This is a genomic window from Variovorax sp. J2L1-78 (assembly GCF_030317205.1).
GTDB classification, from domain to species: Bacteria; Pseudomonadota; Gammaproteobacteria; order Burkholderiales; family Burkholderiaceae_C; genus Variovorax; species Variovorax arabinosiphilus.
Genome location: NZ_JASZYB010000002.1, coordinates 886447 through 942277, shown reverse-complemented (window position 1 = coordinate 942277; position 55831 = coordinate 886447). Strand labels below are relative to the sequence as shown.

Sequence of the window (55831 nt, the reverse complement as noted above, 5' to 3'; positions counted from 1 at the left end):
CATTGAGCTTGCGGGGGAAATCAACCACTACATGCCGCATTGGGTAGTGACCAAGGTTGTTGATGCACTCAATGAGCGCGGCAAGGCGACCAAGGGAAGCCGCATCCTGGTGCTGGGATTGGCCTACAAGAAGAACATCGACGATACCCGGGAGTCACCAGCAGTCGAGATCATGGATCTGCTGCAAGCCAAGGGCGCGCTCATCGACTACAGCGATCCACATGTGCCGGTGTTTCCGCCCAAGCGGGACTATCACTTCGATCTGGAATCGATTCCTCTGAATGCTACGACGATTGGCGACTATGACTGCTTGGTACTGGCGACCGACCATGATGCATTCGACTACGCGCTGCTGCAAAAGCATGGGCAATTGATTGTGGACACACGCGGGCGATTGGCCAACGGTTCCCACATCGTTGCAGCCTGAATCGTCCCTGTGTCATCGGCGCGGAATAGCCCACCAAACTTGGGCGTAGGGCCCCTGGCGCCACAATGCTCGGACGGCATGGCAGCATGTGACATGCATATTTCGCGACGACCGCTGCGGGGCACTTAGTAGCAGACCAATCGTATGGCAGCACCCTTCCAACCGTCCCGCGTCCTGCTTGTCACCCGCAATCTGCCGCCCTTGGTTGGCGGCATGGAGCAGCTGAATTGGCACATGGCCGATGAACTCGCGCGTTACGCCGAGGTGCGTGTGATCGGCCCCTCTGGTAGCGCCGCACAAGGGCCTGAGAATGTGCAGATCAAGGAGGTGCCATTACGCCCTCTATGGAGGTTTTTGCTGGCATCCACGCGTGCAGCTGTTGTACAGGCACGCAGTTTCAAGCCAGACATCCTGCTGGCGGGCAGCGGCCTTACCGCGCCCGCCGCCCTGCTGGCTGCGCGTGCCGTCGGGGCACGTGCGTGCGTGTACCTGCACGGACTGGATGCCGCAGTACAGCACCCTGTCTACCGTGCCCTATGGCATCCGGCTATTCGGCAAATGGATGTGGTGATTGCCAATAGCCAACCTACTGCTGAATTGGCCCGTGCCATCGGTGTGCGGAGCGACAATATCCGCGTCGTCCATCCAGGTGTAGAACTGCCCATAGCGTCGCGGTCACCGGAGGCGCTACACGCTTTCCGCCGTCGCCATGACTTGTGCGACGCACGCCTGCTGCTTTCTATCGGGCGTTTGACCACACGCAAGGGCTTGCGCGAATTCGTGCAACACGCCCTTCCTTCCATTGTGCGAGCTTCACCGAACACGATCCTTGTTGTCGTGGGCGATGCCCCCGCAGATTCATTGCACGCCACCGGCCAATCGCAGACCAGTATTCAGGCCGTTGCCGATGCTGCGGGCATAGGCCAGCATCTGCGTTTTCTGGGTTTTGTGACCGATCCAGCGGAACTTGCCTGCGCCTACGAAGCCGCCTATGTACACGTTTTCCCCGTACGCCAGATAGCGGGCGACCCGGAGGGCTTTGGCATGGTCGCTATCGAAGCCGCTGCCCACGGTCTGCCCACCGTGGCCTTTGCCACCGGAGGAATCGTCGATGCGGTGGGGCCAATGCAATCCGGCCTGCTTGTTGCCCCTGGCGACTATCCCTCGTTGGCGCGAGCCACCCTGCAGGTGCTGGCAGATGACCGCACCGCATGGCGGCGGAATTCGACAGACTTCGCCCGGCCCTTTGCTTGGCCCGCATTCGGTGAAAATTTGCGCTCCGCATTGAAGCAACGCACCCTTTGATGCATTGATAAGAGCCGTCTTTCACTGCTGCTTGACTGTGAGAAACGATCTAGCCATCTATCTACTCATGCTGGACTGACTGCACGGAGTGCAGCATCGAAATGGCGCGCACTGTCTTCCCAGGTGTGTTGTCTGCCATAGAAATGGCGGCCCATGCCAAGCAAACCGAACATTCGCTCAGCTAACGCGGCAGCATCGCCAATCCGAACGAGAAAACGGGCGTCCTCTTGAAGCATCCAGCGCACCGGGGCCGTTGCCGTTGCAACCACCGGGACTCGACAAGCCATCGCTTCGCACATTTTTGCAGGATAGCTGTAGCGGCCAAACGCCGTGTCTGCGGTAATCACGCAGGCCACATCGAGTGCGGATAGCGCGACCGGCAAGAGAGCATCGTCGATGTAGCCAAGTGCGTGCACGCCGGGCAGGGCAGCCACATGTGCAGGCGGGCGGCCCGAGAGCACCAAGCAGGCATTTGGCAATAGCTGACGCAGTTGAAAGAATGCAGCGAGCAGTGAATCCAGCCCGCGCGAGTTTGTCCAACTGCCAAAGTAGCCGACCAGAGGCGCTGCCGGCGGCAAGCCGAGAGATGCACGCGCAACCTCCCTGTTGTGCGCCGTGAACATAGGATCGGCTGCCATCGGCACGATATCGACTACGCGCTGTGCCTCGGTCCGCGAGCGCTGCATGAACGCAGCCAATTGCGGCCCCGCTGCGGCTAGAACATCCGCGGCGCGCAATGCACGGCGCCATGCGGCATGTAGCGGGAAGTTCCAAGACATGTATGACTCATAGTTGTCGTATGCATCAATTGCGAGCGCTGCGTTGACGCGCTTGGCGAGCCGGTGAGCAAGCCATCCGTACCAGGCATCCGAGCATCCGACGACCCAGTCGGGACGCCAGGCAAGTGCCTGCGATTCCAACGAGTCGAGCGTTCGTTTCAGTCCGTCGTTCCTTGGGTTGAAGGCCGTGATGCGAATCCCGTCACGTTCAATGCTTGTCGCAGCCGTACCGCGATGGCTGACCAGCAGCATGTGCACTTCATGGCCAGAGCGGGCCAATTCAGTCGGCAAAAAATGAAAGCGCCCATAGGGGCGCGTGATGAGATCGCGCTGCTGCGGCTCTCGCTTTGCAACGAACAACAATCTCATCGTGCGGGCATATCGACGAGAGTGCCGGTCGCGCGTGCTCGCAGCATTCGCCATGCACGCGATGCCTGCAAACGCCACTGGCCAAGTCCGGCACGGCGCAGATCTTTGGCGCCTACTGCAGCTGGCAGACGGGCAGCAACGAACGCTTCGGCCTCGCGCAATATGCGCAAATAAGGTTCGAAGACACCGTGGCGCAGCGCCGGCGTCATGCGCGCGCCATAACTAGCAAGATTGCTGTCATAGGTGCCTGGCGCGACGCGCCGCAGCCCCTGAAAGTGGAAGAACACGAGCGGTTGCCCGTCGACACACACGCGGGTGGAATCGTAGGTTACCTTGTACCGGGCGACATTCCACGGTGCGAGGTTCGCGCCGAGGTTCCCGATCGAGCGCACACCTGCAAAGCGCTCTTCGAAGTAGTCGAGATATTTCTGATCCGCATAACGAGTTGCCTCGGCGCGGTCGTAACACCAATCGATACACATTGCGCGCCACCACTCGAGGCAGGCACGCCCCTCGGCGTTGTTGCGAAACGTCAGCCAGCCCACGTTGTAGTGACCAAACTTTGCGTGCGAAAGCGCTGCAGAGCCCGCAAAGCGATGTGGAACGATGGCAACGCTTCCTTCGCCAAGCTCATCAAACACCTGCTCCGGACTGGAAAAAAAACACAAGTCCGAATCAAGGTAAGTGACCTCGCCTACCTCCTCGACCTCCATGAGGTAGCGCGGCAGGCACGGTGAACACGTGAAGTAGTACTCCACGCGTGATCGCGTGTTCTCGACGGCCTTGAGTTGCGAGTCGAAAGCTTCAAGCTGAGGGAGGCGCAGGACGCGCAGCGACTCCAGATCCGCCATGTCCAGAAACGCCGCCGCCGCCTCGTCGAGTGCCAGCACCCACAATGTGAATTTTCCGCTCACGCGCTTCAGCGACGTGTGCAGCGCCAGCCCCAAAGGCAGGTAGCGATGGTCGAAGTACGTGCAATAGTGTCGATGCGTCATCGGCGCGGCATTCTCCAGGCGTTTACCGTCTCGACGACGCGACGCGCGTCATCGAGAGGCAGCTGGGGATACATCGGCAGGCTCAACACGCGCGAGGTCCAGCGTTCGGTGTTGGGCAGTGGCACTGGCGCGTAGTCAGCGGACGCATACGCAGGCTGCATATGAATCGCGGCTGGGTAGTGCACGAGTGAACCGATCTCATGCGATGCCAAGTGCGCCTGCAGCGCGTCGCGCGCCTCCGAAAGCACAACGAACTGGTGATAGACATGCCCGGTGTCATCGCCGCGAAAGACCTGTATCTCGGCATGTCGAAGCCCTTCGCGATACACCTGCGCGATCCGGTGCCGAGCTGCATTGTCTTCATGCAGGCGAGCCAGCTTCACCTGAAGAACTGCCGCCTGCAGCTCATCGAGCCGGCTGTTGCCACCTTCGATGTCGCTGATGTAGCGTGTTTTCCAGCCATATTCCCGCAACAGGCGTGCGCGTTCACGCAATTCCGCGTCATCGGTCACCAGCGCGCCGCCGTCGCCGATCGCACCGAGATTCTTGGTCGGATAGAAGCTGAAGCTGCCGAACGCACCGAAGGAACCTGCCGCGCGCCCGCTCCACTGCGCACCATGCGCCTGCGCACAGTCCTCCACAACCGGCACGCCATGCCGACGGGCGGTGGCCATGATCGCATCCATGTCCACGCAACGTCCATAGAGATGCACAGGCACTAGGGCGCGGATACGTTGTCCATGCGAGGCAAACAATGCGTCGATGCCCGCCGGGTCGACAAGCCCATGCTCCGGATCGATGTCGGCGAATAGGGGTGACGCACCGGCTTTGCGGATGGCCACCGCCGTTGCTACTGCACTCATGGAACTTGTCACCACAAAATCGCCAGCACCGACACCGAGTGCGCGCAACGCGAGCTCGAGGGCGTCTGTGCCATTGGCCACGCCCAGACCGTGCGCAACGCCGATCCACCGCGCAAAGCTTGCTTCGAAACCCGCAACGCGGGGGCCGAGCACATAACGTCCGGCCTCCAGCGTGTCGCGGATCGCCGCATCAATGTCGGCCGCCTGGGCTTGATACGCAGCGAGCGGGCTGCATTGGGGAATGGGGCGCCTCATGTCAGATGTAATCGGCGAGATTCGCGCGGTAGTAGTCGAGCGTATCGCGCAGACCTTCGGCCAAGCGAACTCGCGGGCTCCATCCGAGCGCGGCGAAGCTGGAGAAATCGGCGTAATAGTCGCCAATGTCGATGCGCTTGCGTTCTTCCGGGAAGGCGTGGATTTCGTAAGCACCACTGCCATTGGCCTTGATAAGGCGGTCGGCCAGCGAACGCAACGAAATAATGTCGCTGTCGCCGAGATTGAACACTTTGCCGGCCGCACGCTCGTCAACAGCCGCGAGCAGCATTGCGTCGACAACATCATCGACGTGGTTGAAGTCTCGCAACTGTTCGCCCCCCCACACCGAAAACGGATGGCCTTCAAGCACGTGCTTGATCCAGATGCCAAGAAAGGTCTGACGTGCGTCTTTGATGCGCATGCCGCGTCCGTATGTATTGCTCAGGCGCAGTGCACATGCACGAATTCCATACACATTGTTATAGAGGATGTGGTACCACTCACCCGCCATCTTGTTGATGCCGTTCACATCGGTCGGTCGAACCGGATGCTTCTCATCGACGGGAAGGTAGTCTGGACGGCCGTAGATCTGTCGTGTGCTTGCAAACACGATGCGAATGCCAGGGTTGATGGAACGGCATGCTTCAAGAATCGCAAGCTGTGAAGTGGCGTTAATGTCCAAGTCGGTGAACGGGTCGTTCATCGAATCCTGGTGGCTGGTCTGGCCCGCGAGATTGAACAGCACTTGCTGACCCTGAACGAGAGCGCGAAAGCCGTGGCGATCGCGCACGTCTGACAAGTTCACTGACACGCGGTCGCGGATATCGGCGATGTTCCGCACATTGCCGCCGTACTCCGGGATCAGACTGTCGACCAAGGTGACTTGGGCGCCCGAGCCAACAAGCCTGCGCGCAAGGTTTGAGCCGATGAAGCCGAGACCGCCGGTAATCAGCACGCGTGTGTTCAACCAGGCTTCATTCATCTTTGCGCAAGCTCCCCCGGTAGTCGGGTCATGGTTACCACGTTGTCAAGGTAGAGATCGGGGCTGGCCGGGAGCAGTTTTGCAAGCACCAGTCCAGCAACATTCACAGGCACACTTATCGCGGCCAAAAATACCTTGCCTGCCAGCGAATGTCGCCCACTGCGATGGACGACCTTGAACCAATACGCCAGCCAGAGCTGTGCGAACAGGCTCGCATCCCCCAGCGTGCGCCGGGCCTCGGCAACCTCGAACCCGCACCTCGCCGCCAAGTGCCTGAGCCCGAACGACGAATACCGTGCAAAGTCATAAGGTTGCTCATGCTCGTCCCACACGAAGGGAACCGTCACCATGAGCCGCCCCCCGGTCCGGAGCACGCGATGCAGTTCTGATAAAAAATCTATAGGCTCGAACACGTGTTCAAGCACTTGGTTGCAAAGAACGTTGTCGACGCTTCCATCCGCGAGTGGAAGGTTTCGACCATCGTATAGCACGTCGGCGCCGCCCTTGGCGCTGCCGAACTTCGAGCCGCTGGCGACTTCGATACCGACATAGCGGGCGTGTGCGAACAGTTCGCGATACGGTGCTGTTCCGCAGCCCACGTCGATGACAGTGCCTACAGAATCTTTGGCCATTCTGGCGATCTCCGCCCGCAGGGCACGGTGTGCAAGGAAGAATGGACTTGCGAGCGATCTGATGCTCATACGCGGCGAAGCCAGATGGAGCCATGGTAAGAAGCACGGACTCCCGGGACTTCGAACGGTCGGTCGGCTGCATCGAATTCGGTGAGTAGCGTGTAGTTTTTAGACAGGGCGGCGTGCACCCTGCTGCGCGATAGCACCCACAGCGGGTAGCTTGCCTTACCAAGGCGCCGCGGCACGAATTGGGTGACCACTGTCTCTTCTTCTCCGTAGGCCGTGCGATCGAGAACGATCACACGCGGGGCGAGGTCGATCAGCTGCTGCAATATCCGGTACGGCTCGGGAAGATATTGCAGCACGCTTGAGGCAAGCACAGCGTTAGGAGGCGACGCGACACCAGCGATCTCTGCGTGGAAAGACACCGACATATTCGCACTAAAAAGTGCATTACCCTCAGAAACGAATTTTCCTTGCTCTACCACGGCCCAGCGTACTTCGGGCAGGGGCGTCAGCAGCGGACGCCAGCGTAGGTAGTGAGACGCAAGGCCGCCGCCGAAATCGAGCACCGACAGACGCCCACCCTCAAGTGCGGCGGCAATCAACAATCCTCCGAGCGCATGCGTGGGTGGTGGTTCGGCGTGAAATACGATGCCGTCTTGCTCGAAGCGAGCTGAACCTGCGAGCACTTGGCGCGTCGCCCGTGACACCCGCTCCAGGATTGCCCCGTTATCGTAGCCCTTGGTCGAAGCGGATGCCGCCACCCAATTGCTGAAAGGACCGCGGAAGACAATTGCCGCGCCCAAAAAGCGATTCGCCGCTTGGCGAATCGCGGGTGGAAGCCATCGTGCTGCGAAGTTGTTGGGCACAACAGATCCTCTAGCCAATCAGGTCTGCCAGCTGCTCAGATCGTGCGGGAGACGCGTTGCCATTCAGATACGCATCAAACACGATTAAGGCATCCTCTTGCGTCATTTCGCCCGCTCGTACCAATGGCCATTCGTCGACCTTCTGGCGTATGACGGCCGTGCTGAGCGGCAGCTTGATGACGACCTCTGTGCTTCCGAGTGCTGCGAGCGCGCTTATGCGGTGGTTGCCATCTGCCATGAGGTAGGCTGAGCGGTCTCCTCGCAGTTCACGGCCCCAGATATAGCCATAGCGTTGCGGCACGTAGCCTTTCTCGGCGATAGACGCGAAGGCGCCCTCATGCCATGCGAACTCCTTTTGCATGAGGCTCATCGGTATCCCCTCATCAGAGAAGTGCGTCATAACGTCTACGACTGAACGAGCACTGCTCAACCAACCGGACGACCTGCGAACCTGCTCGGATGTGCGCCAAGGCAGAAACCAGAGGGGATAGGGCTTTGACAGTACAACGCCAAGCGCTTCCCCCAAGTTTCGTGGTCGATAGCCTCGAACATACGTGACAAAGCGCTCACGCGCAGCTTGCTGGGGTAGGCCTTCGGCCAGATCCTTGGCGTATTGCTCATAGGGATTCGTTTCGTCGCGTCCATACCGGTATGCACAAAAATGCACGCAATCGGCGATAGCGACGGTGCGCTTCCGCGCGAAGGCCAGTGCAAGCCTGCCAACAAGGACACTCATCAACGCAACATCCAGACTAAGGCCATGACCCGCGTGCCCTCGTAGTCGCCGAGAAAGCTCCGAGTAGCGGGGGCCCCAAGGCCCGCGCTGTGGGCCGCTTGCTCGATGGCTTCCCGGGAGTGCGTGTACGCCCGGATATGGCTCCACGGCGTAAGTTGTCGCTTGTCGGAGAAGACGAGTTTCAGACGTCTCGCCCATCGCTTCGCTTTGGCGATCAACCGCAACAGCGAAGGCGCGCGCTCATAGGTCTGGATGCATAAGGTCCCTTGGCATACGCGCGCGAGTTCCGTCAACGCAGGCACGACCGTGTCAGGTGGCAGGAGGTGAAACAGACGCCAAGAGACCACGAAGTCGAACTGCTTGTCGGCAAACGGCAGCGAGGTAACGCTGCTCTGACGCAGAGCCACATTCGACAACCCTAAGCTCGTAGCGCGCTTGCTTGCCTCATCGAGCATTGAAGTCGACAGATCGATGCCCGTTACAGCTCTGCCTTCATACAGGTCAAGAAAGCGCCCGGTGCCCACGGGCGCGTCGAGAACCGTGTCCGCAACGGATCGGGCCAAGAGCGCGCGGACAAATGCATTCTCCAGATGCCATAGCGGTTCGACTGCGCGATCGGCTTCATAGGTGGCGGCCTCGGACGACGAATAAGCGCCGTGTTCTTTCATTCCTTGGTACTCCGTGCAATACGATGCGGAGAAGGGATCCCCATGATCGCGCGTAACTGCATTTTGAAAAGCGGACGGGTTGTAGGTGACAGAGCGCCGAAAAAAATCGCGGAGCTCGAGTACGCCACGAGCGTCGCCCAAGCCGCGCCCACTGGGCCCAGCCGCGGTATGAGCACGAGGTTGACACCGATGTTAACGATCGCGGCGACGGCGGTTTTAAGCAGATAGAGCCGGCGCAGGTCGTGGTTAATGTAGTACGCATCGCTGACCGCGCTGACGAATACCGCCCACGTCGACCAGATATGAATTTGCAGGACTGGACTTGCCATTGCATAGGTTGACCCGAAGAGGCGAGGCAGCACGAGCGGCGCGAGAAAGGTAACGGCCAATGCGATGCCGAGCCCAATTGCGGACAAGATCCGAAGGACGCGGTGCAACTCATGGGCAAACGCGGCTTGGTCGTGCATGAAGAGTTGTGCAAGGCGTGGGCCTGCCGCTGCCATCACCGCCATCGGGAAGAGATAAAAGCCTTCGGACAGCAGCGTGCCAGCTGTATACAGGCCGGCGGCCTCGTAGCCAAGCATGCGGCCGAGCATGAAGACATCGATCCGGCTGTACATCGCAACGGTGAATGCGGAAAGAAGCATAGGCATGGCCAATCTGGCAAGTGCCGCGATTTGTTTGAAATCGGGCTTGTCCACGGAACTCCAGCCGATCGCGAATTGGCGATGGGATGCACGCCAAAGAAGCACGAGGCACAACAGTGATTCAAGGACGGTTGCGACGGCGAGATATACCAACGGCGAGGGAAGCAGCAGCGCTACAACGCGAAGCCCTGCTGCGAACCCATAGGCCAATATCTTGGTTTTGGCAACCTCAGCGAACTCGCGGTTCGCAAGCAACAGACTTTCTATAACCCAGCCGGCCTGCAGCAATCCAGACAGCGACAAAATGCAAACAATTAAGACGGCGCTCTGTGTTTCGGTCGGCGCGAACAGCATCGCCGCGCCAATCGAGCCGAGGGCTGCGCACACTGCGCCGCCCGAGCGCAGGTACAAACTTCCATTCAAAATGGGTACAACTCGCTTCGGATCCCGTACGAGTTCGCGAATTACCAGCGACTCAAGGCCCGCTTGCCCAAGGAATGCGAACAGGGCAATGGTCGCAAGTGCGTAGCTGTAAAGGCCGAAGTCCACTGGGCCGAGCGTTCGCGCGATCAAAATGCTTAGCGCAAAACCAAGACCTGCACGCAAGCCGCGCTCGGCGAGCTGCCAAAGCGTGTCCGTCCGCATTCCATTCCAAAAATTTGGCATTGCGCCTACCTTTTTTGGCATCCCCGGACCAATCGGGGAAGATCTACTGGAATATTCACGTGGAGAGAATCTGCGTCGTTTTCCGCGCGTCCAATCAGCTATCCCCCTTGTACATGAGTGCCGTGATCTGCTCCGAGATCAGTCCCATCAGAAACACCATGACGCTGCCGCTGTACAGTAAGGCGCTCATATTGGTGAATCGGCCCTCATGCCACCATGTCCAGCCGTACCATGTGGAAGCGAGGCCAAACATGGTGAAGGCAATCGGCGCGAAGATCTTCAAGGGCGAATACAACGTGCCGATCTTGAAGATGATGAGCAAGAAGCGGGCGCCGTCGCGCAGCAGCCGTATATGGCTTTTGCCGAGCCGCTTTGCCGCGTGAATGGGAATGTAGCCAACTGAATAGCCCGCACGAAAGAAGGCCATGGTGGAGGTGGTGGGGTACGAGAATCCGTTAGGCAGAAGATAGAGAAACTCGCGGAATTTTTCTGCCCGCACAGCACGGTAGCCAGAGGTCAAATCCTGGACGGCGTGTCCCGTCATCCAACTGGCGAGACGGTTGTAAAGCCCGTTGGCCAATCCGCGCCCCATGCTTGCTTGCGAGCCCTTTTGCCGAGCACCGACGACCATATCGTGACCGTTTTTCAGCTCCCGCAGGAGGCGAGGAATGTCCGCTGGGTCGTGCTGCCCATCGGCATCCATAAACACGATGCAGTCCCCTGTCGCCAAACGCGCGCCTGTCTTGATTGCAGCTCCGTTGCCTTTGCTGTACGGGTGCTTGATGACATTAGCACCAGCCATCTGGGCCTGCATGGCAGTACCGTCGGTTGATCCATCATCAATGACCAGAATTTCCGCATCTGGCAGTACCGCTCGCACGCGAGCTACCGTCGAGCCGACCGCAGACGACTCATTTTTAGCAGGAAGGACGACAGAGAATTTCATACGAAATTCCATTTTTTAAGCAAGATCTAGTGTTATTGTTTTTTTCATTTGATCATTCGATCCTTGGCATTTCTCAAGAAGGTGCTAGAGCGTTATCGGAGGATGGCGAAGCCTTTATCTGTGAGTCAATGCTTGCAAGCAATTGCTCCCATTCAGCCTGTGATGTGCCCCGTGGCAATGGGGCTTTCTCGACCGCCGTGCGTAGTCTCTTCAGGTCTGCGTAGACTGGATGTTGCTGCGCAAGAAAAACATAAAGATTGGCCATGGCGTACGTGGCCGAATGTTCGATAGCTTGCAGATAGAAATCCATGGCAATTCTTGTATTGCCTTGGTCCATGGCGACCAGCCCTATGATGGAGAGCATATTGCTGGCGATGGATCTGTGTTCCTGATAGGCCGGTCGGGCCAAGAAGGCCGCCGCGATGTCGGCGACCTGTTGTTGAGTTAGGCCGGGGCATCCGCCTTTTCTGACCAGCGCCATCAACTTCTCGACCGTGTCCGAGGCCCATCCTTCGTAAGGCTGCGTGAGAATCGCGTCTTTGGCTTGGCTCACGCGCTTGGAATGGTCTGCTTTGGGTTCCAACTCGCATGCATTGGACAGCCCAACCAAGCGTAAACCCGCGCTGTCACGGCTGTCCGTCACGAAGCGGTCAAGGTAGATCTGTGCCGCGCCCAGACCTTGCGTCCTATTGAGTTCATACGCCAGATTCATGGCAGCGCGGCCGCTGAGCGGTTGTTCCTTTGCCCAGATCTCCGCCGCCAGTTCCCTGTCGCCCCACAGTGATGTATTCATCCATGTGATGCCGCCGAGCACGACGAGGTAGATGACGAAAACGCTTCGCCAAAGGCCCGTGTTCTGCCGAAGACTCAAAAGACCAAATACCAGTCCAAACACCAGTCCAACAGCAGGCAAGTAGTTGCGGTGCGCGAAATAGAGTTCCAGCGGGACCCATCCCGACTCCATGATGTGACCGTAAAAAAACCAGGCCAACGACAAGGCAGGCAGGCGCCAGCCACGCCACCACGCAAACAACGGGCTCAGCATCAACCCGGCCCAGAGCCCCATGCCCCACAGCGTGGCAAGCGCGCCATGATTAGCGCTATAGCCGCGAAACGGGTTCAGGTCGCTTGGGCTTGGTACAAGAAGTCCCTTCACGTAGGCTAGAAGCAGGATCCCTTGGCTCGCCAAGCGCTCTGGCAGAGTGAACCCGCGCTGAAGCTCGGTGCTGCTGGCCCAGGACAAGAACGGCGCCAGCTTGGCGAGCAGGAGCACGCAACCCAGGATCAGCGCAATGGCGACAAGGCTGAGCTTCCGCTTGCCGCGAGTTGTGAGTACGCAAAGTTCAAGAATCAGGCCATAGACGACGGTGAGAGCACCGTTTTCCTTGGTTAATAACGCCAGTACACCAAAGGCGGCAAGCAATCCCAGTGCCAGCAACTGCCGCCTCCAGCTGACATCGACCGGACCCCGCACTTTGAGATAGGCAATCAGGCCCGCCAGCATGAAGGTGCTGGACAGCAAAGTCATGCGCTGAATGATGAACAGCGTGGAGGTGTTCAAGAGGGGCAATATCGCCCAGCAGAGGGCGACCAGGAACCCAATCGCAAGCTGCTTTTCATTCGCAGCGCCCAACCGTTGCGCCACCAACACGGCAAGCCAAAGGACCAACAGAGCATTGACGATGTGTAGCGCAATATTCCACAGCAGTAGCGCGTACGGTTGTGGCCACTCGTAGTGCTGCAGTGCGAATGTGACCAAAGCAAGGGGACGGCCCAGCGGCCCCGCCCTCCCTTGGCGTACCCAGTTCCAGGCCGAATCCAGCCCGGTGATCGTGTTCAGGTTAGAGAGGTTGCCCAGATCATCAAACTGGACAATGCCCGGCAAGGCTGGCGCAAACAGGAGCCAGACAACGAGCATCAACGCCACGACCGCCCCGACGGGGGCGGCCGCTGAAAAAAGAAACCCGCCCACAAGGGCGGGTTTGGCAGGCGTTAGGATCACCCGCGGGTGCCGCTTAGCTCTGGCAGGATGACGGACGGAACTTGGCCGGGATGCTGCCGTTGCAAACCCAGGTAACTTGACCCGTAGTGCCGTTATAGTGGCCTGTCAAAGTGATGGTTTTGCTCCGCGCGGTCGCGGGCAACTTGCTGCTATCGGACGACGTTGCGGTAATCACCCCGCCAGCATACCCCACGCTTGCCACGTAGTCCGACGTCTGAGTTTGAACGGAAACGCTTGCATCTGGTGGCAACTTGTTCAGATTTGCCGCTGCCTCGGACACGGCGGTGCGGGCAGACGATGCGGCAAGCATGATTTCTGACACGCGCGCGCGGCCCATGTAGTCCTGGTAAGCCGGCAGCGCCACGGCAGCCAAGATACCGATGATCGCCACAACGATCATCAACTCGATCAGGGTGAAACCCTTTTGCACGTTGCGTGCGATGGAACGACGGTTCATTACTTACTCCAGGTTGGTTGACGGGGTCCGGGTCGCTGCCCCCGGCGCGGTCTTCTCTCCGCAGCTACCGTGCCAGGGTTCTGAAGGCCAGCAACCGCCCCCTCACGTGCAGTTCTTCACGTTCTGCTTACACGAAGTGACATATTTCGTTGTTTCAAGGCTTCATGCCCTGACAAAACCTGTCACGCCTGCCGAAAGTGTCGATGACGGTCCCTTCGGCTGGGCCGTCCGACTCAGACGGTCAATACGCTGGCGGTCTGCAACCAGCGGATGTCGTGCTGCGCCACGCCGCGCGCTTGCCAGTCGGCCGTGATGGCGTCGATCTGGCTCATGATTTCGCCGGTTTCGGCCGGCTTGGTGTGGGTGATGTAGATCGGGTAGTGCCGGCCGGGGGCGATATGGGCCAGTTCGTCGACCAGGCTGGCAGGCGACAGGTGCAGGCTGCGCTCGGCCAGGGCCTTCTCGCGGTCGCTGAAGGCGGTTTCGATGACGAGGATGGCCACGTCGAGGGCGTTCACGCGGTCCCAGAAGGGTGGGTTGCGCTCGGTGTCGCCGGTGAAAACCCAGTGCGGGCCCTGGCTGGCGGCGCAGCGCACGGCGTAGCCGCAGGCGGGCACAGTATGCACGGCCGGCAGCACCTCGATGGCCTTGGGGCGGCGGCTGCCGAGCTGCAAGGTCTGGCCGATGGCGATGTCGTGGAAGCTGACGAAGGGCGCCTCGCGGCTGGGGATGCTGGCGAAATCGGGCCAGATGACGTTGTTGAAGACGTGGGCGCGCAGCGCCTCGATGGTGGCGCGCAGCGCATGCACCCGCAGGGGCTGTGCCCGGCGGGAGGCGATGGCGTCGATCATGAGCGGCAGCGCCGCGATGTGGTCGAGGTGCGAGTGCGTCAGCAGCACGTCGTCGATGCCGGCCATCTGCTCGAGCGTGAGGTCGCCGACGCCGGTGCCGGCGTCGATGAGGAGGTCGTCGTCGACCAGAAAGGATGTCGTGCGGCAGTCTTTGGCGATGGCGCCAGAACAGCCGAGCACACGCACCTGCATTGTGTAAGACCCTTGGTTACTTGGTATCGAAGCGGATTGCGCCGTCCCAGTTCGGGTCTTTGGGCTGCAATGCCATGGAGGCTAAACGCTTGGCGTAAAGCTGGTAAAGGACTTTTTTCGTATCGGCGGCCAGCAAAGGGGCCAGCAGGGTCCGCCCCTCCGCCCATTGCTGCGCGCGGTAAGCCGAAAGCACCAATGACCAGCGTTCGAGCTGTGCCCGCTGGGCCACGCCCACGTCGCCGCCACGCCCGACTGGCGTGAAGATGGCCACGGCGCGGGCCTTGCCGCGGACGTAGACCCGGTCGAGTTCCTGCCACACATAGGTAGGCACGGCCTGCCGCGTGGTCTCGGCCACCAGGATCTGCGTGCCGTAATGGCCGCTGAGGCTTTCGAGGCGCGCCGCCAGGTTGACGGCGTCGCCGACGACCGTGTAGCTGCGGCGCACGGCGGAGCCCATGTCGCCGACACTCATGACGCCGGTGTTCAGGCCGATGCCCACGCTGATCTGGGGGCGGCCGGTGCCGCGGTGGGTGAGGTTGATTTCCTGCACGGCCGCGACCATCTCGATCGCCGCCTGGACGGCCAGGGTGGCATGGTGCGGCGTGTCGACCGGCGCGCCCCAGAAGGCCATGACGCAATCGCCCATGTACTTGTCGACCGTGCCGCGGTGGACGTTGATGATCTCGGTGAGCCGGCTGAAGACGGCGTTGAGAAAGGCCTGCAGCTCGGTCGGCGCCATCGACTCGGACAGCTGCGTGAAGCCGCGCATGTCGCAGAACATCACCGTGAGTTCCTTGCTCTCGGCCCGCATGCTGTAGCGCTCGGGGCGGGCGAGCATTTCGTCGACCAGCTGCGGCGGCACATAGGTGCCGAAGAGCCGCGCCAGGCCGCGCCGCGCGCGCGCTTCCACGAAGTAGCCCCAGCTCATGTTGAGCACGAAGGCCATGGCCATCATCATCAGCGCGACCGCCAGGGGCAGCACCAGCCCGAAGCTGGCGAACAGCACGGCGTTCAGGCCGACCACCACGGTGGCCACGGCCGCACCCAGCAGCACGGCGCGCGAGGCGGGCAGCATCGACATGCCGAAAGCCAGCGTGAGCCCGGCGACAAGCAGCACCAGCACGTCGTAGCCAGGCGCGTAGTCCGGCACGAAGGGCAACCGGCCATCGAGCAGTCCGGAAATGATGTTGGCGTGCACTTCCACGCCAGGGAAGGCGGCGCCTACCGGTGTTGCGCGAAGATCCTGCAGGCCTGGCGCCGTGGCCCCGACCAGGACGATCTTGTCCTTGAACTCGGCGGGCGCGAGCTTGCCGGCCAGCACGTCCGCCGCGGCCACGTAGCGGAACGAGCCGCCGCGGGCACCACCGGGTCCGCGGTAGGGCACGAGCAGACTCGCGCTCTGGTCGACGGGCACCCGCAACTGCGGCGCTGCGGGCGCGCCCAGAACCACCGCCTCGAGCAGGACCGGCGAGTGCTGCAGGGCGTTCGGCGTGAACGCCGGCCGGACCGGCGGCGTGCCCTTCGCCAGGCGATAGACGGCCAGGGCCAGGGACTCGTAGAAGCCCGGCGTCGCCGCGTCGCCGTCATAGCGCGCGAGCAACGGCGCGGCGCGCACCACGCCGTCTTCGCTGGATTCGATCAGCACGTTGATGAAGCCGCTGGCCGGCGCCGCGGTGGCCAGCGGCGCGATGCTGCCGGCGAAACCGTTCCAGCGCGTGGCGTAGGCCTGACCGCGCGGGAAGGCCTCGGTCGATAGCACCGGTGGCGGGAGCATGCCCTTGGCATGCGGCGTGGCCGTCTGCGTGAAGTAATAGCCGAGCGACACGCGCTCCCCGGCCAGCGACTGCGCGAAGGTGACGTCGTAGTCGAGGCTCGGCGCAATGCGCTCCAGCGCCACGGTGAAGGCCGGGTTGTCCTTCAGCGCGCCCTCGGCCAAGTCGCGAAGGGTCGCGAGACCGGAGCTGCCATCGGCTTCGACGAAGAGCACGTCATAGCCGAGCACCGCCGCCTGCTGCCGGCTCATGAGTTCCTCGGTCAGGCGCGCCAGCTTGTCGCGGCTCCACGGCCACTGGCCCAGTTGCTGGAGACTCGGGTCGTCGATGTCGACGATGACGATGCGGGGGTCGAGCGTGCGCGGCATGGTGAGCCGCAGCCGCGCGTCGTAGATGAAGTTGTCGAAGGGTTCGACGAAGGGGGAACGCCACGCGCCCGTCGCATGGGCCAGGGCCATGACCACGGGAACCAGCGTGATGAGGATCCGCAGCCAGTGCTGGCGCAGCGCTTTCATGGCGCGCAGCGCCGATCTCGGTGGAGCCGCGCCGCCTCAGGCGTGGACGAACTGCATGCGCGTGCCGCCCAGCTCGAGCACGTCGCCATCCTGCAGGGCGACGGCCTCGTTGCCCAGCAGTTCGCCGTTGAGCATGGTGCCGCCGTCGATCGGGGCGACCACATAGCCGTGCAGGCGCCGCGTGACGGCAGCGACCGCCACACCCGGCTTGCCGATGGTGGTGACGACTTTTTCCAGGGACATTTCACGTCCGGCGCCGACGCCGGAGAGCACGCGGATGGCCGCTGCAGCGACCGGTCCGCCCAGCGGCGACGACACGGTGGGCGCGCTCGACAGGGGAATGGGCCCGGAGACGATGGGCGGGCCGACGCGCACCGGGCCGCTCGCGACTGCGCCCGGCTCGCCGCCGGCCAGGTAGCGGATCTTGTACTTGCCGACCTCGATGACGTCGTTGTTCTCCAGCGCCTGCTTCTTGATGGCGCGGGCATTGACATACGTGCCGTTGGTGCTGTTGAGGTCTTCAAGGTAGACGTCGCCGCCGATCATGTGCAGCACGGCATGCTCGCCGCTGATCGCCAGATTGTCGATCACGATGTCGTTGTAAGGCCGCCGGCCCAGCGTGGTCCGGTCCTTCGCGAGCGTCACTTCTTTGATGACAACCCCATCGATCGAAACGATCATTTTCGGCATGGCCGACTCCTGAACTGCGTGTTTGTATCAGCGGGCCCTGCGGAACGTCGGATTCCTGGACCTCTCAACCCGGGCTGCTTGGCGCCGATTGTTCACCGGCTGCGCGAGCAAGGACGACCGAAATATTGTCCCTGCCGCCATTGTCGTTCGCGGCTGCAACCAAAAGTAGTGCTTTCTGCGATAAGTCGCAGTTTTGTAACAGAAGCGTGCAAATCTCCCCGTCGCTCACCATCTCGCTCAGGCCATCGGAGCACAGCAGGTACAGGTCACCAACCTGGGCCTCGTGGTCGTGCGTCTCCAGGTCGACCGAGGGCTCGATGCCCAGCGCGCGGGTCACCAGATTGCGGTGTGGCGACTGCGCCGCCTGCGCCAGCGTGATGAGCCCGGCATCCAGTTGCTCCTGCAGCAGCGAGTGATCGCGGGTCAGCAGGTCGAGCCGACCGTCCCGCAGCCGGTAGCAGCGCGAGTCGCCGATGTGGCCGACCACCACCCGCTGCGGCCCGAAGGCGCCCAGCACCAGCGTCGTGCCCATGCCCTGAAGTTGCATGTTTGCAACGCCGGCTTCCAGGATCGCGGCGTTGGCCTCGTCCGTGCCGGCCTGCAGGGCGCGCTTGATGGCGCGCACGTGCGCGTCGACGCCGGCATGCGCCAGCCAGCGCCCGAAGCTGGCCTGCAGCAGGGCGATCGCCATGCCGCTGGCCACTTCGCCGCCGTTGTAGCCGCCCATGCCGTCGGCCAGGATGGCCAGGCCGAGCGAGGCATCGAAGGCGATCGCGTCCTCGTTGTTGGTGCGCACCCGGCCCGCGTCGGTGAGCGCCGCGAAATCCCATGACCGGATGCTGTCCTGGAGGGACGAAGGAGTGGGATCGGGGCGGTTCATGAAGGGCTACGACAAGGGGCGCGGGCGGTGCGTCAGTGTGCAGGCCCGTGGGCAGCGCGGCGCCCGAGCCAGCGCCCGACGAACACCACGAAAGCGGCGCCGGCAGCCGCCGCCGCATAGTGGAGCCACGGGTTGGCGGCCAGCACATCGCGCAGGAAGACATCGCTGACGATGGTCTCGCCACCGACCCAGCCGATGAGTGCCGCACCGAGCATCACGATGATGGGGAAACGTTCCATCAGCTTAATCATGAGCGTGCTGCCGAAAATCACCAAGGGAATGCTGATGGCCAGGCCCAGGATCAGCAGCGTGGTGTCGCCTTGTGCCGCGGCCGCCACAGCGATCACGTTGTCCAGGCTCATCACCAGGTCGGCGATCAGGATGGTGCGAACGGCGGCCATGAGGCTGCCGTATTCCTTGCTCTCGCCTTCGCCCTCTTCCTCGTCGCCCAGCAGTTGCAGGCCGATCCACAGCAGCAGCAGGCCGCCGACGACCTGCAGGAAGGGCAGCGCGAGCAGCTTGGCCGCCACCACGGTCAGCACGATGCGCAGCACCACGGCCGCACCCGAGCCGAAGAGCACGGCTTTTTTCTGCTGCGCGGGCGGCAGCGAGCGGGCGGCCAGCGCGATCACCACCGCGTTGTCGCCCGAAAGAATGATGTTGATCCAGACAATCTTGATCAGGCCGATCCAGAAGTCGGCGCTTTGAAGGAGTTCCATGTCTCTATTCCACTGTTATGTATAGAAAAAGCGCCCGCAATATGGATTGCGAGCGCTCTTCGTTTGTGTGTGGCGATGGGACGCGAGTCTTACAGCTTGGCCTTGAGCAGCTTGGCCAGTTCCGAGAAGTTGCGCGTCACGGTGAAGCCCGACTCTTCCATGATGGCGAGCTTGGCATCGGCCGTGTCGGCACCGCCCGAGATCAGCGCGCCGGCGTGGCCCATGCGCTTGCCCGGAGGCGCCGTGACACCGGCGATGAAGCCGACGACCGGCTTCTTCATGTTCAGCTTGCACCAGCGGGCCGCGTCGGCTTCGTCCGGGCCGCCGATTTCGCCGATCATGATGACCGCGTCGGTGTCCGGATCGTCGTTGAAGGCCTTCATCACGTCGATGTGCTTCAGGCCATTGATCGGGTCACCGCCGATGCCCACGGCCGACGATTGGCCCAGGCCGATTTCGGTCAGTTGCGCCACGGCTTCATAGGTCAGCGTGCCCGAGCGCGAGACCACGCCGATGCGACCCTTGCGGTGGATGTGGCCGGGCATGATGCCGATCTTGATTTCGTCGGGCGTGATCAGGCCGGGGCAGTTCGGGCCGAGCAGCAGCGTTTTCTTGCCGCCGGCGGCTTCCTTGGCCTTCATCTTGTTGCGCACTTCGAGCATGTCCTTGACCGGAATGCCTTCGGTGATGCAGATCGCCATGTCCAGGTCGGCTTCGACGGCTTCCCAGATGGCGGCCGCGGCGCCCGGAGGCGGCACGTAGATCACCGACACGGTCGCGCCGGTCTGCGAGGCGGCTTCCTTGACCGAGCCGAAAATTGGAATGCCGAAGATCGACTCGCCGGCCTTCTTCGGGTTCACGCCGGCGACGAAGGCGTTCTTGCCGTTCGCGTATTCCTGGCACTTTTCCGTGTGGAACTGCCCGGTCTTGCCGGTGATGCCTTGGGTGATGACCTTGGTGTCTTTGTTGATGTAGATCGACATGACTTGTTCCTTACTTGGCGACTGCCGCAACCACTTTTTGGGCCGCGTCGGCCATCGTGTCGGCGCTGATGATGGGCAGGCCCGAATCGGCCAGCATCTTCTTGCCTTCGACTTCGTTCGTGCCCTTCATGCGCACGACCAGCGGCACGGAGAGGTTCACGGCCTTGCAGGCTGCGATCACGCCGGTGGCGATGGTGTCGCACTTCATGATGCCGCCGAAGATGTTGACCAGGATGCCCTTGACGTTCTTGTTCTTGAGCATGATCTTGAAGGCTTCGGTCACCTTCTCGGGGGTGGCACCGCCGCCCACGTCCAGGAAGTTGGCCGGCTCGCCGCCGAACAGCTTGATGGTGTCCATGGTGGCCATGGCCAGGCCGGCGCCGTTCACCAGGCAGCCGATGTTGCCGTCGAGCGAGATGTAGGCGAGGTCGAACTTCGAGGCTTCGACTTCGGCCGGGTCTTCTTCGTCGAGGTCGCGCAGGGCGACGATCTCGGGGTGGCGGAACAGCGCGTTCGGGTCGAAGTTGAACTTCGCGTCCAGGGCCATCACGTTGCCCTTGCTGTCACGGTTGAGCGGGTTGATCTCGACCAGCGAGGCATCCGTCTCCATGTAGCAGGTGTAGAGCTTCTTGAGGATGTCGACCGTCTGCGCGGTCGAATCGGCCGGCATGCCGATGCCGTCGGAAATTTCCTTGGCTTGCGCGTCGGTCAGGCCCAGCAGCGGGTCGGCGAAGACCGTGATGATCTTCTCGGGCGACGAATGCGCCACTTCCTCGATGTCCATGCCGCCTTCGCTCGACGCGATGAACGCGACCTTCTGGGTCGCGCGGTCGGTCACGGCGGAAATGTAGTATTCCTTGTTGATGTCGGCGCCGTCTTCGATGTACAGGCGACGGACCTTCTGGCCGTCGGGGCCGGTCTGGTGCGTGACGAGCTGCATGCCGAGGATCTCGCCGGCGAGCTTCTTCACGTCTTCGATGCTCTTGGCGACCTTGACGCCGCCGCCCTTGCCGCGGCCGCCCGCGTGGATCTGGGCCTTGACCACCCACACGGGGCCGCCAAGTTTCTGGGCGGCCTCGACCGCCTCCTGGACCGTGTATGCCGGAATGCCGCGCGGCACGGGCACGCCGAACTTGGCAAGAATTTCCTTGCCTTGGTACTCGTGAATCTTCATGAGGTGTCTCTCGGAACGGAGGTTGAAAACAGGAGAGGGATTTGGCTGTTGTTCACGGGCCACGGCGCACCGGAGGGCGGGGGCGGGAACAACAGGCGACTGTATCATGGTGCGCCGCACCAACGGCGCGCGTGCGCCTGCGGTCATCACGTAGCCCTCAATCGGTAAAAACACCATGGCCAAGGTCTTCATCGACGGCGAAGCCGGCACCACCGGCCTGCAGATTCGCGAGCGTCTCGCGAAGATGCCCCAGATCGAACTCGTCAGCATCGCGCCCGCGCTGCGAAAAGACGCGAACGCCAAGCGTGACCTGATGGCCGGTGTCGACCTCGTCATCCTCTGCCTGCACGACGACGCGGCCATCGAATCCGTCGCGCTCATCGACCAGCTGCCGGGCAAGAAGCCCAAGATCATCGACGCCTCGACGGCGCACCGCACCCACCCCGACTGGGTCTTCGGCTTCCCCGAGCTGGTCGAAGGCCACTGGCAGGCGGTCGCGAAGGCCCAGCGCGTGGGCAACCCCGGCTGCTACGCCACCGGCGCCATCGCCATCGTTCGCCCCCTGGTCGATGCCGGCTTGCTGCCCAAGGATTTCCCGATCGCCCTGCCCTCGGTCAGTGGCTATTCGGGCGGCGGCCGCACCATGATCGAGGCTTACGAGAAGGGTGAAGCGCCACCCTACGAAACGTACGCGCTCGGGCTCAAGCACAAGCACATCCCGGAGATCATGAAGTTCACCGGTCTCACGCGCCGGCCGATCTTCATCCCGTCGGTGGGCAACTTCAAGCAAGGCATGCTGGTGCAGTTGCCGCTGCATCTCGACGACCTGCCGGGCAAGCCCAAGGCCGGCGACCTGCACGACGTGCTGGCTGCGCACTATGCGCAGAGCAACACGCCGGACAAGTTCGTCACGGTGCTGCCGCCCACGCCGGACGGCAAGCTCGAGCCCACGGCGCTGAACGACACCAACCAGCTCGAGCTGCGGGTGTTCCCGAACGAGGACCATCGCCATGCCGTGGTGATCGCTCGGCTCGACAACCTGGGCAAGGGCGCCAGCGGCGCGGCGGTGCAGAACCTGAAGCTGATGCTCGGGCTCTGAGCCCCTCGTTCAGTTCAGTCGACTCACCACACCAGCCAGAGACCGATGCCGAGCAGCGCGGCATGCGCTGCGAAGGCGATATAGAGCGGCGTGCGCGAGGGCGCGCCCAGGTCGTTCAGCGTCTCGGCAATGCGGCGTGTGAGCAGTTCGCGCAGCGCCGGATCCGTCGGCTTGTCGACGCCGGGCGGCGTGGGCTGGTCGGGCATGTCGGCGCGCGCCTGCTGCCACTCGGCCAACATCTCGGACAGAGGCAAACGCTTCAGCACGAACGCGATCACGGCGCGGACCGCACGGCCTTTGCCAAGCATCGGCGCCACCTGACTGCAGAGCTGGTCGACCGACAGCCAATCGGCGGTGCGTTGGAGCGCACCGTGCGTGCGCGGCATCGCTTCGATGCGGCTGGCGATCGCGATGGCCAGCCGCTGCGACATCGCATCGCCGTGGTCGGCCGCCACCTTGTGCAAGGCTTTGCGACGACCGTGCGCGACGCCGACCATCACGTAAAGCGGCATGAAGAAGAGCAGCAGCGTGGCCACCAGCAAGGTGGGCGACACGAGCAGCGCCAGCGTGGCACCGGCGCCACCCGCGCGCGCAGCAGGCGCGCCCGGTCCGCTCAGTTGCGTGACGTAGAACGCGAACACACCGCCGCCCAGCACGAAGGCGAGCACGAGGCCCTGGATGACCGAGACGGCAAAAGCGGCACCGGCTTTCAGCCCGGTGCGCGCGATGGACGGCGCGGTGGTGGAATTCGATGGCATGACAGTCCTCCCTGTTGGCCAGGGCCCGCATGCGTGGCGGCCCCGATATGGGTCCGGATCATGCCATTCGCGTGGGGCTACCGCAGCATGGCCGACATCGCAGAGCAGCAATTGAGCATTCGTACCGCCGCCTCGACCGAAGGCGCGCCGAAGCGCAGTTCGACCGGCGTGACGCGCTCGAAGGTGGGCCACTGGCAGAACAGGTCGGCCAGCGCCGGTGTCTGCGTGCGCAGCGTCACGCGCAGCGGCGTCGGCCACACGAGCGGCTTGACGGCCCCGCGCGCTGCGATCGCGGCGACCACGCCCGCACGGATCGCTGCACACGACTGCGCCGGTGACAACGAGATGCCGCTGGTCTGCCCCGTCGCACGCTTGGTCTGCACGAAGGTCACCCACGGAAACAGCGGACGCGTTTCTTCGATGAACAGGTCGTCGCCGCTCGCCATCAGCACCGGCGCACCGTACGCGCCCGCCAGCGCCCCGTAGAGGCCGGCCTCGCTCATCGGCTGGCCGTCGAACTCGATGGCCGCGAAGGCAAAGCTGTTGATGGTGTGGGCCAGGATGCCGGCACCTTGCGCGCGCGCGTGGTAGCCCACCATGCAGACGCCGTCCATGCCCAGCTCGACGCCCGCCACCATGCTGAGGTAGCGCGGCTTGCCCTGGATCGCCTGGGCGCGCGGGTCGAGCAGGTCGGGCAGCAGGTTGCGGAAGTCGCCGTGCGAGTCGTTCACGTAGACCTCGGTCGCACCACCGTCGAAGGCGCCGGCGATGGCGGCGTTGGCCTCCTCGGTCATCCAGCGGCGGGCACGTTCGTACTCGCCGTTGCCTGCGCGCGTCTGCTGCGGGTGGTAGACGCCGGCCACGCCTTCGATGTCGGTAGAGATCAGGATTTTCATAGGGTCAGTTCGTGGGAAGCGGCAGCACATCGCGCAGCGCGCGCCGCACATGGCCGTCGCGGCCGGTGACGGTTTGGGCGCGCCACAGCGCATGCAGGATCGCCTGTTCGGTGCTGTCGGCCGCGGCCTGGAAGAGCGGGTCGAGCAGCGCATCGTGCAGCAGCGCGACCGCGGGCATGGGCGCGTCGGCGCGCTGCGGCAGCGTGTAGGCGGTCGAGAAGGCCAGCGCGATGTCGCCGCTGCCGTGGCCGAAGACCGAGCCGGTGCGTGCGAGCCCCGCCCCGGCGCGCAACGCGAGGCGGCGCAGCTGGCGCGCATCGAGCGGCGCATCGGTGGCGAGCAGCATGATGATCGAGCCCTTCTCGGGGCCGGCGTCCAGCGCGCCGAGGGCGTCCGCAAGGCGCGGGCCCCACGCGTCGCCGGCCACCGCCAGTTGTTCGGGCCGGCCGTAGTTCGCCAGCACCAGCGCGCCCACGGTGAAGGGGGTTGCGCCGATCGTCAAGCACCGCGAGGCACTGCCCACGCCGCCTTTGAGGCCGAAGCTGGACATGCCGCGCCCTGCGCCGATCGCGCCTTGCGCGAAGACCTTGCCCGCGCCAGACCAGGCTCGCAGGTAGTCGGCCTCGGTCACCGCCATGCGCTGGATGTCGTTGAGGTAGCCGTCGTTGCATTCGAAGACGAGCGGGTTCACCGTCGGCAGCGTGCGGCCGCATTCAGGGTTTACTGCGACGCAGTGGCGGATCTGTGCTGCCGCCACGGCGGGCACCGAGAAGGTGTTGGTCAGCGCAATCGGCGTTTCGAGCACGCCGAGTTCCTCGACCTGCACCAGCCCCACGCTCTTGCCGAAACCGTTGAGCACCGCGAAGCCGGCCGGCACGCGCTGCCGGTAGGGGTCACCGCCATGCGGGCGCACCACGGTCACGCCCGTCTGCACCTCACCCTCGTCGAGCGTCGCATGGCCGACGGTCACGCCCTCCACATCGGTGATCGCATCGCGCGCACCCGAAGGCAGGAGGCCGATGCGCGGGACCGGGAGGGCCATGGCTACAGCCGATCGATCTTCGGATCGAGCGCGTCGCGCAGACCGTCGCCCAGCAGGTTGAAGGCCAGCACCGTGAAGAAGATCGCGAACGACGGGAACAGCGCCACATGTGGTGCGTTGACCATGTCGGCACGCGCCTCGTTGAGCATCGCGCCCCACTCGGGCGTCGGCGGCTGCGCGCCGAGGCCGAGGAAGGACAGGCTCGCCGCCGTGATGATCGAGGTGCCCAGCCGCATCGTGAAGTACACGACGATGGCCGAGATGGTGCCCGGCAGGATGTGCCGCAGCAGGATGGTCCGGTCGCTCGCGCCGATGCTCTGCGTGGCCTCGATGTAGGTCAGGTTCTTCAGCACCAGCGTGTTGCCGCGCACCAGGCGCGCGAAGGCCGGCACGCTGAAGACCGACACCGCGATCACCACGTTGACCATGCCGCTGCCGAGAATCGCCACCACGCCCAGCGCGAGCAGCACGCCCGGGAAGGCGAAGAGCACGTCGGAGATGCGCATGACGATGCGGTCCCACCAGCCGCCGTAGTAGCCGGCCAGGAGGCCGAACACGGTACCGATGATGGCACCCAGCACCACCGAGAAGAAGCCGGCCGCCAGCGAGATGCGCGTGCCCATCAGGATGCGGCTGAAGATGTCGCGGCCCAGCGGGTCGACGCCGAACCAGTGCACCAGCGACGGGCCCTGGTTGATGCGGTCGTAGTCGAAGAAGTTCTCGGCGTCGTAGGGCGCGATCCATGGCGCGAGCACCGCGACCCCCACCAGCAGCACCACGAAGATCAGCGCGCCGAAGGCGACGTGCTGCATGCGGAACTTGCGCCAGAACTCGCGCCAGGGCGTGCGCACCGTGTTGTCTGCAGCGACCGTGGAAGAAGTCGTCATGGTCGTGGCTTCACTTGTAGCGGATGGTCGGGTTGATAAAGCCATACAGCACGTCGACCACGAGGTTGATCAGGATGAACTCGAGCGAGAAGAGCAGCACCAGCGTCTGGATGATGGGGTAGTCGCGCATCTCGATCGCGTCGACCAGCAGGCGGCCCAGCCCCGGCCAGTTGAAGACGGCCTCGACCACGATCGAGCCGCCCAGCAGGAAGCCGAACTGCAGGCCCATCATGGTCACCACAGGAATCAGCGCATTGCGCAGGCAGTGCTTGAGCACCACCCACTTTTCGGACACGCCCTTGGCGCGCGCGGTGCGCACGAAGTCTTCCTGGATCACCTCGATGAAGGATGAGCGCGTGAAGCGCGCCATCACGGCCGCGACGGCAGCCCCCAGCGTGAGCGAGGGCAGGATGTAGTGGCGCCACGAATCGGCACCGACGGTGGGCAGCCAGCCCAGCTGCACCGAGAACACCTGCATCAGCAGCATGCCCAGCGCAAAGGCGGGAAAGGAGATGCCCGAGACCGCCAGCGTCATGCCGATGCGGTCGGGCCATTGGTTTCGGTACACGGCCGAGACGATGCCGATGACCATGCCGAAGATCACCGCCCAGACCATGCTGGTGATGGTGAGCATCAGCGTCGGCATGAAGCGCTCGGCGATCTCGGTCGACACCGGGCGCTTGGAGCGCAGCGAATGGCCGAAATCGCCCTGCACGATGTTCACGAAGAAGTTGAGGAACTGCTGGGGCATGGGCTTGTCGAGCCCCAGGTCCTGGCGCACCAGTTCGACCGTCTCGGGGCTGGCGTCGACGCCCGCCGCGAGCCGCGCCGGATCGCCCGGCAGCATGTGGACGAACAGGAACACCAGCACCGCGACGATGAGGAGCGTCGGCAGCAGACCCAGCAGGCGCTTGAGGATGTAGGAAGTCATCGTCGCGGAAACTGCGTGGACGCGTTTACTTCAGTTCGACGTCGTCGAAGTTGAAGCTGCCATCGGGAATGACGTAGAAGCCGGCCAGGTTGCGCGCGCGCACCGACAGCAATTGCTCCGTCACCAGGAAGGCCCAGGGTGCGTCCTTCCAGATGCGTTGCTGCACGTCGGCATAGACCTTGGCCTTGGCGACCGGGTCGGTCGTGACCAGTGCCTTTTTGATGCCGGCGTCGACGTCGTCGTTCTTGTAGTACGCGGTGTTGAAGAGCTTCGGCGGGAACGATTCCGACGCCAGCAGCGGACGCAGCGCCCAGTCGGCTTCACCGGTCGACGACGACCAGCCCACGTAGTACATGCGCACCGGTGCGGTGGCCGGGTCTTGCGCGCTTTCGACGCGTTCGACGCGCTGGCCGGCTTCCAGCGCCTGCACCTGCACCTTGATGCCGACCTGGCCCAGTTGCTGCTGCACGAACTGGATCACCTTCTGCGCGGTCGTGTAGTTGTAGGCCGACCAGAGGATGCTCTCGAAGCCGTTGGGGTAACCGGCTTCCTTCAGCAGTTCCTTTGCCTTGGTCGGGTTGTAGGGCCACGGGCCCAGCTTGACCGCGCCGTCGACGCCCTTGGGCAGCACGCCTTCGGCCGGGATCGCATAGCCCGAGAAGGCCACCTTGACCAGCGCTTCCTTGTTGATCGCGTAGTTGATGGCTTCGCGCACCTTCGGGTTGTCGAAGGGCTTCTGCTGCGTGTTGAACGAGATGTAGCGCTGGATGATCGACGGCGCGGCCGTGACTTCCAGGCTGGGCTTGCCCTGCAGGTTCTGTGCCGCCTCGGGCGGCATCGGGAAGGCGAAGTGCGCCTCGTTGGTCTGCATCATCGCGGCGCGCGTGTTGTTGTCCACCACGGGGCGCCAGGTGATCGAGTCGACCTTCGGGTAGCCCTTGCGCCAGTAGCCGTCGAACTTGGCGACCTTCAGGTAGTCGGTCGACTTCCATTCGACGAACTTGAACGGGCCGGTACCGACCGGGTTCTGCGCGATGCCCTTGCTGCCGAACTTGGCGAGCGCCGCCGGCGAGATGATCACGGCCGACGGATGCGCCAGCGTGTTCATGAACGGCGAGAAGGGCTCGGTGAGCGTGAACTTGACCGTGGTCGCGTCGACCGCCTCGGTCTTGGCGATGTTCTTGTAGAGGTTGTAGCGCTTGAGCTTGTTGTCGGCGTTGGTCACGCGGTCGAAGGTGGCCTTCACCGCTTCGGCGTTGAAGTCGGTGCCGTCATGGAACTTGACGCCGCTGCGCAGCTTGATCGTATAGACCAGGCCGTCCTTGCTGACCGTGTAGCCGGTGGCGAGCACCGGCACCATCTTCATGTCCTTGTCGAAGCCGTAGAGGCCTTGGTAGAAGGACTTGGCGACGGCCTGCGACAGCGTGTCGTTCGCGTCGTACGGGTCGGTCGTCGTGAAGTTCGACTGCACCGCGACCACGATGTCCTTGGCGGCGTGGGCGGACAGTGCGACGCCGGCCAGGGCCAGCGCGCCTGCGATGCGGGAAAGGCGTTTGTTGAACATGGCGAAGACTCCTTTGAAGTCGGTTGGGGTAGGGATCAGAAAAAGGAAAGGGGGACGGTTCAGACGACCGGATGCAGCGCGACGAAGTGGCCGGGGCCGACCTCGACCAGCGGCTGCACGTCGGGCTCGTAGCCCACCGGATGCACCGGGCTCGGGATCTCGCCCTTCTGCAGCGTGCGGCCGATGTGGCGCCGCGTCGGGTCGGCCACCGGCACCGCGGCCATCAGGCGCTTGGTGTAGGCGTGCTGCGGGTTCTCGAAGATCGCGCGGCGCGGGCCGATCTCGACGATCTGACCGAGGTACATCACGGCCACGCGGTGGCTCACGCGCTCGACCACGGCCATGTCGTGCGAGATGAAGAGGAAGGCCACGCCCAGCTCGCGCTGCAGGTCGAGCAGCAGGTTGACGATCTGCGCCTGGATCGAGACGTCCAGCGCCGACACCGATTCGTCGGCCACCACGACCTTGGGGTTGAGCGCGAGCGCGCGGGCAATGGCGATGCGCTGCCGCTGGCCGCCGGAGAACTCGTGCGGATAACGCTGCGCATGGTCGGCCGGCAGCCCGACCTTCTCGAGCAGCCAGCGCACGCGCGCCTGCGCCTCGTCGCCGCTGGCGATGCCGTGCACCAGCAGCGGCTCCATGATCGAGTAGCCCACCGTCACGCGCGGGTCGAGCGAGGCGAACGGGTCCTGGAAGATGAACTGGATGTCGCGGCGCAGGGCCTGCACGTCCTTCTTGGGCAGCTCGAGGATGTTGCGGCCGTTGAACTCGATGGCGCCGCGCTGGCTCTCGACCAGGCGCAGCAGCGAGCGTCCGGTGGTCGATTTGCCGCAGCCCGATTCGCCGACCAGCGCCAGCGTCTCGCCCGCATGCAGGTCGAAGCTGAGCTTCTCCACCGCATGCACGCGGCGCGTGACGCGGCCGAGGAGGCCGCTGCGCAGGTCGAAGCGCGTGACCAGGTCCTTCACGCGCAGGATGGGCGGCTGGTCGGCGCGCACCGTGTCCTGCGGCACGGTGGCTACCGGTGCCGCGTCGCCATCGACCCGCAGCAGCTCGAACTTGGCCGGCAGGTCGGTGCCGCGCATCGCGCCGAGCTGCGGCACGGCCGACAACAGGGCGCGCGTGTAGGCGTGGCGCGGCTGGGCGAAGACGGCTTCCGACGGGCCGGCCTCGACCTTGTCGCCGCGGTACATCACGAGCACGCGGTCGGCCACCTCGGCCACCACGCCCATGTCGTGCGTGATGAAGAGCACGCCCATCTGCATCTCGGTCTGCAGCTCGCGGATGAGCTGGAGGATCTGCGCCTGGATGGTCACGTCGAGCGCGGTGGTGGGCTCGTCGGCGATCAGCAGCGACGGCTTGCACGACAGCGCCATCGCGATCATCACGCGCTGGCGCATGCCGCCCGAGAGCTGGTGCGGGAAGCGGTCGAGCACGTTCTTCGCCTCGGGGATGCGCACGAGTTCGAGCATGCGCAGCGCCTCGGCGCGTGCCGCGGTGCGGTCCTTGGCCTGATGGATCGCGATGGCCTCGGCGATCTGGTCGCCGGCGGTGAACACCGGGTTCAGCGAGGTCATCGGCTCCTGGAAGATCATCGCGATGTCGGCGCCTCGGATGCCGCGCATCGTGGCGTCGGGCGCGCGCGCCAGGTCGAGCACCTGGCCGTTGCGGCGGCGGAAGGCCATGCGGCCGTTGATGATCCGGCCGCCGCCGTATTCCACCAACCGCATCAGTGCGAGCGAGGTCACCGACTTGCCCGATCCCGATTCGCCGACGATGGCCAGCGTCTCGCCACGTTCGACGTGGAAGGACAAGTGGCGCACCGCGTCCACCACGCGCTCCGAGGTCGAGAAGCGGACGGTGAGGTCGTCGACCGCCAGCACCTGGCTGTCGGGCAGGGTCGGCGCGGAAGCGGATACAGCGGGCGGTGGTGCGGTAAGGACGGCAGACATGGCGACCCGTTTCAACGGTGGATGGCAGTGTGGGGCGCTTCGGCGCCACGGGCATGCGCGCGGTACATGCCCTCGGTGTTGAAGGGGAGGCAGACGTTGCCGAAGCGGTCGACCGCGATCAGGCCACCGCGGCCATCGATCTTCGGCAAGACCTGCAGGACGACCGTGTCGGTCGCTTCCTGCAGGGTCTGGCCGGCATAGCGCATGCGCGCGCAGACATCGTAGGCTGCGACGACGCGCATGAACATCTCGCCGCTGCCGGTGCACGACACCGCTGCCGTGGCGTCGTCGGCGTAGGTGCCGGCGCCGATCAGCGGCGAATCGCCGATGCGGCCGACGCGCTTGTTGGTCATGCCGCCGGTCGACGTGGCCGCGGCCAGGTGACCGTGCACATCGAGCGCGACCGCGCCGACGGTGCCGAACTTGCTGCCTTCGGCCAGTGGCGCACCGTCGTGGTCGAGCGAGACGCGGTCGCCGGCGCGGGCATGGTGCAGCTGCTGGCGGCGCGCCTCGGTCGAGAAGTAGCTCGGATCGACCATCTCCAGGCCGCGTGCCCGCGCGAAGGCCTCGGCACCCGCGCCGGCCAGCAGGACGTGGGCGCCGTCTTCCATCACCGCACGCGCGGCGCGCACCGGGCGGCGGATGTGGCTCACGCCCGCGATGGCGCCGGCGCGCAGGTCGGCACCGCTCATCACCGCCGCGTCGAGTTCGTGCGTTTCGTCGTGCGTGAAGACCGCGCCATGGCCGGCGTTGAACAGCGGGCAGTCTTCCAGCATCTCGACGGCCAGACAGACGGCGTCGAGCGCCGGTGCGCCGCGCAGCAGCGCGGCCTGGGCGGCGGCGACGATGGCGTGCAGCGCCTCGCGGTAGGGCTGGGCGCTGGCGGCGTCGGCCGCCACGGCGGCGATGGTGCCGGCGCCGCCATGGATGGCAATGACGGGAGTGGTGTTCATGATGTCTCGTTCTTATGGGCGGCCGCTGCGCGCAGGGCCTGCGCGCCGTGCAGCCAGGGCACGACCGACTCCATCACGCTGCCGGCCAGCTGGAAGGCGCCCGGCGTGCGCAGGGCGACCGCACTGCTCAACGCCTCGATCACGGCCAGCGCACTGGTCTCGCAGTTGGGACGGTAACGGGTTTCGGTCTGCGCATACAGGACCACGTCGGCCAGCGGCGCCAAGGGGGAACTGGGCCGGTCGGTCAGCACCAGCACCCGCACGCCGTGGGCTCGCGCGATGCCGGCCAGTGTGACGGTGTCGGTCAGGTAGCGCGGGAAGCCGATGGCCACCAGCAGGTCGCGCGAGGTGCCGCGCGCGACCGAGCGGGCGCCGTGCGTCACGCCGCTGGGGGTTGGCAGCAGGCGCAAGTCGGCGCAGTAGGCGTCGAGACCGTGGTGCAGCAGCCCCGCAAGCCAGGCGCTGGCGCCGAAGCCGGCGATGTAGACCGTCCGGGCGTCGAGGATGTGCTGCACCGCCCGCTCGCAGGCGCCGTAGTCCAGCGTGCGACGGGTCGCCTCGATGTTGCGGTGGCTTTCTTCCAGCGCGGTCGCGAACACCTCCGCGACGGTCGATGGCTGGGCCAGGTTGCCGCGCAGTTGCTCGACCGGCGCGATCAGCGGCTCGAAGCCTCGCACCAGCTCGGCCCGGAAGCTGGCGTAGCCCTCGTAGCCCAGCGCCCGTGCGAAGCGGTTGGCCGTCGCCACCGACACGCCCGCCGCCACCGCCAGCTCGTCGATCGGCAGCGTGGCGACCTGCAGCGGATGCGTGAGCACGTAGTCGGCGACCTGCCGGTGCGAACGCGTCAGGCGCGGCAGTTCCTGCGCGATGCGTTGCGCCACCGTGGTGCTGCTGGCGGGGGAGGGAGGCGGGGTCATGCCGGGGCGGATGCCCGCTTTGCGGGCATAAAAGTAAATTTCATTACAAATATACCTGCGCAAAGAAAACTTTTGGTCATTTCCGTGCGTGATGCAAATTCCGGGCCCGCGACCGGTCGCGTCCGGGGGTGCCCGAGGCGGAGCGTCAGCCGAGCATGCTGCCCGTGTCGCGGTAGCGCACATGCCACGACAGCGCCTTCTCCAGCACATGCGGCGTCTGCCCGCCGCGCGTGGCGATGGCTTCTTCGTAGTACGTACGCAGCATGTCGCGGTAGGGCTGAGCGGTGCAGTTCTCGATGATCGCGCGCGCCCGTTCGCGCGGCGCCAGGCCGCGCAGGTCGGCCAGACCGACTTCGGTGACCAGGATGTCCACGTCCTGCGGGATATGGTCCACGTGCGACACCATCGGCACGATGCTCGACACCGCGCCGCCCTTGGCCACCGACTTGGTCGCGAAGATCGACAGGTAGGCGTTGCGCGCGAAGTCGCCCGAGCCGCCGATGCCGTTCATCATGTGCGTGCCCAGCACGTGCGTCGAATTGACGTTGCCGTAGATGTCGGCCTCGAGCGCCGTGTTGAGCGCGATGATGCCGAGCCGGCGGATGATCTCGGGGTGGTTGCTGACCTCCTGCGTGCGCAGCACCAGCCGATCCTTGTAGGCATCGAGGTGGCCGAAGACCTGCGCGGCACGCGCCGGCGAAAGCGTGATCGACGAGCCCGACGCGAAGTCGAGCTTGCCGGCATCGAACAGGTCGAAGGTCGAGTCCTGCAGCACCTCCGAGTACATGCTCAGGTGCCGAAACGGGCCGGCGCCCAGCCCCGACATCACGGCATTGGCGACGGTACCGATGCCCGCCTGCAGCGGCAGCAGCCGTTCGGTGAGCCGGCCCTGCGCGACCTCGCGCTGGAAGAACTCGACCAGATGACCGGCGATCGCCGCCGTCTCGGCATCCGCGGGCAGCACGGTCGAGGTGCTGTCGGCCTTGTCGGTGATGACGATGGCGACGATCTTCTCCGGCGGAATCTCGATGGCGGTGGTGCCGATGCGGTCGTACGGCGTCATGAGCGGCATCGGTTCGCGCTGCGGGCGGTGCTTGGGAATGAAGATGTCGTGCAGGCCTTCGAGCGCGGCCGACTGCGTCATGTTGATCTCGACGATCACCTTGTCCGCCAGGATCGCGAAGCTCGCGCTGTTGCCGATGGAGGTGGTCGGCACGATGGCACCGCTCTCGGTGATGGCCACCGCCTCGATCACGGCGATGTCGATGGGCGGGATCTGCCGGGTGCGCAGCAGCTCGACCGTCTCCGACAGGTGATGGTCGATGAACATCACCTCGCCGCGGTTGATGGCGGCACGCAGCGTCGGGTCGGCCTGGAAGGGCATGCGCCGGGCAATGGCGCCGGCCTCGGCCAGGGTGCGGTCGATGTCGCTGCCCAGCGAGGCGCCGGTCATCAGCGTGATCTTCAGCGGCTCGCGCCGGGCACGCTCGGCCAGGGCCAGCGGCACGGCCTTGGCGTCGCCGGCCCGCGTGAAACCGCTCATGCCGACGACCATGCCGTCGCGGATGCATTCAGCGGCGGCGTCCGCGCTGGTGACGCGGCTCAACAGTTCGGGCAGGCGGATGCGGCTTTCGTTGGACATGGCGGGCTCTCGTGGACGGGACAGCGGGGGGACGTGCGCAAGGCTCATTGCAGCCGGTAGTCGACCGGGTGCAGCGGCGGCGGCGCGGCCGCACCGACCGTCTCCAGCAGGTCGATGTCCAGCGTGCGGCAGATGGCCTCGAGCGGCAGGTCGTTCGGCTCGGTGCCGAAGGGCTCCTCGATCTCGTCGCCCAGCGCGTCGAGGCCGAAGAAGGTGTACGCAATGATCAGCGTGACGAAGGGCGTCATGAAGCCGATCGAGTCGACCAGGCCGAAGGGCAGCAGGTAGCAGTACAGGTACGCGGTGCGGTGCAGCAGCAGCGTGTACGAGAACGGAATGGGCGTGCCGCGGATGCGTTCGCACGACGCGGCCGCGGCGCTCAGGGCCGACAGCGTGCCGTCGACCGCCACCGCAAGGGCGGGGTCGATGCGGCGGTCGCGCAGTGCGGCCTGCAGGTCGTCGCCCATGCGCAGCATCAGGAAGTGCGGCCGGTTGGAAAACGCGCGCATCGCCAGCCGCTCCGGTTCGCGCAGAAAGGACCGCACGTCCGCCATCGGATCGCTGCCGCGCAGCTGATGACGCAGGGCATGCGCGAAGGCAGCGGCGCGCAGGGTCATGCGCACGCGCAGGTCATCCAGGCCGCCCGAACCCGGGCCTTCCAGCCGCGCCGGCCCGTCGCCGTCGATCAGGCTCTGGCACTGCCGCGCCAGGTTGCGGGCACGCAGCACCACTTCGCCCCAGAGCTTGCGCGCCTCCCAGAAACGGTCGTAGGCGGCGCTGTTGCGAAAACCCAGGAAGATGGCCAGCGGCAGGCCGATGAGGGTGAACGGCACGGTGCCGATCGGGATCTTGAACTGGCCCAGGTGACCGTGCGCCAGGGTCACAAGGATGGCGACGATCAGGTTGACCAGCAGCGCGGGGCCGATGCGCCACAAGATCGAGCCACGCCAGAGAAGAAACATCTTCAGCCCGGAGGGACGGTTCCGGACGATCATGGGTGGCGGGGTCGAGGAGGCATGGAGCGGGGGCAGCCGCAGCGGTGCTGGGCGGGGACGGGAGTCGCCATTGTCCTACAAGGCGCCGAAGGGCGCAGCGCGCCGAGCTCAGCCGAACGCGTCGGGCGCCGTCGGGTCCATCCGCAGCACCTTCGCCGCGACCGCGCCCGAGAAGCCGCGCGCCATCAGGAAGCGCATCTGCCTGGCGCGCTCCTTCGCGTCCTGCGGCGGCGCCTCGAAGCGGCGGCGCCACACCTCGAAGGCGCGCGAGGTTTCGCTCTCCTGCAGGCCGGCCACCGCCTCGGCGATGGCCGCGGGATCGACGCCTTTCTGCTGCAGTTCCTGCCGCACATGCGCCGCCCCCATGCGCGGCGCGCGCTGGTGCACGACCGACTGCACCACCCGCGCCTCGTTGATGAAGTCCTTGGCGGCCAGCTCGTCGAGCGCTTGCGCCAGGGTGCCGGGCACGTCCTCGTACTTCGCCAGCTTGCGCTCGAGCTCGGCACGCGAATGCTCGCGCTGGCTCAGCAGCCGCAGCGCGCGGCCCTTGATCGACGGTGCGGCAAAGCCCACTTATTCCTTGGCTGCCGCCTTGGCGGCCTTGGCGTCCGCCTTGGCCTTCGCATCGGCTTCGGCCTTGGCTTCTGCCGAGCCGGCCTCGGCCGCCAGCAGCGGGATGCCCAGCGATTCGCGCACCTTGTTCTCGATCTCGCGCGACAGCGCCGGGTTCTCGCGCAGGAATTCACGTGCGTTGTCGCGGCCCTGGCCGATCTTCTCGCCGTTGTAGGCGTACCAGGCGCCCGACTTGTCGAGGATCTTGGCGTTCACGCCCATGTCGATGATCTCGCCCTCGCGGCTGATGCCTTCGCCGAACAAGATGTCGAACTCCGCCGTCTTGAAAGGCGGCGACACCTTGTTCTTCACCACCTTCACCTTGGTCTCGTTGCCGATCGCCTCGTCGCCCTTCTTGATGGTGCCGATGCGGCGGATGTCCAGGCGAACCGAGGCGTAGAACTTCAGCGCATTGCCGCCGGTGGTGGTTTCGGGCGAACCGAACATCACGCCGATCTTCATGCGGATCTGGTTGATGAAGATGACCATGCAGTTGGTCTTCTTGATGGTCGCGGTCAGCTTGCGCAGCGCCTGGCTCATCAGGCGGGCCTGCAGGCCGGGCAGCGAATCGCCCATCTCGCCTTCGATTTCGGCCTTGGGCGTGAGCGCGGCGACCGAGTCGACCACGATCAGGTCGACGGCGCCCGAGCGCACCAGCGAGTCGACGATTTCCAGGGCCTGCTCACCGGTGTCGGGCTGGCTGATCAGCAGGTCGGACAGGTTGACGCCCAGCTTCTGGGCGTACTGCACGTCGAGCGCATGCTCGGCGTCGACGAAGGCGCAGGTGCCGGCCTGCTTCTGCATTTCGGCGATGACCTGCAGCGTGAGCGTGGTCTTGCCCGACGATTCCGGGCCGTAGATCTCGATGACGCGGCCGCGCGGCAGGCCGCCGACGCCCAGCGCGATGTCCAGGCCGAGCGAGCCGGTCGACACCACCTGCACGTCTTCCAGCGCCTCGCCTTCGCCCAGCCGCATGATCGTGCCCTTGCCGAACTGCTTTTCGATCTGTGCGAGCGCGGCCTGCAGGGCCTTGGCCTTTTCGCTGCCGGCGACCGAGATGCTGCTGCCCTTGACGAGTGCGTCCATGAGAAAACTCCTTGAATATCAACGGGTTGTGTTGGAAATCATCCCGCTGCTTTTAACCACAGGCCTGGATGCTTGAACAGTAGTGTAGCGATCAGTACTTTGAAGTAAACCCGATTTATGGTCAGTTTGATTTACCATTTACCGCCATGGCCAAGCCCTTGTTTCCCACCGATCCCGACGCCTGGCGCCAGACCCACCTGGGCCGCCTGCTGGGCCATGCGATGCGCCGTTTCGACGAGCGGGTGCTCGCGCTGATGGCGCACGACGCCGACGTGCCGCTGGCGCTGTCGAACCTGGCGGCGCGGGCGCAGGTCAGCGCGGCGCACATCCACATCACGCGGCACCTGTCGCGCGGCGGCTCGCGCCTGACCGAACTGGCCGAGCGCGCCGGCATGACGAAGCAGGCGATGGGCACGCTGGTCGACCAGTGCGAGGCCTGGGGCCTCGTCACGCGCGAGCCCGACCCGCTGGACGCCCGGGCGCGGCGCGTGCGCTTCACCGCCGACGGGCTCGCGTGGCTGGAGGCCTTCCGCACGGCCGTGGCGCAGGCCGAAGGCGAGTTCCGTGCGAGCGTGGGCGACGAGGTCGCGACGGTGGTCACCCTGGGGCTGGAGGCCTACGCGGGTTGACATGGGTTCGCGTGGGTTCGTGTGAAGACCTGCGCCAAAACAAGCGCGGCCGCCGGTGCGGCCCCTAGAATCCGCCGCGGAGACAAACCAAGGCGCGACACACGCGCCCCACAAGCCGGAGGTGGCGCATGCGGATCCTCATTGCAGAAGATGACCAGGTGCTGGCCGACGCCCTGCTGCGCAGCCTGCGCACCTCGGGGGCGGCGGTGGACCGCGTGGCCACCGGCACGCAGGCCGACGCCGCGCTCATGACCAACAGCGAGTTCGACCTGCTGATCCTCGACCTGGGCCTGCCCAACATGCATGGCCTCGAGATTCTCAAGCGCCTGCGTGCCCGCGGCTCGCAACTGCCGGTGCTGGTGCTGACCGCCGCCGACAGCGTGGAGGAACGCGTCAAGGGCCTGGACCACGGCGCCGACGACTACATGGCCAAGCCCTTCTCGCTGCAGGAACTGGAAGCCCGCGTGCGCGCCCTCACGCGCCGCGGCATGGGCGGCACCAGCAACGCAATCAAGCACGGCCCGCTGGTGTACGACCAGGCCGGCCGCGTGGCCACCATCGACGGCAAGATGATCGAGCTGTCGGCGCGCGAACTCGGCCTGCTCGAGGTGCTGCTGCAGCGCGCCGGCCGGCTGGTGAGCAAGGACCAGCTGGTCGAGCGGCTCTGCGAATGGGGCGAAGAGGTGAGCATCAACGCCATCGAGGTGTACATCCACCGCCTGCGCAAGAAGATCGAGAAGGGCCCGGTGCGCATCGCCACCGTGCGCGGCCTCGGCTACTGCCTCGAGAAGATCCAACCCTGATCCCCCTTCCCGCGCGATGAAGCTCTTTCAGCGCGCGCAGCGCTCCCTGTTCGGCGAGATCCTCGACTGGATGCTCACGCCGCTGCTGCTGCTGGTGCCGGTGAGCATCGGCGTGACCTGGCTGGTGGCGCAGGGCATCGCCAACGCGCCCTTCGACCGCGCGCTGGAGAACAACGTGCAGACGCTGGCGCGGCTCCTGGTGATGCAGGACGGGCGCATCCAGTTCGCGCTGCCGCAGCCCGCGCGCGACATCCTGCGCGCCGACGACATGGACGTCGTCTACTACCAGGTGCTCGACGGGAGCGGCCGCCTGCTCAGCGGCGAGCGCGACGTGCCGCCGCCCCTTGCCGACGAGACGACTGCGCCGGGCACGGTCTACCTGCACGACGCGACGATACGCGGCAAGGCGGTGCGCATCGGCTCTCTGTGGGTGGCCGGTGCCACGCCCGATGCGCCGCCGGCGCTGGTGCAGGTGGCCGAGACGCGCGCCAAGCAGTCGGTGCTGGCCACCGAGATCATCAAGGGCGTGCTGCTGCCACAGTTCGCGATCCTGCCGCTGGCGGTGCTGCTGATCTGGCTGGCCCTGGTGCGCGGCATCAAGCCACTGTCGGTGGTGGAGGCGCGCATCCGCGAGCGCCGGCCCGACGACCTGAGCCCGCTGGACGAGTCGGCCGTGCCGCTGGAGGTGGTGCCGCTGGTGTCCTCGGTCAACGAGCTGCTCAACAAGCTGCACGACTCGATCGCGACGCAGAAGCGCTTCCTGGCCGACGCGGCGCACCAGCTCAAGACGCCGCTGGCCGGACTGCGCATGCAGGCCGACCTGGCCCAGCGCGAAGGCGCGAACGCCGAGGAACTGAAGCAGTCGCTCAAGCAGATCGGCCGCGCCAGCGTGCGCGCCACGCACACCGTGAACCAGCTGCTCTCGCTGGCGCGCGCCGAGAGCAGCGGCGCCGTCATCGGCTGGCAGAACTGCGACCTGGCGCGGCTGACGATCGAGGTGGTGCGCGAGGCGGTGCCGCGTGCCATCGAGAAGCGCATCGACCTGGGCTACGACGGCGCCGAGGCAGGGGCCGCCGGCGTGGTGCTGCGCGCCAATGCCACGCTGCTCAAGGAGATGGTGCGCAACCTGGTCGACAACGCGCTCAACTACACGCCGTCGGTGCCGGAGCGCAGCGGCATCGTCACGGCGCGCGTGCTGGTCGACCCCTTCGGGCGCATCGTGCTGCTGCAGGTGGAAGACAACGGGCCCGGCATCGCCGAGACCGACCGCGAACTGGTCTTCGAGCCCTTCTACCGCGTGCTGGGGAACGAGGCCGACGGCTCGGGCCTGGGCCTGCCGATCGTGCGCGAGATCGCGCGCCAGCACGGCGCCACCGTGCGCCTGGAAGACGCCCACCCTGGCGAGCAGCCGCCCGGGACGCGCGTCACCGTGCGTTTCGAGCTCGCGGCCTGAACGCTGCCGCGCGGCGATTCGTCAAGGGGCTTTTCGGATCTGCAGCAGCTCGGGGCGCACCTGCTGCTCGACGCGATGCGGCTCGCGTTCACTCAAGCGCGCCGGCTGCAGGCCGAAGGCCGAAAAGGCGCCCTGGCTCCAGGCGAAGTAGCCCGCGTTGGCCAGCACCAGCACCACCGCGACGACGCGCCAGCGCGTGTTCATGGCAGGGCCAGGCCGCGCGGCCGCACGCTGATGTCGGAACTGGTGATGCTCTGCAGGCCGTCTGCCGTCCGCACCAGCAGCTCGCCGCCCCAGCCGACGCCTTCGCACAGGCCGGTGGTGCCGTCGCTCAGCTGCACCTCGCGCCCCTGCAAGGCGTCGCGCGCGGCAAAGCGTTCGGCAAAGGGCGCGAAGCCGCGTTCGGCGAAGGCCTGCACCGCGGCGACCAGCGGCGGCACCACCTCGAGCAGCAGCTCGCCAGGCGTCGCGTCCGGCCGCCATTCCTGGACCCAGGCCGGCGGCATGCGCAGGCCCTCGGCCTCGCGCGGGCCGACGTTCACGCCGACGCCGATCACCACGTAGCGCTGCGCCGCATCGCCCTGCGGCACGGCCGTCTCGATCAGGATGCCGACGAGCTTGCGGTCGTCCACCCAGAGGTCGTTGGGCCACTTCAGGCGCACGCGGGCCGATGAAGACGGATCGAGGCTTTCGGCCACGCTCACCCCGACGGCCAGCGACAGGCCGGACCAGTCCTTCGGCGCCAGTGGCAGGCCGAGCGAGAAGGTCAGCGAGGCCGGTTGGGCCGCGTCTTGCGCGCTCTGCCATGGGCGGCCGAGCCGGCCGCGGCCGGCGGTCTGGCGCTCGGCCACCAACAGCACCGGGGTCGGGTCGCCGGCGCGCGCACGGCGCATCAGCTCGGTGTTGGTGGAATCGATTTCCTCGACGCGCTCGACCACGAAGCCCGGGCAGTGCGGCGCCACCGCCGCAGCGACCTGCTCGTCGAACCCCGGACCGGCCATGGCGCGCGTCACACCAGGGCCGCGGCCTCGATGGCCAGACCAGGCGACGCGCTCCGGCGCAGCTTCTTGTCCGCCTTCTTCCCCGCTTTTTTCTTCTCGGCCTTCTTCTCTGCCTTCTTGGCCTTGGCCTTCTTTTTTTGCTTCTTCGACTTCTTGGACTTCTTCTCGTCCTCGTCCTTCGGCGCGAGCAACGTGCCGCGGCAGCTGGCCGAGCCGCACCAGCAGGGGAAGTCGGCCAGCAGCTCCGGCGTGTAGGGCAAGTCGATGACCAGGCCGTAGTCGTAGTTCAGTTCCTGGCCGGCCGGGATGTCGCGCAGCGCCTTGATGAAAATGCGGCCGTCGACTTCGTCGGCCTCGCAGTTCGGGTCGCAGGAATGGTTGATCCACTTGGCGGCGTTGCCGTCGACCTTGCCGTCGATCACACGCTTGTCGTCGATGTGGAAGTAGAAGGTGTGGTTCGGCTGGGCCGGGTCGTGCGGATGGCGGCGCAGCGCTTCCTTCCAGCTGATCACCTCGCCCAGGTATTCGATGAGCGTTTCGCCCTCGGCGATGTCCTGTGCAGCGAACACGCCCTTGCCATGGACGCCCGATCGACGGGTCTGGATGCGGCGGCCACGGAGCGGAGGGTTTTTTGAAGGCATCGCCGAAGTCTGATAGTTTGAATGTGCACACATGTGCGCGTGCGCGTGTACGCACGCGAGAGTTGAGAAGTATAGAGAGAGCCCAGATGACAAAGACGTTGGTAATTGCAGAAAAGCCGTCGGTGGCGCAGGACATCGTCCGCGCCCTCACGCCCACGGCGGGCAAGTTCGAGAAGCACGATGAATACTTCGAGAGCGAGCAGTACGTCGTGACGAGCGCCGTCGGCCACCTGGTCGAGATCCAGGCGCCGGAGGAATTCGACGTGAAGCGCGGCAAGTGGAGCTTCGCCAACCTGCCCGTGATTCCGCCGCACTTCGACTTGAAGCCGGTCGACAAGACCAAGACGCGCCTGAATGCGGTGGTCAAGCAGGCCAAGCGCAAGGATGTCACCCAGCTCATCAACGCCTGCGACGCGGGCCGCGAGGGCGAGCTGATCTTCCGGCTGATCGAGCAGTACGCGGGCGGCAAGGGTTCGCTGAACAAGCCGGTCAAACGCCTCTGGCTGCAGTCGATGACGCCGCAGGCGATCCGCGACGGCTTCGAGTCGCTGCGCACCGAGGCGCAGATGCAGGGCCTGGCCGACGCCGCGCGCTCGCGTTCCGAGGCCGACTGGCTGGTGGGCATCAACGGCACGCGCGCCATGACGGCCTTCAATTCGCGCGACGGCGGTTTCTTCCTCACGACCGTGGGCCGCGTGCAGACGCCGACGCTGTCGGTGGTGGTCGAGCGCGAGGAGAAGATCCGCAAGTTCGTCAGCCGCGACTACTGGGAAATCCACGGTGCCTTCCAGGCCGAGGCCGGCCAGTACCCGGGCAAGTGGTTCGACGCCAACTTCAAGAAGCCGCCGCCCGGCCCCGACGGCGTGGCCGACCCCGAGATGCGCGCCGACCGCGTCTGGAGCGAGCGCGAGGCGAAGGAGATCGCCGACGCCGCCCGCGGCAAGCCCGCCACCGTCACAGAGGAAAGCAAGCCCACCACCTCAGCCTCGCCGATGCTGTTCGACCTGACTTCGCTGCAGCGCGAGGCCAACGGGCGCTTCGGCTTCAGCGCCAAGACCACGCTGGCCCTGGCGCAGAGCCTGTACGAACGCCACAAGGCGCTGACCTACCCGCGGACCGACTCGCGCGCGCTGCCCGAGGACTACCTGCCGGTGGTGAAGGACACCATGAAGATGCTCGCCGACAGCGGCATGAAGCACCTGGCGCCCTTCGCGAAGCAGGCGGTCGACGGCAACTACGTCAAGCCGAACAAGCGCATCTTCGACAACGCCAAGGTGTCGGATCACTTCGCCATCATCCCGACGCTGCAGGCGCCCAGCGGCCTGAGCGAGGCCGAACAGAAGCTGTACGACTTCGTGGTGCGGCGCTTCCTGTCGGTGTTCTTCCCGAGCGCCGAATTCCAGGTGACCACGCGCATCAGCACGGTCGAGACGAACGGCAAGAAGTACCCCTTCCGCAGCGACGGCAAGGTGCTGGTCAAGCCGGGCTGGCTGGCCATCTGGGGCAAGGAAGCCGTCAACGACGACGACGAGAAGGACGGCAAGAACCTGGTGGTGGTGAAGCCGGGCGAAACGGTGAAGACCGAATCAGCCGACCTGAAGGCCCTCAAGACCCGTCCACCGGCCCGCTACTCCGAAGCGACGCTGCTGGGCGCCATGGAAGGCGCCGGCAAGACCATCGACGACGACGAGCTGCGCGAGGCCATGCAGGAGAAGGGCCTGGGCACGCCCGCCACGCGCGCGGCCACCATCGAAGGCCTGATCGCCGAGAAGTACATGCTGCGCGAGGGCCGCGAGCTCATCCCGACCGCCAAGGCCTTCCAGCTGATGACGCTGCTGCGCGGCCTGGGCGTGGAGGAACTCTCCAAGGCCGAGCTCACCGGCGAGTGGGAATACAAGCTGGCGCAGATGGAGAAGGGTGCGCTCAGCCGCGCCGACTTCATGCGCGAGATCGCCGAAATGACGCAGCACATCGTCAAGAAGGCGAAGGAGTACGACCGCGACACCGTGCCCGGCGACTACGCGACGCTCTCGACGCCCTGCCCCAACTGCGGCGGCCTGGTGAAGGAAAACTACCGCCGCTACACCTGCACCGGCAAGCCGGGCCAGGAACCCTGCGGCTTCTCCTTCGGCAAGTCACCGGCCGGCCGCACCTTCGAGGTGGTCGAGGCGGAAGCCTTGCTGCGCGACAAGCACATCGGCCCGCTCGAAGGCTTCCGCTCCAAGGCGGGCTGGCCCTTCACGGCCGAGATCATCCTCAAGTACGACGCCGAGGAGAGCAAGAACTGGAAGCTGGAGTTCGACTTCGGCGACGACGACGCCGACAGCGGCGAGATCGTCGACTTCAGCGCGCAGGACACGCTGGGCCCGTGCCCGATCTGCGGCGCCCCGGTGTTCGAGCACGGCGCCAACTACGTCTGCGAGAAGTCGGTGCCGACGAACGCGCAGCCGACGCCCAGCTGCACCTTCAAGACCGGCAAGGTCATCCTGACGCAGCCGGTGGAACCCGCGCAGATGGAGAAGCTGCTGGCCACCGGCAAGACCGACCTGCTCGACAAGTTCGTCTCGATGCGCACCCGCCGCGCCTTCAAGGCCTTCCTGGTCTGGAACAAGGACGAAGGCAAGGTGACCTTCGAGTTCGCGCCGCGCGAAGGCGGCAGCAAGTTCCCGCCACGCAAGACCTTCGGCAAGGCCGCGCCGGCGAAGAAAGTTGCGGCCAAGAAGACCGCCGCAGCGAAGACACCTGCCGCCAAGAAGGCGGCCGCACCCAAGGCGCCGCGCAAGCCGGGCGCCGGCCTGAAGCCCAGCGACGCGCTGGCTGCGGTGATCGGCGCGGAACCCGTGGCGCGCACCGAGGTCATCAAGAAGCTGTGGGACTACATCAAGGCCAATGGCCTGCAGGACGCGGCCAACAAGCGCGCCATCAACGCCGACGCCAAGCTCAAGCCCGTCTTCGGCAAGGACCAGGTGACGATGTTCGAGCTGGCCGGCATCGTCGGCAAGCACCTGAGCGCCATTGCAGCCTGATCGCAGACATCGGAGGAGCCACACGATGCAACGCAGGCAATTTCATGCGCTGGCCGGCGGCGCGCTGGTCGGACTGGCGGGTGCCGGCCGAGCCGCCACGTGGCCCGACAAGCCGATCAAGATGGTCGTGCCCTTTCCGCCCGGACAAGCGACCGACATCTTCGCGCGCGCGCTGGCCGAACAGCTTGCGCGTCGGCTGGGCCAGCCAGTGGTGGTCGACAATCGCGCCGGCGCCGGCAGCAACATCGGCACCGAAGCCGTCGTGCGTTCAGCGCCCGACGGCTATACGCTGGTGGTGGCCGGCAGCGCCATGGCGGTGAACCAGACGCTCTATGCGAAACCAGGCTTTGACCCACGCAAGGACCTCACCGGCATTTCACTGATCGCCAAGGTGCCGCTGGTGTTTCTCGCCACACCCGAAAGCGGTATCCACACCATGGCCGACCTCGCGAAGCGCGCACGCGCCGAGCCCGGCAAGCTCAGCTACGCGAGCGCCGGCATCGGCGGCACACAGCACCTGTCGGGCGAGATGTTCAAATCAGCGGCGCGGGTCTTCATCACGCACATCCCCTACCGTGGCAGTGGGCCGGCGCAAAGCGACTTTCTGGGCAATCAGGTTCCGCTGATGATCGACTCTGTGACCGCGGCACTGCCGCACATCAAGTCGGGCCGCGCCATCCCTTTGGCGGTGACATCTGCAACCCGCTCCTCGCAGTTGCCTGCAGTGCCAACCGTACGCGAGAGCGGCGTGTCCGGTACGGCCGATTTCGAGGCCGTAGGCTGGCTCGGCCTGATGGCGCCGCGCGGCACGCCCGATGCCATCATCGAGCGACTCAACCGTGAAGTGGTGGACCTGCTCAAAAGTGAATCGCTTGCGCGCTTCATTCGCGACCGAGGATCGGACCCATCACCCTCCACTGGACCGGAATTTGATCGTTTCGTCGCGAGCGAGATCACGCGCTGGGGCGCGGCAGTCACGGCCTCAGGCGCCAAACCGGAGTGAACGACTGCATTGGCGACAGGGTCTCGCTTCGGCGCGATTTGGGGCAAAACGGCGTGGCTACCTATAGTGACTTCAACACCCGAACCGGAGCACTCTTTTGAAATCACTCGTCTCTGCCGTCTTCTTCGCGCTCATGGCGTGCCTCGTCGCCGGCTGCGCATCGAACGGTGGTGCATCGAATTCGGCCGGCACGCCCGTCGGCGCCACCGGCATCCAGATGTTCGGCACCATCGACGCCGGCGTCAGCCGGACCGACACAAAGCGTTAAACGCAGTGTCGAACGTGTGAAGGAACCGTCGCGAGCGACCCGAGCTTGCGTCGAGGACCGGAGCCGCACTCGCGTGCGGTGAGGACCGCAGAGGCGAGATCGGGGTGCGCAGCAGGTTCATTCGCACGTTCAGCGCCGCAGCAGCGCCTGGCGCAGCATCCGCGCCGCGCGGTCGCGGATCTTGCCGGGCGCGCTGCGGTGGGGCCGGTGCGGTTGCACCCGGGCCGCGGCACAGGCACCGAGGAAGTCGTTGAGGATGGCCGTGTCGTCCACCGTGCTGATGGTGCCGCCGGCCTTGTGGAACTCGGGGTGCCACTGCGTGGCGGCGATGTAGCCGCGCCCCGCGCGGCCGCTCACCCGGCGGATCGCCTCGGGCACCCGGTCCGGGTAGCTCCAGGCCTCGACCTCGAAGCCCGGCGCCAGGTCCTTGATGCCCTGGTGGTGGATGCTGTTGACCCGCGCATGTTGCACGCCGGGGTACAGGCGCGAGAGGTGGGTGTTTTCCACCATCACGATGTCGTGGAAGTTCTGGTCGTAGCTCACCGGGTCGCGGTGGCGCAGCGCATTGGGGTGCTGCGTCTCGATGTCCTGGAACAGCGTGCCACCGAAGGCCACGTTGATGAGCTGCAGCCCGCGGCACACGCCGAAGATCGGCTTGCCGGCCTGCTCGAAGGCCTCGACCAGGGCCAGGTCGTACAGATCGCGGATGCGATCGCCCACCCACGCATCGCGCAGCGGCACCTCGCCGTAGCTGCCGGGCCACACGTCGGCGCCGCCGTGCATCACGACGCCGTCGAGCCATTCGGCGTAGTGCGACAGCTTGGTGTCGCCCCGCGCGGTTTCGCCGGTCGGGCAGGGCACCATCACGACCATCGCACCGGCCGACATCAGCCAGTGCGCGATGGACTGCTCGACGTACTGCAGGGTCTTGTTGGTGAAGAGGGACCGCGCCGGGTCGGCGTGCTGGAAGCAGGCGGAAAGGCCGATCTTGAGGCGGCCGGCGACGGTCTGTTGCATGTCGAAAACGCTGGCGAAGCGGTGAGGGAAGGACAGGCGACCATTGTGGCGTGATGCCCCTCGCACGGCGAGTCGGACGGCGCGCCAAGTATGCTTTCGGCCACAAGAGTTCACGGAGACACCCATGAGGACATCGCGATGAAGACCATCCAGGGCCCGGGCATCTTCCTGGCGCAGTTCGCCGGTGACACCGCCCCCTTCAACTCGCTGGACGCGATCGCCGGCTGGGCCGCGGGGCTCGGCTACCGGGGCGTGCAGATCCCGACCTGGGACGCGCGCCTGTTCGACCTGCAGAAGGCCGCCGAAAGCGAGGCCTACTGCGACGAGGTGCGCGGCACGCTGGCGCGCCACGGGCTGCAGATCACCGAACTGTCGACCCACCTGCAGGGGCAGCTGGTGGCGGTGCACCCGGCCTACGACGCCGGCTTCGACGGCTTCGCGGCGCCCGAAGTGCGCGGCAACCCGGCGGCACGGCAGCAGTGGGCGGTACAGCAGCTGATGCTGGCGGCGCGCGCGTCGTCGCGCCTGGGGCTCACGGCGCACGCGACCTTCTCCGGTGCGCTGGCCTGGCCGTACCTCTATTCGTGGCCGCCGCGCCCGCCGGGCCTCATCGACGAGGCCTTCGACGAACTGGCGCGGCGCTGGCTGCCGATCCTCAATGCCTTCGACGACGCCGGCGTCAACGTGGCCTACGAGGTCCACCCCGGCGAGGACCTGCACGACGGCGTGAGCTACGAGATGTTCCTCGACCGCGTGGGCCAGCATCCGCGCGCCTGCCTGCTCTACGACCCGAGCCACTTCCTGCTGCAGCAGCTCGACTACCTGGCCTACATCGACCACTACCACGCGCGGATCAAGGCCTTCCACGTGAAGGATGCGGAGTTCAACCCGAGCGGCAAGCAGGGCGTGTACGGCGGCTTCCAACCCTGGCTGAACCGCGCCGGCCGCTTCCGTTCGCTGGGCGACGGCCAGGTCGACTTCGGCGCGATCTTCTCGAAGATGGCCGCCTACGACTACCCCGGATGGGCCGTGCTGGAGTGGGAATGCTGCATCAAGCACCCGGAAGACGGCGCCCGCGAAGGTGCGCCCTTCATCGACCGGCACATCATCCGCGTGGCCGACCGGGCGTTCGACGACTTCGCCGCCGGCGGCGTCGACCAAGCCGCCAACCGGCGCATGCTGGGGCTGGATTGAGCCCGGCGTGAGCCCCGGCGGCATGACGACTGCGGGCAAATAACCACATCGATTAGCAACACTTGTGCCCGATCGAGTAGAATACGCGGTTCGTTTCGATACCACGACGAAGCACTTTCGTCTTATCGCCGGCTGACTTGGACCATCTACGGATTTGCCAGGCCCTTCATTCTCCAGCCGGCTCATACAGTGTGTTGGAGCGCCAGACCGGGCGCCCATGATTGCCACCACTGCCTTCGTTCCTGTTGAAGCGAATTCCGCGCTGTCTGCGCCGTGCGCGCCCCCGTCGGGCGCCTCTCCCGGTGCAACTGCGTTCGTTTTCACTTATTTTCAGCGTCTTGCGGTGTCGCAAAACGCCAAGGCTTTCATGGACAACATTCAACACACGGTGGGCAAGTACCTCGTGTCGCCTCTCATCAAGAACCTGGACGACGGCCGCTTCGCCGCAGCCGTCTCGATCCGCTCGGGCCGCGGCAGCGGCATGCACGACCGCGTGATGCGCTTCACCCCGCATTTCGCCAGCCATGCCGCCGCCCTGCGCTACGCCGTCGACGAAGGACTGCACTGGGTGCGCGAACGCACCGCCGTCCGACCTACGACTTGCGCCGCTTGAGCGGCATCCGGTTTTTCATCATCATCACGACAACTTTTCAGAGGTAATCATGGCCAAGGAAGAACTGATCGAAATGAACGGCGCAGTGACCGAAGTGCTGCCCGACTCGCGCTACCGCGTCACGCTGGACAACGGTCACCAGCTGATCGCCTACAGCGGCGGCAAGATGCGCAAGCACCACATCCGCATCCTGGCGGGCGACAAGGTGTCGCTCGAACTCTCGCCCTACGACCTGACCAAGGGCCGGATCACCTTCCGCCACCTGGAACGCCGCGGCCCGCCGCCGGTCAACAGCGGCGCCCAGCGTCGCTGATCGCCGCAGAAGCCTCCCCGTGACAGGTCCCGCCACCGGTTTCGGCACGCTGCCGCTCGCGCCGCAGACGCTCGCCAACCTCACGCAGCTCGGCTACGTGCAGATGACGCCCATCCAGGCGGCCAGCCTGCCGGTGGCGTTGCTCGGCAAGGACCTGATCGCCCAGGCCAAGACGGGCAGCGGCAAGACCGCCGCCTTCGCGCTCGCCCTGCTCGCCAACCTGAACCCGCGCCGCTTCGCCGTGCAGGCGATGGTGCTGTGCCCCACGCGCGAACTCGCCGACCAGGTGACCACCGAAATCCGCCGCCTGGCGCGCGCGGAAGAGAACGTCAAGGTCGTCACCCTCTGCGGCGGCGTGGCCCTGCGCGGCCAGACCGCCAGCCTGGAGCACGGCGCCCACATCGTCGTCGGCACGCCCGGCCGCATCATGGACCACCTCGAGCGCGGCAACCTGAGCCTCGACGCGCTCAACACGCTGGTGCTCGACGAAGCCGACCGCATGCTCGACATGGGCTTCTTCGAGGACATCGTGACGGTGGCGCGCCAGTGCCCGCCCGCGCGCCAGACGTTGCTGTTCTCGGCCACCTACCCCGAGGGCATCGCCAAGCTGGCGGCGCAGTTCATGAAGTCGCCGGAGCGAATCACGGTCGCCTCGCAGCACGAGGAAGGCAAGATCGTCCAGCGCTGGTACGAGGTGAAGAACAGCGATCGGCTGCACACCGTGTCGCTGCTGCTCGACCACTTCCGCCCGGCCAGCACGCTCGCCTTCTGCAACACCAAGCAGCAGTGCCGCGACCTGGTCGCCGTGCTGCAGGCGCAGGGTTTCAGTGCGATGGCGCTGTTCGGCGAACTGGAGCAGCGCGAGCGCGACCAGGTGCTGGTGCAGTTCTCCAACCGCAGCTGCTCCGTGCTGGTGGCCACCGACGTGGCCGCCCGCGGCCTGGACATCGCCCAGCTCGAAGCCGTGATCAACGTCGATGTGACGCCCGACGCCGAGATCCACATCCACCGCATCGGCCGTACCGGCCGGGCGGATGCCGAAGGCCTGGTGCTCAATCTGGCCAGCATGGACGAGATGGGTTTCGTCGGCAAGATCGAGCAGCTGCAGGGCCGTGAATCCGACTGGCGCCCGCTGGCCGAGCTCACGCCCGGCACCGGCGAGCCGCTGCGCCCCCCGATGTCCACGCTGCAGATCGTCGGCGGCCGCAAGGAGAAGATCCGCGCCGGCGACGTGCTGGGCGCGCTCACCGGCGACGCCGGCTTCGCCAAGGAGCAGGTCGGCAAGATCAACGTCAACGAGTTCTCCACCTATGTGGCGGTCGACCGGCGCATCGCGCGCGAGGCGGCCCACAAACTCTCCATCGGCCGCGTCAAGGGCAAGAGCGTCAAAGTGCGTCTGCTCGACGATGTGGCCTAATTACGCCCTTCGAACTTTCACTACCCTGAGCCATCATGCCCAAGAAGATCCGTACCGAGGCTGACCGTATCGCCACTCCCGCCCCCACGCCGCTGTCCGGCTACGCCCTCCCCAAGATGGGTGGCGGCCAGAAGGTCAGCCTGGAACGCGGCACCGCGACCCGCAGCAAGAAGAACCCCGGCAAGCGCCCCAAGAAGGGCGGTTGAAGGCGCGCGGAGGCACGGCTTCCGCCCTTTCCCCCTCTGTTCGCTTCCCTGAAAAACGCGCCCGCCGGGCGCGTTTTTCTTTGTCCGGCGCACCCACGACCTACCCCGCGGTAGAAGTCGCCGACGCGACGCGACTGCGGGCAAACCTCAGTCGACCCGCCGCAGGCCGATCCCCACAATGCCTCGCTGAACCGCCGCAGCTCCGTGCGGTGTTGGCTCTTCCCCGGGGATCGATGTGGAACTCTTCTTCCAGCAATTGCTGAACGGCCTCACGGTCGGCGGCGTCTACAGCCTGGTCGCGCTCGGCCTCACGCTGGTCTACGGCATCCTGCACGTGCCGAACTTCGCGCACGGCGCCTTCTACATGGCCGGGGCCTTCGTGGGCTATTACTTCATGACGAAGCTGGGCCTGAACTACTGGGTGGCCATGGCGGGCGCCGCAGCGGTGGTGGCGGTGATCGCGATGCTGGCCGACCGGCTGGTGTTCCACCCGCTGCGCAACGCGCCCGAGCTGCACGACATGATCGCCGCCATCGGCATCCTGCTGTTCCTCGAGGCCGGCGCGCAGGCGATGTTCGGCGCCGACTTCCACCGCATGCCCACGCCCTACGGGCAGATCGTCGAGGTCTTCGGGCTCACCGCGCCGTTGCAGCGCCTCCTGATCATTGCGGGCGCCTTCTCGCTGATGGTGGTGCTGCACCTCTTCCTCACGCGGACGGTCACCGGCTCGACCATCGTCGCGATGGCGCAGGATCCCAAGGGCGCCGCGCTGGTGGGCATCGATGCCACACGCGTGAAGCTGCTGGTGTTCGCGATCTCCGGCGCGCTGGCGGCCATCGCGGCCGTGCTCTACGCACCCATCAACCTGGTGTACCCGGCGATGGGGCACCTGGTGATCACCAAGGCCTTCGTGATCATCATCCTGGGCGGCATGGGCAGCTTTCCGGGCGCGATCGTCGGCGGGCTGATCATCGGCCTGGCCGAGAGCTTCGGCGGCTTCTACTTCTCGACCGACTACAAGGACATCATCGCCTTCGTGCTGCTGGTGGTGATCCTGTCCTTCCGTCCGCAGGGCCTGTTCACGCCGAAGGGAGCGCGCGCATGAGGCTGCTCGAAGGCAAGACCGGATGGGCACTGCTGGCCGCGATCGCGCTGGTGTTCCCGCTGTTCGCGCAGAACAACTACCTGATCTCGGTCGCGACGCAGACCTTCATCATGGCGATCGCGGCGCTGGGCCTGAACCTGATCACCGGCTACACCGGCCAGTTCAACCTGGCGCACGGCGCCTTCATGGCGGTGGGCGCGTACACGGTGGGCATCCTGACGGTCGACCACCAGGTGCCGTTCTGGATCGCCTTCCTGCTGGCGGGTTGCATCACCGCCCTGCTGGGCTACTTCGTCGGCCTGCTGTCGCTGCGCCTGAAGGGCCACTACTTCTCGATCTTCACGCTGTGCGTGAGCTACATCATGTTCCTGCTCATCGAGAAGTGGGAGAGCCTCACGCACGGGCCGGTGGGCATCATGGGGATCCCGTCGCCTCCGGGCATCGGGCCGCTGCAGTTCGGCACGCCGCTGTCGCAGTACTACCTGGTGCTGGCCTTCCTGGTGCTGGGCATCTGGATCATGGCGCGCATCGTGCGCTCGCTGCTCGGGCGCAGCTTCATGGCGGTGCGCAACAGCGACCTGCTGGCCGAGGCGCTGGGCGTCGATTTGATGCGCACCAAGACGCTGTCCTTCGTGCTGTCGGTGGTGTACGCGGGCTTCGCCGGCGCGCTCTATGCGGGCCAGGTGCGCTTCCTGGGGCCCGACCTGGCGAGCGAGGTGGTCACCTTCGACCTGATCATGTTCGTCCTGGTGGGCGGTGTCGGCACGCTGCTGGGGCCGCTGGTCGGCACGGTGCTGGTCACCTACCTCACGCAGAGCCTGCAGTTCCTGCAGGACTACCGCATGGTGGTGTTCGGGCCGGTGCTGATCGCGCTGATCATCTTCCTGCCCGACGGCCTGGTCGGCACCTGGCTCAAGCGGCGGGCGCGGCGTGCCGACGCCCGCGCCTCGGCCCAGCAGGCCGCCACCGCCCCGACCGTCGCTGCACCGCCGGAGGGCCGTTCCCATGCTTGAGATCACCGACCTCACCAAGCAGTTCTTCGGCCTCACCGCCGTCGACCACGTCACCACCCGCTTCGAGCGCGGCCAGGTGAGCGCGATCATCGGACCCAACGGCGCGGGCAAGACGACCTTCTTCAACCTGGTGGCCGGCACGCACCCGCCGACTTCGGGGCGCATCGTGTTCAACGGCCTCGACGTGACCGGCATGCGGCCCGACCACGTGGCGCGCCTGGGCATCGCGCGCACCTTCCAGACCACCAACCTGTTCGACAACGCGACCGTTCTCGACAATCTGATCGTCGGCCACCGGCTGCGCACCCAGTCGGGCCTGTGGGACGTGCTGATCAACTCGCGCCGGCTGCAGAGCGAGGAGCGCCTGTGCCGCGAGAAGGCGCGCGAGGCGCTCGACTTCGTCGGCCTGTCGCATGTGGCGAACCGCATCGCGGCCGACATCACGCAGGAGGAGCGCAAGCGCGTCGCCTTCGCGCTGGCGCTGGCCACCGACCCCGAGCTGCTGCTGCTCGACGAGCCCGCCGGCGGCGTGAACCCGGAGGAGACGGTCGGCCTGGCCGCGCTCATCCGCAAGCTGGTCGACCACGGCAAGACGGTGTGCCTGATCGAGCACAAGATGGACATGATCATGCGGCTGGCCGACAAGATCGTGGTGCTCAACAATGGCGCCAAGATCGCCGAAGGCACGCCCGCGGAAATCCGACGCGACCCGCACGTCATCGAGGCCTACCTGGGTACGGACCATGGAGTCGCGCATGCTGCGGTTTGACAACGTCGACCTGCACTACGGCAGCTTTCGCGCGCTGGAAGGCATCACGCTGCACGCCGACGCCGGCGAGCTGGTGGTGCTGCTGGGCGCCAACGGCGCGGGCAAGACCTCGATCTTCATGGCCGCCAGCGGCATCCAGAAGCCCAGCCGCGGCAGCATTCGCTTCGACAAGCAAGAACTCGTCGGCATGCGCCCGGCGCAGATCGTGCAGTCGGGCCTGGTGCACTGCCCCGAGGGCCGCAAGCTCTTCCCGCTGATGTCGGTGCGCAAGAACCTGGAGCTGGGCGCCTACGTGCACCGCAGCGACAAGGCCGGCATCCAGCGCTCGATCGACGAGGTGTTCAGCCTGTTCCCCATCCTGGCGACCAAGCAGCACGACGCGGCCGGCTCGCTCTCGGGCGGCCAGCAGCAGATGGTGGCCATCGGCCGCGCGATGCTGGGCCGGCCCAAGGTGCTGCTGCTCGACGAGCCCTCGCTCGGCCTCGCGCCGCTGGTGGTCAAGCAGGTGTTCGAGGTCATCCAGCGCATCCACCGCGCGGGCACCACGGTGCTGCTGGCCGAGCAGAACGCGTACTCCGCGCTCGCCATCGCCGACCGGGCCTATGTGATCGAACGCGGCCGCATCGCACTCGAGGGCGACCGCGAATCCCTGCTCAACAACGAGGCCGTCAGAGCCGCGTACATCGGCGCCTGAATTCGATTCAGCCGATTCAGCCACTTCCTTCACCCCGACCTCCGGAGACAACCCATGAAGATCGCTTTCGAAACCCGCCGCCGTTTCGCCGCTGCGCCCCTTGCCCTCGCCCTGTTGGCCGCCTTCGGCGCCGGCGCCGCATCGGCCCAGGACACCGTGAAGATCGGCTTCACCGGTCCGCTCTCGGGCGGCGCCGCGCTCTACGGCAAGAACGTGGTCAACGGCATCGAGATGGCCATCAAGGAAATCAACGCGGCCGGGCTCGAGGTCGGCGGCAAGAAGGTCAAGCTCGAGCTGGTCGCGCTCGACGACAAGTACGCGCCGGCCGAAGCCGCCATCAACGCGCGCCGGCTGGTGCAGCAGTACCAGACGCCGGCCGTCTTCGTGCCGCATTCCGGCGGCATCTACGCGATGCAGGCCTTCAACGAGCAGGAAAAGTTCATCGTGATGGCGTACTCGAGCACGCCGAAGATCACCCAGACCGGCAACAAGCTGACCATCCGCATCCCGCCGACTTTCGACTCCTACATCGAGCCCTTCACCAACTACGAGATGAAGAAGTACGGCAAGAAGGTGGGCATGTTGCCGGGCGACCACGAGTACGCCAAGAACTGGAGCGCGCTCTTCGAGCCGGCGTGGAAGAAGGCCGGCGGCACCGTGGTGTCGAACAACCCCATGTCGTACAACCGCTCGGCCGACTTCTACAGCGGCGTGAGCCGCGTGCTGGCCGAGAAGCCCGACGTGCTGTTCATCGGCGGACCCTCGGAACCCACCGCGCTGGTCGTCAAGCAGGCGCGCGAACTCGGCTTCAAGGGCGGCTTCCTCATCATGGACCAGGCCAAGTTCGACGAGATGGCCAAGGTCACCGGCGGGCTGGCGATGCTCGACGGTTCGATCGGCGTACTGCCGGTCTCCGACAACGACCGCCCCGGTGCGAAGGCGTTCACCGTCGCCTACCGAAAGGTCTACGGCGAGGACAAGGCGCCAACCACCGAGTCTTCTTACAACTACACGCTCACGCATGCCCTGGCAGCGGCCATGAAGCTGGCCGGCACCACCACGGACGCCGCCGCCATCCGCGCCAAGATGGGCGATGCGTTGACCAAGCTGCCCAAGGAACTGAATGCCGGCGATTTCACCGGTGTCGATGCTTCGGGCGGCACGCTGCTCGACCCGCCGGTCGGCATCGTCGAAGGCGGCAAGATCAAGCCGGCGAGCCTGAGCGCGCTGATGAAGTGACCGCGATCGTGCTCAGGCGGCGAGGAAAGGCGTGACGTTCCGCATCGAACGCGCCACGTAGTCGTCCTTTTCCCCCACGGGCGCGACGTAGTGGATCGCGCTGCGGGCCTCGTCCACGCCGACGAGCCGCGCGATGACCCAGGCCGCCAGGTACTGCGACGCGAGGCAGCCGCCCGCCGTCGCCACGTTGCCCCTGGCCACGAAAGGCTGGTTCAGCACGCCGACGCCCGCGGCCTCGACCCACGGCTTGGTCGTCAGGTCGGTGCAGGCCGGCACGCCGTTGAGCAGGCCCAGCGTCGCGAGCACGAGCGTGCCCGAGCACTGCGCGCCCAGCAGTTGCCGCGCCGGGTCGAGCCGCAACTGCGCCATCAGAGCCGCATCGGCCACCACCTCGCGCGTCAGCGCGCCGCTGCCGACGATCACCGCATCGGCCTCGGCGGCTTCACGCAACGACACCTGCGCTTCGAGCACCACGCCGTTCATCGAGCGCACCCGTGCCGCGGGGCTGGCGATCGAGACGCGCCAGCCGGGCGTCTTCACGCGGTTCAGGATGCCAAGCGCGATCAGTGAATCGAGTTCGTTGAAGCCTTCGAAGGTCAGGATGGCGATGTGCATGGCGCGCGATCCTAGACAGGTCGATCAATACAATCAAAAAATTGTCATGCATACAATCGGCCATGGCCCCGGTTCGCTACAAGCAGTTGGTCGACGCGCTC

At 65.5% G+C, this 55831-nt stretch carries 57 protein-coding genes (2 of these 57 running past the window's edge); 20 read left to right on the top strand and 37 right to left on the bottom strand.

The window, feature by feature from the left end:
• Positions 1–427, top strand: partial view of a nucleotide sugar dehydrogenase gene (locus QTH86_RS18385; RefSeq protein ID WP_286647639.1) — the 3' portion only. Its footprint begins 881 nt before the window's first position; only the last 427 of its 1308 coding nucleotides appear in the window; its start codon lies beyond the left edge, outside the window; the stop codon is at positions 425–427.
• Between the two features lie 144 nt (positions 428–571).
• The gene (locus QTH86_RS18380) at positions 572–1732 is read left to right on the top strand and encodes a glycosyltransferase family 4 protein (protein WP_286647638.1); all 1161 of its coding nucleotides are present in this window, start codon (positions 572–574) and stop codon (positions 1730–1732) included.
• A gap of 65 nt (positions 1733–1797) precedes the next feature.
• Here the strand turns inward: QTH86_RS18380 and QTH86_RS18375 are convergent, their stop codons facing one another.
• From QTH86_RS18375 to sucC, 19 genes are all read right to left on the bottom strand, one after another.
• Positions 1798–2880: a glycosyltransferase family 4 protein gene (locus tag QTH86_RS18375; protein ID WP_286647637.1), complete on the bottom strand. Its 1083-nt coding sequence runs from the start codon at positions 2878–2880 to the stop codon at positions 1798–1800.
• Positions 2877–3875, bottom strand: coding sequence for a hypothetical protein (locus QTH86_RS18370; protein ID WP_286647636.1), 999 nt, complete (start codon positions 3873–3875; stop codon positions 2877–2879). Before QTH86_RS18370 ends, QTH86_RS18375 begins: the two co-directional genes overlap by 4 nt.
• Complete coding sequence (locus tag QTH86_RS18365) at positions 3872–4993, bottom strand: DegT/DnrJ/EryC1/StrS family aminotransferase (RefSeq protein ID WP_286647635.1); 1122 nt, start codon at positions 4991–4993, stop codon at positions 3872–3874. The genes QTH86_RS18370 and QTH86_RS18365 overlap by 4 nt, the downstream gene beginning before the upstream one ends.
• A 1-nt stretch (position 4994) precedes the next feature.
• The gene (locus QTH86_RS18360) at positions 4995–5975 is read right to left on the bottom strand and encodes an NAD-dependent epimerase/dehydratase family protein (protein WP_286647634.1); all 981 of its coding nucleotides are present in this window, start codon (positions 5973–5975) and stop codon (positions 4995–4997) included.
• Complete coding sequence (locus QTH86_RS18355) at positions 5972–6676, bottom strand: class I SAM-dependent methyltransferase (protein WP_286647633.1); 705 nt, start codon at positions 6674–6676, stop codon at positions 5972–5974. The genes QTH86_RS18360 and QTH86_RS18355 overlap by 4 nt, the downstream gene beginning before the upstream one ends.
• Entirely contained in the window at positions 6673–7479 is an 807-nt protein-coding gene (locus QTH86_RS18350) for a methyltransferase, TIGR04325 family (protein WP_286647632.1), read from the bottom strand. Before QTH86_RS18350 ends, QTH86_RS18355 begins: the two co-directional genes overlap by 4 nt.
• Before the next feature lie 10 nt (positions 7480–7489).
• Positions 7490–8215 carry a hypothetical protein gene (locus tag QTH86_RS18345; protein WP_286649388.1) on the bottom strand — a complete coding sequence of 242 codons (726 nt, stop codon included), beginning with the start codon at positions 8213–8215 and terminating at the stop codon, positions 7490–7492.
• A complete protein-coding gene (locus tag QTH86_RS18340; RefSeq protein WP_286647630.1) occupies positions 8215–8883 on the bottom strand; it encodes a class I SAM-dependent methyltransferase in 669 nt (222 codons plus the stop codon). Before QTH86_RS18340 ends, QTH86_RS18345 begins: the two co-directional genes overlap by 1 nt.
• Entirely contained in the window at positions 8880–10196 is a 1317-nt protein-coding gene (locus QTH86_RS18335; protein ID WP_286647629.1) for a flippase, read from the bottom strand. The genes QTH86_RS18340 and QTH86_RS18335 overlap by 4 nt, the downstream gene beginning before the upstream one ends.
• A 94-nt stretch (positions 10197–10290) precedes the next feature.
• Positions 10291–11142, bottom strand: a complete 852-nt coding sequence (locus tag QTH86_RS18330) for a glycosyltransferase family 2 protein (RefSeq protein ID WP_286647628.1) — start codon at positions 11140–11142, stop codon at positions 10291–10293.
• Positions 11143–11215: 73 nt separating this feature from the next.
• Entirely contained in the window at positions 11216–13114 is a 1899-nt protein-coding gene (locus QTH86_RS18325; protein ID WP_286647627.1) for a hypothetical protein, read from the bottom strand.
• A gap of 43 nt (positions 13115–13157) precedes the next feature.
• On the bottom strand, positions 13158–13601 hold the full coding sequence (locus tag QTH86_RS18320) for a pilin (RefSeq protein WP_286647626.1): 444 nt from the start codon (positions 13599–13601) through the stop codon (positions 13158–13160).
• A 233-nt stretch (positions 13602–13834) separates the two neighbouring features.
• Complete coding sequence (locus QTH86_RS18315) at positions 13835–14644, bottom strand: 3',5'-cyclic-nucleotide phosphodiesterase (protein WP_286647625.1); 810 nt, start codon at positions 14642–14644, stop codon at positions 13835–13837.
• Positions 14645–14660: 16 nt separating this feature from the next.
• Positions 14661–16931, bottom strand: a complete 2271-nt coding sequence (locus QTH86_RS18310; protein ID WP_286647624.1) for a CHASE2 domain-containing protein — start codon at positions 16929–16931, stop codon at positions 14661–14663.
• A gap of 36 nt (positions 16932–16967) precedes the next feature.
• Positions 16968–17621 carry an FHA domain-containing protein gene (locus tag QTH86_RS18305; protein ID WP_286647623.1) on the bottom strand — a complete coding sequence of 218 codons (654 nt, stop codon included), beginning with the start codon at positions 17619–17621 and terminating at the stop codon, positions 16968–16970.
• Between the two features lie 64 nt (positions 17622–17685).
• Positions 17686–18501 (bottom strand): Stp1/IreP family PP2C-type Ser/Thr phosphatase, encoded by an 816-nt coding sequence (locus QTH86_RS18300; protein WP_286647622.1) that lies wholly within the window; start codon positions 18499–18501, stop codon positions 17686–17688.
• Positions 18502–18533: 32 nt separating this feature from the next.
• Positions 18534–19220 (bottom strand): TerC family protein, encoded by a 687-nt coding sequence (locus tag QTH86_RS18295; RefSeq protein WP_286647621.1) that lies wholly within the window; start codon positions 19218–19220, stop codon positions 18534–18536.
• An 89-nt stretch (positions 19221–19309) separates the two neighbouring features.
• Entirely contained in the window at positions 19310–20203 is an 894-nt protein-coding gene (gene sucD, locus QTH86_RS18290) for a succinate--CoA ligase subunit alpha (protein ID WP_286647620.1), read from the bottom strand.
• Positions 20204–20213: 10 nt separating this feature from the next.
• A complete protein-coding gene (gene sucC / locus QTH86_RS18285; protein ID WP_286647619.1) occupies positions 20214–21377 on the bottom strand; it encodes an ADP-forming succinate--CoA ligase subunit beta in 1164 nt (387 codons plus the stop codon).
• A gap of 175 nt (positions 21378–21552) precedes the next feature.
• On the opposite strand from sucC, the gene argC reads away from it, so the two are divergent.
• Entirely contained in the window at positions 21553–22476 is a 924-nt protein-coding gene (argC, locus tag QTH86_RS18280) for an N-acetyl-gamma-glutamyl-phosphate reductase (RefSeq protein WP_286647618.1), read from the top strand.
• A 23-nt stretch (positions 22477–22499) separates the two neighbouring features.
• On the opposite strand, the gene QTH86_RS18275 is transcribed toward argC, so the two are convergent.
• The 13 genes from QTH86_RS18275 to recA all read right to left on the bottom strand — a co-directional run bounded on the left by QTH86_RS18275 (position 22500) and on the right by recA (position 36711).
• Complete coding sequence (locus QTH86_RS18275; RefSeq protein ID WP_286647617.1) at positions 22500–23234, bottom strand: hypothetical protein; 735 nt, start codon at positions 23232–23234, stop codon at positions 22500–22502.
• 77 nt (positions 23235–23311) lie between these two features.
• Positions 23312–24130 carry a M55 family metallopeptidase gene (locus tag QTH86_RS18270; RefSeq protein ID WP_286647616.1) on the bottom strand — a complete coding sequence of 273 codons (819 nt, stop codon included), beginning with the start codon at positions 24128–24130 and terminating at the stop codon, positions 23312–23314.
• Between the two features lie 4 nt (positions 24131–24134).
• On the bottom strand, positions 24135–25172 hold the full coding sequence (locus tag QTH86_RS18265; RefSeq protein ID WP_286647615.1) for a DmpA family aminopeptidase: 1038 nt from the start codon (positions 25170–25172) through the stop codon (positions 24135–24137).
• Between the two features lie 2 nt (positions 25173–25174).
• Entirely contained in the window at positions 25175–26059 is an 885-nt protein-coding gene (gsiD, locus tag QTH86_RS18260; protein ID WP_286647614.1) for a glutathione ABC transporter permease GsiD, read from the bottom strand.
• A gap of 10 nt (positions 26060–26069) precedes the next feature.
• Complete coding sequence (gene gsiC / locus QTH86_RS18255) at positions 26070–26990, bottom strand: glutathione ABC transporter permease GsiC (protein WP_286647613.1); 921 nt, start codon at positions 26988–26990, stop codon at positions 26070–26072.
• Between the two features lie 25 nt (positions 26991–27015).
• Positions 27016–28554, bottom strand: coding sequence for a glutathione ABC transporter substrate-binding protein GsiB (gene gsiB, locus QTH86_RS18250; protein WP_286647612.1), 1539 nt, complete (start codon positions 28552–28554; stop codon positions 27016–27018).
• 59 nt (positions 28555–28613) lie between these two features.
• Positions 28614–30506, bottom strand: coding sequence for a dipeptide ABC transporter ATP-binding protein (locus QTH86_RS18245; protein ID WP_286647611.1), 1893 nt, complete (start codon positions 30504–30506; stop codon positions 28614–28616).
• Between the two features lie 11 nt (positions 30507–30517).
• Positions 30518–31459: an isoaspartyl peptidase/L-asparaginase family protein gene (locus QTH86_RS18240; protein ID WP_286647610.1), complete on the bottom strand. Its 942-nt coding sequence runs from the start codon at positions 31457–31459 to the stop codon at positions 30518–30520.
• Positions 31456–32376: a MurR/RpiR family transcriptional regulator gene (locus QTH86_RS18235; protein ID WP_286647609.1), complete on the bottom strand. Its 921-nt coding sequence runs from the start codon at positions 32374–32376 to the stop codon at positions 31456–31458. The genes QTH86_RS18240 and QTH86_RS18235 overlap by 4 nt, the downstream gene beginning before the upstream one ends.
• Before the next feature lie 145 nt (positions 32377–32521).
• Complete coding sequence (gene scpC / locus QTH86_RS18230) at positions 32522–34018, bottom strand: succinyl-CoA:acetate CoA-transferase ScpC (protein WP_286647608.1); 1497 nt, start codon at positions 34016–34018, stop codon at positions 32522–32524.
• Between the two features lie 44 nt (positions 34019–34062).
• Positions 34063–35013, bottom strand: coding sequence for a bestrophin family protein (locus QTH86_RS18225; protein ID WP_286647607.1), 951 nt, complete (start codon positions 35011–35013; stop codon positions 34063–34065).
• Positions 35014–35121: 108 nt separating this feature from the next.
• Positions 35122–35586, bottom strand: coding sequence for a recombination regulator RecX (gene recX, locus QTH86_RS18220; protein ID WP_286647606.1), 465 nt, complete (start codon positions 35584–35586; stop codon positions 35122–35124).
• On the bottom strand, positions 35587–36711 hold the full coding sequence (gene recA, locus QTH86_RS18215) for a recombinase RecA (protein WP_286647605.1): 1125 nt from the start codon (positions 36709–36711) through the stop codon (positions 35587–35589).
• 146 nt (positions 36712–36857) lie between these two features.
• Between recA and QTH86_RS18210 the strand changes: the two genes are divergently transcribed.
• From QTH86_RS18210 to QTH86_RS18200, 3 genes are all read left to right on the top strand, one after another.
• Positions 36858–37340, top strand: coding sequence for a MarR family winged helix-turn-helix transcriptional regulator (locus QTH86_RS18210; protein ID WP_286647604.1), 483 nt, complete (start codon positions 36858–36860; stop codon positions 37338–37340).
• 128 nt (positions 37341–37468) lie between these two features.
• Complete coding sequence (locus QTH86_RS18205; RefSeq protein WP_262075525.1) at positions 37469–38143, top strand: response regulator; 675 nt, start codon at positions 37469–37471, stop codon at positions 38141–38143.
• Between the two features lie 16 nt (positions 38144–38159).
• A complete protein-coding gene (locus QTH86_RS18200; protein WP_286647603.1) occupies positions 38160–39596 on the top strand; it encodes a sensor histidine kinase in 1437 nt (478 codons plus the stop codon).
• Positions 39597–39617: 21 nt separating this feature from the next.
• Here the strand turns inward: QTH86_RS18200 and QTH86_RS18195 are convergent, their stop codons facing one another.
• The 3 genes from QTH86_RS18195 to QTH86_RS18185 are packed head-to-tail and all read right to left on the bottom strand — an operon-like array spanning position 39618 to position 41238.
• Positions 39618–39800 carry a sporulation protein gene (locus tag QTH86_RS18195; protein WP_286647602.1) on the bottom strand — a complete coding sequence of 61 codons (183 nt, stop codon included), beginning with the start codon at positions 39798–39800 and terminating at the stop codon, positions 39618–39620.
• On the bottom strand, positions 39797–40597 hold the full coding sequence (locus QTH86_RS18190; RefSeq protein WP_286647698.1) for a biotin--[acetyl-CoA-carboxylase] ligase: 801 nt from the start codon (positions 40595–40597) through the stop codon (positions 39797–39799). The genes QTH86_RS18195 and QTH86_RS18190 overlap by 4 nt, the downstream gene beginning before the upstream one ends.
• A gap of 8 nt (positions 40598–40605) precedes the next feature.
• Positions 40606–41238, bottom strand: coding sequence for an SET domain-containing protein (locus QTH86_RS18185; RefSeq protein ID WP_286647601.1), 633 nt, complete (start codon positions 41236–41238; stop codon positions 40606–40608).
• An 86-nt stretch (positions 41239–41324) separates the two neighbouring features.
• Between QTH86_RS18185 and QTH86_RS18180 the strand changes: the two genes are divergently transcribed.
• The 3 genes from QTH86_RS18180 (at position 41325) to QTH86_RS18170 (ending at position 45535) form a co-directional block, all read left to right on the top strand.
• Positions 41325–44264, top strand: coding sequence for a DNA topoisomerase III (locus QTH86_RS18180; protein ID WP_286647600.1), 2940 nt, complete (start codon positions 41325–41327; stop codon positions 44262–44264).
• A 25-nt stretch (positions 44265–44289) separates the two neighbouring features.
• Positions 44290–45267, top strand: a complete 978-nt coding sequence (locus QTH86_RS18175; protein ID WP_286647697.1) for a Bug family tripartite tricarboxylate transporter substrate binding protein — start codon at positions 44290–44292, stop codon at positions 45265–45267.
• Positions 45268–45364: 97 nt separating this feature from the next.
• Positions 45365–45535, top strand: a complete 171-nt coding sequence (locus tag QTH86_RS18170; protein WP_286647599.1) for a hypothetical protein — start codon at positions 45365–45367, stop codon at positions 45533–45535.
• A gap of 129 nt (positions 45536–45664) precedes the next feature.
• Here QTH86_RS18170 and QTH86_RS18165 read toward each other — a convergent pair whose 3' ends face one another.
• Positions 45665–46552, bottom strand: coding sequence for a gamma-glutamyl-gamma-aminobutyrate hydrolase family protein (locus QTH86_RS18165; RefSeq protein ID WP_286647598.1), 888 nt, complete (start codon positions 46550–46552; stop codon positions 45665–45667).
• A 138-nt stretch (positions 46553–46690) separates the two neighbouring features.
• Here QTH86_RS18165 and QTH86_RS18160 point away from each other — a divergent pair, with 138 nt between their 5' ends.
• The 10 genes from QTH86_RS18160 (at position 46691) to QTH86_RS18115 (ending at position 55115) form a co-directional block, all read left to right on the top strand.
• Complete coding sequence (locus tag QTH86_RS18160; protein WP_286647597.1) at positions 46691–47746, top strand: sugar phosphate isomerase/epimerase family protein; 1056 nt, start codon at positions 46691–46693, stop codon at positions 47744–47746.
• A gap of 367 nt (positions 47747–48113) precedes the next feature.
• Positions 48114–48359, top strand: coding sequence for a hypothetical protein (locus QTH86_RS18155; RefSeq protein ID WP_286647596.1), 246 nt, complete (start codon positions 48114–48116; stop codon positions 48357–48359).
• A 49-nt stretch (positions 48360–48408) separates the two neighbouring features.
• On the top strand, positions 48409–48672 hold the full coding sequence (gene infA / locus QTH86_RS18150; protein ID WP_068631262.1) for a translation initiation factor IF-1: 264 nt from the start codon (positions 48409–48411) through the stop codon (positions 48670–48672).
• 19 nt (positions 48673–48691) lie between these two features.
• Positions 48692–50089 carry an ATP-dependent RNA helicase DbpA gene (dbpA, locus tag QTH86_RS18145; protein ID WP_286647595.1) on the top strand — a complete coding sequence of 466 codons (1398 nt, stop codon included), beginning with the start codon at positions 48692–48694 and terminating at the stop codon, positions 50087–50089.
• A 35-nt stretch (positions 50090–50124) separates the two neighbouring features.
• Positions 50125–50295, top strand: a complete 171-nt coding sequence (locus tag QTH86_RS18140; RefSeq protein ID WP_286647594.1) for a hypothetical protein — start codon at positions 50125–50127, stop codon at positions 50293–50295.
• Between the two features lie 235 nt (positions 50296–50530).
• On the top strand, positions 50531–51400 hold the full coding sequence (locus QTH86_RS18135; RefSeq protein ID WP_286647593.1) for a branched-chain amino acid ABC transporter permease: 870 nt from the start codon (positions 50531–50533) through the stop codon (positions 51398–51400).
• Positions 51397–52413: a branched-chain amino acid ABC transporter permease gene (locus QTH86_RS18130; RefSeq protein ID WP_286647592.1), complete on the top strand. Its 1017-nt coding sequence runs from the start codon at positions 51397–51399 to the stop codon at positions 52411–52413. The genes QTH86_RS18135 and QTH86_RS18130 overlap by 4 nt, the downstream gene beginning before the upstream one ends.
• Positions 52406–53182 (top strand): ABC transporter ATP-binding protein, encoded by a 777-nt coding sequence (locus tag QTH86_RS18125; RefSeq protein WP_286647591.1) that lies wholly within the window; start codon positions 52406–52408, stop codon positions 53180–53182. Before QTH86_RS18130 ends, QTH86_RS18125 begins: the two co-directional genes overlap by 8 nt.
• Positions 53169–53876, top strand: coding sequence for an ABC transporter ATP-binding protein (locus tag QTH86_RS18120; RefSeq protein ID WP_286647590.1), 708 nt, complete (start codon positions 53169–53171; stop codon positions 53874–53876). The genes QTH86_RS18125 and QTH86_RS18120 overlap by 14 nt, the downstream gene beginning before the upstream one ends.
• A gap of 54 nt (positions 53877–53930) precedes the next feature.
• On the top strand, positions 53931–55115 hold the full coding sequence (locus tag QTH86_RS18115; protein ID WP_286647589.1) for an ABC transporter substrate-binding protein: 1185 nt from the start codon (positions 53931–53933) through the stop codon (positions 55113–55115).
• Positions 55116–55127: 12 nt separating this feature from the next.
• On the opposite strand, the gene QTH86_RS18110 is transcribed toward QTH86_RS18115, so the two are convergent.
• A complete protein-coding gene (locus QTH86_RS18110) occupies positions 55128–55730 on the bottom strand; it encodes a DJ-1/PfpI family protein (RefSeq protein ID WP_286647588.1) in 603 nt (200 codons plus the stop codon).
• Between the two features lie 62 nt (positions 55731–55792).
• Here QTH86_RS18110 and QTH86_RS18105 point away from each other — a divergent pair, with 62 nt between their 5' ends.
• Positions 55793–55831: the 5' portion of an aminotransferase-like domain-containing protein gene (locus QTH86_RS18105; protein ID WP_286647587.1), read on the top strand. 1296 nt of this gene lie beyond the right edge of the window; 39 of the gene's 1335 nt are visible here — the first part of the coding sequence; its start codon is at positions 55793–55795; the stop codon falls past the right edge of the window.

Bases quoted from the DNA above. Each gene is read 5' to 3' on its own strand.
- QTH86_RS18225 (WP_286647607.1), bottom strand. From the start codon at position 35,013: ATGATCGTCCGGAACCGTCCCTCCGGGCTGAAGATGTTTCTTCTCTGG.
- QTH86_RS18305 (WP_286647623.1), bottom strand. From the start codon at position 17,621: ATGCCGAAAATGATCGTTTCGATCGATGGGGTTGTCATCAAAGAAGTG.
- QTH86_RS18340 (WP_286647630.1), bottom strand. From the start codon at position 8,883: ATGAAAGAACACGGCGCTTATTCGTCGTCCGAGGCCGCCACCTATGAA.
- gsiB (WP_286647612.1), bottom strand. From the start codon at position 28,554: ATGTTCAACAAACGCCTTTCCCGCATCGCAGGCGCGCTGGCCCTGGCC.
- gsiD (WP_286647614.1), bottom strand. From the start codon at position 26,059: ATGACGACTTCTTCCACGGTCGCTGCAGACAACACGGTGCGCACGCCC.
- QTH86_RS18240 (WP_286647610.1), bottom strand. From the start codon at position 31,459: ATGAACACCACTCCCGTCATTGCCATCCATGGCGGCGCCGGCACCATC.
- sucC (WP_286647619.1), bottom strand. From the start codon at position 21,377: ATGAAGATTCACGAGTACCAAGGCAAGGAAATTCTTGCCAAGTTCGGC.
- QTH86_RS18130 (WP_286647592.1), top strand. From the start codon at position 51,397: ATGAGGCTGCTCGAAGGCAAGACCGGATGGGCACTGCTGGCCGCGATC.
- QTH86_RS18360 (WP_286647634.1), bottom strand. From the start codon at position 5,975: ATGAATGAAGCCTGGTTGAACACACGCGTGCTGATTACCGGCGGTCTC.
- QTH86_RS18120 (WP_286647590.1), top strand. From the start codon at position 53,169: ATGCTGCGGTTTGACAACGTCGACCTGCACTACGGCAGCTTTCGCGCG.
- QTH86_RS18125 (WP_286647591.1), top strand. From the start codon at position 52,406: ATGCTTGAGATCACCGACCTCACCAAGCAGTTCTTCGGCCTCACCGCC.
- QTH86_RS18190 (WP_286647698.1), bottom strand. From the start codon at position 40,597: ATGGCCGGTCCGGGGTTCGACGAGCAGGTCGCTGCGGCGGTGGCGCCG.
- QTH86_RS18245 (WP_286647611.1), bottom strand. From the start codon at position 30,506: ATGTCTGCCGTCCTTACCGCACCACCGCCCGCTGTATCCGCTTCCGCG.
- QTH86_RS18275 (WP_286647617.1), bottom strand. From the start codon at position 23,234: ATGCCATCGAATTCCACCACCGCGCCGTCCATCGCGCGCACCGGGCTG.
- QTH86_RS18175 (WP_286647697.1), top strand. From the start codon at position 44,290: ATGCAACGCAGGCAATTTCATGCGCTGGCCGGCGGCGCGCTGGTCGGA.
- QTH86_RS18320 (WP_286647626.1), bottom strand. From the start codon at position 13,601: ATGAACCGTCGTTCCATCGCACGCAACGTGCAAAAGGGTTTCACCCTG.
- QTH86_RS18235 (WP_286647609.1), bottom strand. From the start codon at position 32,376: ATGACCCCGCCTCCCTCCCCCGCCAGCAGCACCACGGTGGCGCAACGC.
- QTH86_RS18195 (WP_286647602.1), bottom strand. From the start codon at position 39,800: ATGAACACGCGCTGGCGCGTCGTCGCGGTGGTGCTGGTGCTGGCCAAC.
- QTH86_RS18315 (WP_286647625.1), bottom strand. From the start codon at position 14,644: ATGCAGGTGCGTGTGCTCGGCTGTTCTGGCGCCATCGCCAAAGACTGC.
- QTH86_RS18380 (WP_286647638.1), top strand. From the start codon at position 572: ATGGCAGCACCCTTCCAACCGTCCCGCGTCCTGCTTGTCACCCGCAAT.
- QTH86_RS18265 (WP_286647615.1), bottom strand. From the start codon at position 25,172: ATGGCCCTCCCGGTCCCGCGCATCGGCCTCCTGCCTTCGGGTGCGCGC.
- gsiC (WP_286647613.1), bottom strand. From the start codon at position 26,990: ATGACTTCCTACATCCTCAAGCGCCTGCTGGGTCTGCTGCCGACGCTC.
- QTH86_RS18140 (WP_286647594.1), top strand. From the start codon at position 50,125: ATGCCCAAGAAGATCCGTACCGAGGCTGACCGTATCGCCACTCCCGCC.
- recA (WP_286647605.1), bottom strand. From the start codon at position 36,711: ATGGACGCACTCGTCAAGGGCAGCAGCATCTCGGTCGCCGGCAGCGAA.
- infA (WP_068631262.1), top strand. From the start codon at position 48,409: ATGGCCAAGGAAGAACTGATCGAAATGAACGGCGCAGTGACCGAAGTG.
- QTH86_RS18335 (WP_286647629.1), bottom strand. From the start codon at position 10,196: ATGCCAAATTTTTGGAATGGAATGCGGACGGACACGCTTTGGCAGCTC.
- QTH86_RS18295 (WP_286647621.1), bottom strand. From the start codon at position 19,220: ATGGAACTCCTTCAAAGCGCCGACTTCTGGATCGGCCTGATCAAGATT.
- QTH86_RS18365 (WP_286647635.1), bottom strand. From the start codon at position 4,993: ATGAGGCGCCCCATTCCCCAATGCAGCCCGCTCGCTGCGTATCAAGCC.
- QTH86_RS18155 (WP_286647596.1), top strand. From the start codon at position 48,114: ATGGACAACATTCAACACACGGTGGGCAAGTACCTCGTGTCGCCTCTC.
- QTH86_RS18330 (WP_286647628.1), bottom strand. From the start codon at position 11,142: ATGAAATTCTCTGTCGTCCTTCCTGCTAAAAATGAGTCGTCTGCGGTC.
- QTH86_RS18270 (WP_286647616.1), bottom strand. From the start codon at position 24,130: ATGAAAATCCTGATCTCTACCGACATCGAAGGCGTGGCCGGCGTCTAC.
- QTH86_RS18185 (WP_286647601.1), bottom strand. From the start codon at position 41,238: ATGCCTTCAAAAAACCCTCCGCTCCGTGGCCGCCGCATCCAGACCCGT.
- QTH86_RS18200 (WP_286647603.1), top strand. From the start codon at position 38,160: ATGAAGCTCTTTCAGCGCGCGCAGCGCTCCCTGTTCGGCGAGATCCTC.
- QTH86_RS18205 (WP_262075525.1), top strand. From the start codon at position 37,469: ATGCGGATCCTCATTGCAGAAGATGACCAGGTGCTGGCCGACGCCCTG.
- sucD (WP_286647620.1), bottom strand. From the start codon at position 20,203: ATGTCGATCTACATCAACAAAGACACCAAGGTCATCACCCAAGGCATC.
- QTH86_RS18210 (WP_286647604.1), top strand. From the start codon at position 36,858: ATGGCCAAGCCCTTGTTTCCCACCGATCCCGACGCCTGGCGCCAGACC.
- scpC (WP_286647608.1), bottom strand. From the start codon at position 34,018: ATGTCCAACGAAAGCCGCATCCGCCTGCCCGAACTGTTGAGCCGCGTC.
- QTH86_RS18180 (WP_286647600.1), top strand. From the start codon at position 41,325: ATGACAAAGACGTTGGTAATTGCAGAAAAGCCGTCGGTGGCGCAGGAC.
- argC (WP_286647618.1), top strand. From the start codon at position 21,553: ATGGCCAAGGTCTTCATCGACGGCGAAGCCGGCACCACCGGCCTGCAG.
- QTH86_RS18375 (WP_286647637.1), bottom strand. From the start codon at position 2,880: ATGAGATTGTTGTTCGTTGCAAAGCGAGAGCCGCAGCAGCGCGATCTC.
- QTH86_RS18115 (WP_286647589.1), top strand. From the start codon at position 53,931: ATGAAGATCGCTTTCGAAACCCGCCGCCGTTTCGCCGCTGCGCCCCTT.
- QTH86_RS18345 (WP_286649388.1), bottom strand. From the start codon at position 8,215: ATGAGTGTCCTTGTTGGCAGGCTTGCACTGGCCTTCGCGCGGAAGCGC.
- QTH86_RS18370 (WP_286647636.1), bottom strand. From the start codon at position 3,875: ATGACGCATCGACACTATTGCACGTACTTCGACCATCGCTACCTGCCT.
- QTH86_RS18165 (WP_286647598.1), bottom strand. From the start codon at position 46,552: ATGCAACAGACCGTCGCCGGCCGCCTCAAGATCGGCCTTTCCGCCTGC.
- QTH86_RS18310 (WP_286647624.1), bottom strand. From the start codon at position 16,931: ATGAAAGCGCTGCGCCAGCACTGGCTGCGGATCCTCATCACGCTGGTT.
- QTH86_RS18160 (WP_286647597.1), top strand. From the start codon at position 46,691: ATGAAGACCATCCAGGGCCCGGGCATCTTCCTGGCGCAGTTCGCCGGT.
- QTH86_RS18300 (WP_286647622.1), bottom strand. From the start codon at position 18,501: ATGAACCGCCCCGATCCCACTCCTTCGTCCCTCCAGGACAGCATCCGG.
- QTH86_RS18110 (WP_286647588.1), bottom strand. From the start codon at position 55,730: ATGCACATCGCCATCCTGACCTTCGAAGGCTTCAACGAACTCGATTCA.
- QTH86_RS18355 (WP_286647633.1), bottom strand. From the start codon at position 6,676: ATGAGCATCAGATCGCTCGCAAGTCCATTCTTCCTTGCACACCGTGCC.